A 57,671-nucleotide genomic window follows, 5' to 3' on the forward strand; every position below is an offset into this window, starting at 1 on the left:
CCTCGATGACCACGTCGGCGCCGAAGCCGCCGGTCAGCTCGCGGATCGCCTCGACCGCGTCGGCCTCCTTGGAGTTGACGGTGTGGGTCGCGCCCAGCTTCTTGGCGGTCTCCAGCTTGCGGTCGTCGATGTCCACCGCGATGACCTTCGCCGCGCCCGCCAGGCTGGACCCGGCGATCGCCGCGGCTCCGACACCGCCGCAGCCGATGACGGCGACCGTGTCACCGCGTCCGACGCTGCCGGTGTTGATGGCCGCGCCGATGCCCGCCATCACCCCGCACCCCAGCAACCCGGCGGCGGCCGGCGACGCGGCCCGGTCGACCTTGGTGCACTGCCCCGCCGCGACCAGCGTCTTCTCCGCGAACGCACCGATGCCCAGCGCCGGCGACAGCTCGGTGCCGTCGAGCAGGGTCATCTTCTGCTTGGCGTTGTGGGTGTTGAAGCAGTACCAGGGACGGCCGCGCAGACAGGCCCGGCACTGCCCGCACACCGCACGCCAGTTGAGGATGACGAAGTCTCCGGGGGCGACGTCGGTGACCCCCTCCCCCACCGACTCCACTACGCCCGCGGCCTCGTGGCCGAGCAGGAACGGGAAGTCGTCGTTGATGCCGCCCTCGCGATAGTGCAGATCGGTGTGGCAGACCCCGCAGGCCTCGATCTTCACCAGCGCCTCACCCGGACCCGGGTCGGGCACGACGATCGTCTCCAGGCTGACGGGGGCGCCCTTGCCCCGCGCGACGACAGCACGGACCTGGTGCGTCATGGCCACTCCTCGGATGGTCGGGACTCGAAATCAGATGTTGCTCATTACGGCACGCATCTCATGTGTCGCAACACAGCATCGTGGAGCGCAGACCGCCGGTCAAGCAGCTCGACGAGGGTTCCCGCAGTTGGGGAGCCGTGTGCCGGAACACCGCGAACGCCCGGCGGGGCCGTGGCCGGACGTACCGGTTCCACGACCCCGCCGGGCGCGGGTGACTCCGATCTCAGTGTGCGGGAGCCGATGCGGACTCCGTGGACTCCGTGGACTCCGCGTCGTCGGTGGGCGTGGCGGGGCCGATGCGCAGCTCGAAGTCGCCGTCGTACTTCTCCTGGCCGGCGATGACAGCCGTTTCGACGACCTCCTCACACTGCTGCCCCCGGATGATGAGCGGGTCGTGCCGCAGGTCGCGGGTGAGGGCCACACAGAGCCCGACCATCACCACGGCGAAGGGGGCCGCCGCGATAATGGTGAGATTCTGCAGTCCGGTGAGCGCGTCGCCCCCGCCGTCGCCGATGATCAGCATGATCGCGGCGACCGCTCCGGTCAGCACGCCCCAGAAGACCACGACGCCCCGGGACGGCTCCAGGGATCCGCGCTGCGAGAGCGTCCCCATCACGATCGAGGCGGCGTCGGCGCCGGAGACGAAGAAGATCCCGACGAGGATCATCACCACAATGCTCGTCACCGTGGCGATCGGGTACTGCTCAAGCACGTTGAAGAGCTGGCCCTCGGTTGTCGCGGCGTCGCTGAGCTTGCCGTCGTCCTGCAGGTGCATCGCCGAGCCGCCGAAGATCGCGAACCAGACGAGGCTGACGGTGCTGGGCACGAGAATGACACCGCCGACGAACTGCCGGATGGTCCGGCCGCGGCTGATGCGCGCGATGAACATGCCGACGAACGGCGTCCAGGAGATCCACCACGCCCAGTAGAAGACCGTCCAGCCGGACAGCCAGTCGCCGACTCCCTCACCGCTCGACGCCTCGGTACGCCCGGCCATCTGGGCCAGGTCGCCGGCGAAGGCGCCGATGGAGGTGGGCATCAGGTCGAGGACGAAGATGGTCGGCCCGACGAGGAACACGAAGACCGCCAGGCTCACCGCCAGCACCATGTTGATGTTGGACAGCCACTGGATGCCCTTGGCGATCCCGGACACCGCCGAGGCGACGAACGCCACGGTCAGCACCGCGATCACGGCGACCAGCAGGCCGGTGCCGACGGAATCCAGCCAGTCCAGCTCGGTGAAGCCGCTGCCGATCTGCAGGGCGCCGAGCCCCAAGGATGCCGCAGAGCCGAAGAGAGTGGCGATGATGGCGAGGATGTCGATGACCCGGCCGCCCCAGCCGTTCACCCGTTTCTCTCCGATCAGCGGGGTGAACACGGCACTGATCAGCTGCCGGCGTCCGCGCCGGAAGGTGCTGTAGGCGATGGCCAGGCCCACGACCGCGTACATCGCCCACGGGTGGAGCGTCCAGTGGAAGAGGGTGGTGGCCATGGCGGTCTCCATGGCCTGGTTGCTGTCGGCCGGGTCGGTGCCCGGCGGTGGCGTGGTGAAGTGTGCCAGCGGTTCGCTCACGCCCCAGAACATCAGGCCGATGCCCATGCCCGCGCTGAACATCATGGCGATCCACGAGATCGTGCGGAACTCGGGCTGCTCGCCCTCTTTGCCCAGGGTGATCCGCCCGTAACGGCTCATCGCCAGCCAGAGGGCGAAGACGACGAAACCCGAGGCCGCGAGGACGAACGCCCATCCGCCGTTGCTGATGGTTCCGTCCAGCAGGTCCGCGGACACGCTCTCCAGATTGTCGGTCGCCGTGACTCCCCACACGATGAAGGCGAGGGTGATGGCCGCGGAGATGCCGAAGACGACAAGGTCGGTCCGGGGACCGGCGGATTCCGCCGGGCCCCCCGGCAGCTTTGCCTCGCCGGGATGGCTTCGGCTCCCATCCATTTCTTGGGTTTTGCTCATCAACTCGTCCTTTCCACGGACACACCGGATCGGGTGGAAATTCGGTGTAGGAAGGGGAGGTGGGGCGGCTCAGACCCAGACCTCGTTGCGAATAATGCACGGGGATTCGTTATGGGCAACAACAATCTGCCGCCTCAGAAAACCTGTCAAGGGGCAAGTCGAGAAGCATTGCCCAACCGCAATAGACCCCGCTCGGGGCCGGACTCCCAGATCAGAACATGGCGTACCTCGGCCCCGGGAAGCAAGGCCGTACGCCGTGGTGCGCGTCGGTCACGCGAGGGGATACGCCTCGCCGGAGGCCGGTTCCAGCCGGACCACGATGGACTTCGACGTGGGGGTGTTGCTGACGTCCGCGGTGGAGTCCAGCGGTACGAGCACATTGGTCTCGGGGAAATAGGCGGCGCAGCACCCGCGAGGCGTCGGGTACGGCACGACCCGGAAGACCGGCGCCCTGCGCTCCACGCCGTCCTCGAACTCGCTGACGATGTCGACGAGGTCCCCTTCGGCCAGGCCTCGGTCGGTGAGGTCGTCGGGGTTCAGGAAGAGGACCCGGCGGCCCTGGTGGATGCCTCGGTAGCGGTCGTCCAGGCCGTAGATGGTGGTGTTGTACTGGTCGTGGGAGCGGAGCGTCTGCAGCAGCAGCCGGCCCGGCGGGACATGGGGCCGCTCCAGCGGGTTGACGGTGAAGTTGGCCAGACCGGTGGAGGTGGTGAAGCGTCGCTCGTCGCGTGGCGGGTGAGGCAGCGCGAAGCCGCCCGGCCGTCGTACCCGGGCGTTGAAGTCCTCGAAGCCGGGGATCACGCGTGCGATGCGGTCACGGATGCTGTCGTAATCCGACTCGAAGTCCTCCCAGGGCACGTGCGAGCCTGCTGTCGCCAGTGTGGCCCGGGCCATCCGGCAGACGATCTCGACCTCGCTCAGCAGGTGCTCCGACGCGGGGGCGAGCCGCCCCCGCGAGAGGTGCACCATGCCCATGGAGTCCTCCACCGTGACCAGCTGGGGCCCGGCCGGCCGCAGGTCGGCCTCGGTGCGGCCGAGACACGGGAGGATGAGTGCCTGTTCCCCCGCGATGACATGCGAGCGATTGAGCTTGGTCGAGATCTGGACGGTGAGGCGGCAGTTGCGCAACGCCTGCTCGGTCAGCTCGGTGTCGGGGGCCGCGCCGACGAAGTTGCCGCCCAGCGCCACGAAGACCCGTACGTCGCCGTCGCGCATGGCACGGATGCTCTCGACCGCGTCGTGACCGTGGCGCCGCGGGGGCGTGAACGCGAACTCGGCACCGAGCGCGTCCAGGAACGCGTCTTGCGGCTTCTCGTAGATGCCCATCGTCCGGTCGCCCTGCACGTTCGAATGGCCGCGCACCGGACAGAGGCCGGCGCCCGGGCGGCCGATGTTGCCGCGCAGCAGAAGGAAGTTGACGACGTCCCTGATGGTGGGCACGGAGTGCTTGTGCTGGGTGAGGCCCATCGCCCAGCACACGACGATCTTCTCGGCGGCCAGCACCTGGCGGAACGCGGCCCGGATCTCTTCCTCCGGCAGCCCGGTGGCCTGGAGGATCTCGTCCCACGGGGCCTTGCGGGCGTGCTCGGCGAACTCCTGGAAGCCATGTGTGTGCTGATCGATGAAGGACGTGTCCAGACAGGTGCCGGGAGCTTCGTCCTCCGCCTCCAGCAGCATGCGGTTGAAGGCCTGGAACAACGCCTGGTCTCCGCCCAGCCTGATCTGCAGGAACTGGTCCGCCAACCGCGTGCCGCCGCCGATGACGCCGGACGGCCGCTGGGGGTTCTTGAACCGGAGCAGCCCCGCCTCGGGCAGCGGATTGACCGCGATGACGCGAGCGCCCCGCCGCTTGGCCTGTTCCAGGGCGGAGAGCATGCGGGGGTGGTTGGTGCCGGGGTTCTGGCCGACCACGAAGATGAGATCGGCTTCGTAGAGGTCGTCCAGGCTTACGCTGCCCTTGCCGATGCCGATGGTCTGCGTCAGGGCCGAACCGCTCGACTCGTGGCACATGTTGGAGCAGTCCGGCAGGTTGTTGGTGCCGAGCATGCGCACGAACAGCTGATAGAGGAACGCGACCTCGTTGCTCGCCCGCCCGGAGGTGTAGAAGGCGGCCTGATCCGGGTGGTCCAGCGCGGAGAGTTCGCGGGCGATGACGGCGAACGCGTCGTCCCAGGAAATCGGCTGGTAGCGGTCGCTGCCCGCCGGACGGTACACGGGGTGGGTGAGGCGTCCCTGCTGGCCGAGCCAGTAGTCGCTGCGCGGAAGCAGATCCTCCAGCGTGTGCTCGGCGAAGAAGTCGGGGGTGACCCGGCGGACGGTGGCCTCCTCGGCCACGGCCTTGGCCCCGTTCTCGCAGAACTCCGCCCGGTGCCGGTGCTCCGGCTCGGGCCAGGCGCAGCCGGGGCAGTCGAAGCCCTCCTTCTGGTTCACCCGGAGCAGGGTGAGCAGGCTGCGGCGGACCCCCATCTGTTCGCCGGCATGGCGCAGCGAGGAGGTGACCGCGGGGAGGCCGGCGGCGTACTCCTTCGGCGGGCCGACCCGCAGACGGGCGTCCCCGGGGTCCTCAGCAGGTGGCTTGTGAGTCATCTGTAGCGCTGCTCCGCGGTGTCGGGGCATCAGAGCCATGCCGTTGCAGATCAGAGAGGGTTGCACATCGCACAACGATGGGTGAGATACGCAACAGCCTAAGAAAGCCCCACTGCCGACCCGCTGTCAAGGCCGGCGATGGCTCCGAGGAGACGCGACTACCTCGCGGGTATCGCCTGATCGTTCCGCAGCGCCGTGAACAGGGCCCGCGCCCGCCGCTCGTCCCATTTCACCGCGCTGCCCTTGGACGTGCGGAGATCGGGGTTGGAGACGGGCACGTTCAGCTGGTTGCCCTGCCCCGACGCGGCCTCCTGCATCGCCTCGAACAGCGACAGGAGGTCGGGCAGGTCCGTGCCCTTGTCCACGATCAGCGTGTCGAGGCCCGCGGCGGCCATGGGAAGCGACTTGGTCGGGTCGAGGAGGGTGGACGGCGTGACCGCCTTCTCCGCGAGCGCGGCCAGGAACTTCTGCTGGTTGCGGGTGCGCCCCAGGTCGCCTGCGGCCTCCTGCTTGCGCTGCCGTACGAAAGCCAGTGCCTCGGCGCCGTCGAGGGTCTGGCAGCCTCTGGGCAGGTCGGCGCCCGAGTCCTTGTCCTGCACGGCCCGCGCCAGGCACATGTCGACGCCACCGACCGCGTCGACGACGCTGACGAAGCCGGCGAAGCCGATCTCCGCGTAGTGGTCGATGCGCACCCCGGTGTTGCGTTCCACGGTACGGACGAGCAGCTCGGGGCCGCCGAGCGAGAACGCCGCGTTGAGCTTGTCGGGTGCCGCGGCATAGCGCCTGCCGGTGTCCGGGTCGACGTAGGGCGGGAGGGTCACCCACGAGTCCCGCGGCAGGCTCAGCATCGTGGTGCCGCCGGCCCCGGTGTGCAGCAGGATCATCGAGTCGGTGCGGCGGCCCTCGGTCGAGCCGGTGTTCAGGTCCCGCTGCTCCCGCAGGGACAGGCCCTCGCGGCTGTCGGAGCCCACCACCAGGTAGTTGGTGCCCTCGCCGCGGGGCGCGCGGCCGGTGAGCGCGCCGAGGTCGACCTCCTGGTTGAGGCGGGTGGCGGCCCAGACGTACGTGCCGGCGCCGGAGAGCAGCAGCGCGGCCGACAGGATGGCCGCCGTCCGCACGACGCGGCGGCGCCGGGGGCGGCGGCGCCCGTGGGTCTGGCCGCGGTGGTCGTAGACACCCTGGTCGTAGCGGCCGGGGGTGGCGGGCGAGGGCATACCGGGCAGGGGGGCCGTGCGGGTCGAGGGCGGGGGCACCGCCGGGGACGTCGGTGCGGCGCCCGGCACCGCCTCCCCCGTCCGGTGGTCTCTGGTCCAGTTGTCTCCAGTCCAGTGGCCTCCCGTCCGGAGTTCTGCCGCCCGATGGTCTCCTGGGTGGTCGGTCCAGTCGTTCATCCACCCGTCCCGCTGGTTCAGCTCGAAGGGTCAACGCATCCGCAGCCTCTTGTACGGAACGGGACCACCGATCTGTTCAGCGGCCGAGCCGGATCGCTTGACTCGGTGCCACTTCAGCCGGCTGCCGAGCAGCAGGGCGACCAGGGACTGGATGACGACCAGGTACATCAGCTGCCGGTAGACGATGATCTGCAGCGGCATCGTCCACAGCGTCCGCAGCCGCTCGCTGTCGAGTCGCAGGGCGTAGCCGGACGTGGCGAGCTGCACACCGAGGAAGGCGAACCACACCAGGGCCGACTCCAGCGGGTCGCGGAAGAGCACACCGTACAGCGCGTAGACGTCGATGACGGGCGCGAGGAGCGGCAGGGCGACCTGGAAGAGCGCGATGTACGGCAGTCCGCGCCGGCCGAAGCGCCCGGCCGTGCCTCTGCTGAAGAAGGCAGCGCGGTGCTTCCACATCGCCTGGATCGTGCCGTAGCACCAGCGGTAGCGCTGCTGCCACAACTGGCGTACCGACGTGGGCACTTCGGTCCAGGCGACGGCCGACTCCTCGTACAGCACCCGCCAGCCCGCCCGCCACAGGGCCATCGTGAGGTCGGTGTCCTCGGCGAGGGTGTCGTCGCTGAGCCCGCCGACACCCAGCACCGCTCCCCGGCGGAAGGCACCGATGGCACCGGGCACGGTCGTCATGCACTCCAGGACCTCGAACATGCGCCGGTCGAGGTTGAAGCCGAAGACGTACTCCAGGTGCTGCCACCTGGCCAGCAGCCCGCGCCGGTTGCCGACCTTGGTGTTGCCGCTGACGGCGCCGACGGCGGCGTGCGCGAGCGGCTGGACGAGCCGCTGGACGGCATCGGGCTCGAAGACGGTGTCGGCGTCGACCATCACCACGATGTCGTACCGCGCCTGCGCCAGCCCGGTGTTGAGCGCGGCGGCCTTGCCCTCGTTGCGCTTGCGGATCACCTCCACGCGCGGATCCGCGATGCCCCCGGCGATCTCGGCCGTACGGTCGGTCGACCCGTCGTCGATCACGATGATCTGGAGTTGCTGATGGGTGGAGTCGAGCAGTGAAAGGACGGTGGACTCGATGCCGGCCTCTTCGTTGTACGCGGGCACGAGCACCGTCACCGGCCCGGTGACCTCCCGCATCCACGGCGCCCCCGGCCTGAACCGCTCCAGCCGGCGCACATGAGCCCGGGCGAACAGGGCGAGCAGCACCAGCCGCAGCACACCGAGGCCGCCGGCCAGGCCGAGGGTCCAGATCATGGCCGTGGAGAAGGCGCGGCCGGCGGCCGTGGCCCAGATCAGCGCCTGCCCCTGCCATCGATCGACGGTGGAGGCGGAGGTGTAGGGGACGAGATCGAGGCCCGCGGACACGGTGGTGAACCGGTCGACGTCCGGGTTCCCGAGGAGCTTCTTCGCCTCCTGGTACGCGGTGGCCGTCTGGCTCAGCTGCCTGACCGTCCCCAGCGCCGGCTTCCGCGACCCCTTGTCGGCGGCGACGAGCACGTAGCCGTACTCGGTGGCACGCCGGGCCGCCTGCCACTCGCGGCCGCACAGCGTGTCCGGTGTCGTGGTCCGCGGCAGCCGCAGCAGATTGGTGTGCACGCCGGTGGCGCCCGCCAACGCGGCCTGGGTCATGTCGAGTTCGGCGTCGAAGCGGGGCGGTGAGGACTCGCCGAGCACGGCACCGGTGTACGTGTTCGAGCCGATCTCGTGCCCCTCGGCGCGGATCCGCCGGATCAGCTCGGGGTACCGGGCCGCCTGGGCGCCGTTGACGAAGAAGGTGGCGCGGGCCCCGTTCGTGCGCAGCAGGTCGAGCAGGCGCGGAGTCCAGACGGGGTCGGGACCGCCGTCGAAGGTGAGCGCCACGGTGCGGGGCGGCATCGCGGCCGTCTGGATCCCGTCGCGGTTGATCCCGATCACCGGCCCGCCCTCCGCCACGGCATCCGGCACGGGCGAGGTGCACGGCGACCGCGTCTTCGCGGCATCGACCTCGTGCTCGGTCCAGCCCTGGAAGAGCAGGGCGGCGAACAGGGCGGGGAGGGTGAGGGCCAGTAACAGCCAGTGGCCACGGGGGTCGCGGCTCTGTTTGTGACGGGCCTTCTGGCGGGTCTTCTGGCGGGTTTTCTGGCGGCTCTTCGGCTCGGCCGTCACGGGAGCCCACCTCCCCAGGGGCCGTCACCTCCGCGGGGGGTTTCACCTCTGCTCACGGCCGAGGAGATCGTCTTCCGCTGCTGGGCGAGGCTGGGGGTACGCATGGGGCGCGAGTCTAGTTACGGGGTTTCGATCACGCGGGCATAACACCGAGCTTCACAGGGAAGCCCGGGCGGACAGCGGCGGCGCTGAGCCTGTCCCGTCAGCACCTCCCCCAGGGTCTTCCAGAAACCCTGGGGGCCGTCGCCGACCGTCCGCCCACGAGGCGGTGCGCCGGGACCGTTCAGGTGGTCGGGGCGGCGGCTGTGCGACCACGGGGGTAGGTCTTCCGCCCAGCCCGATGCCCGGGCCGGTCGTCGCGTACGCCGAGCAGGGCGACGCAGCCCAGCAGGGGGCCGATCGCCAGGACGGCGAATGCCGCGTAGAAGGAGTCGGCGGGTGCAGGTAGACGGGAACGCCGAGTTCCTCGACGGTGGCCCAGAACCCGGCGTACCGCGAGTCGTCGAGATAGACGACGGTCTCCGCGTCGCCGACCTGGGAGAACCCGTTGACCAGGGCGCCGACCAGGCCGAGTTCACCGACGGCACGCCGTAGCTCGGCCACCGCCGCGTCCGGGTCCTGGAGGGGCAGGGCGGCGAAGGAGGCGAAGCGGTCCGGCCGTCGGGACACCTGCCGCGCGGCGTAGTCGTTGAGCCTGCGTGCCCAGTCGACGGCCTGCTTGGGTTCGTGCAGGGACTGGATACCGGGCGAGAGCAGCGAGAGCACGGCCTTCTCGATGCCGCATTCGTCCATGATGCGCAGCCGGTCGTCATGGATGTCGAGCAGCATGTCGCGGTGGGCCGGCCAGGCGTCGGCCGTGAAGTGGGCCGCCGACTGTTCCACGATGTCGGGGTCGGTGGCACCGAAGTGCTCTTCGAGAGCGATCTTGTTCAGCAAGTCGGCCTCCGGGTGCGGGTCGGGGTGCGGGTGGTGTGGGAGGCGGCCGGTCAGTCCGGCAGGCGGGCGCCCTGGCGGTCGAGTTCACGGCGTACGGCGTCCGGTGTGACGTCGTGCCCGTCGGCGGTGAAGGCGGCGGCGACGCCGGCGGCCTGGCCGGTGGCGAAGGCGGTGCCCATGACGCGCAGCGAGGCACCGGCGCCGCGGTCTCCGTCGATGGTGCGGCCGGCGCCGAACAGGTTGGACGTGTTCCTGCTCCACAGGACGTCCAGGGGGATCCCGTAGTAGCCCGGATCCGCGATGTACTTCCACTCCAGCGGCAGCCCCGGCCCGGGGTGGGACTCGATCGGCCAGGCGCCGACGGCCACGCAGCCGTCCACCGGGGCGGGCCGTAGGACGTCCTTCTCACTCAGCTGCGCGCGTCCGGTGAGATGGCGGGACTCCCGCGTCCCCATCTCGGGGCCGGTGCTGACGATGTAGGCGCCGCCGCAGCCGGGCAGGGACCTCACGACGCGCAGATACGCCTGCGCCTGCCGTCGTGCGCTGCGTTCGGCGCGGCTGGTGTCGGCCGCGCTGCGGGCGTCGTAGCTCTCGTCCGCGAGATAGGTGATCACGTCCCCGGACACCGGCATCCGTGCGATCAGCCCGGTGTGACCGGTGAGTTCGGACACCCCCGACGCCTTGGCCGCGCGGACCGCCTCGGACAGCGCCTCACGCGTCACCGGCACATCAGCCGGGATGCCTCCGAACCGTACGCCGAGGGTGCCGTTGAGCACCCAGCCGTCGTTGCCGTACCGCACCTCGGCCCCTGCCTGGTGGGCCAGGTCGGCCTCGCCGCTGGCATCGACGAAGGCCGCGGCCGTGAACTCGTGGAAACCGGAGTGATCGGCCACGCGCACGGTCGTGACCCGGCCGTCCTCTCGTGTGGCGGCGCAGATGTGTGAGTGCAGCAGCACCTCCACACCGGCCTGCTCGCACAGCTCGTCGGCCACGCGCTTGACGGCCTCGGGGTCGAAGACGACCGCGACGGCCTTGAAGTCGGTCGGCTCGCTCAGGGCGTCGAGGGCGCGCAGACCGGCCAGCATCTCCTCGGCGACCCCGAAGACCACCTGCCGTCGCTGCGGGGTGTAGAGGCCGCAGTACGTCACGACGCTGCGCAGGGTGGCCGCCCCGCCCAGACACGGGCCGCGCTCGATCAGGAGGGTGCGGGCACCGGCCCGTCGCGCGCCGATGGCGGCCGCGATACCGGCTGACCCGCCCCCGGCCACGATGACGTCGTAGTGACTGTTCAACGCTGTCTTCCCTTCTGGCGCACTCGTACCGTCCGCGTGGTGTGGCTGCGTCCCGCGCACGCTGCGTCGCGCGGCCCGCCTTGCCCACGAGGCAAAGCCCCTCGGATTGCCGAGTGCGCTGTGCGTGTGCTGACGCACTGAGTACACCGGCGTTGACGGGGGCGCGTCCAATGCCGTTTCCTCAGAGGGGCTATGCCTGACAGGCAGAGCACCGGAAAGGGAGGTCCCGTGGAGCTGCGTCATCTCAGGTACTTCGTCGCCGTCGCGGAGGAGGGCGCGATGGCGCGTGCCGCAGAGCGGCTCCACCTCACTCAGCCGTCGTTGAGCAGACAGATCCGCCAGCTGGAACGCGACATGGGCACGCCGCTCTTCGAGCGCACCACGCGCGGTACGACGCTGACGGCAGCGGGTACGGCCCTGCACCGGCACGCGCTGCTGCTGCTCCGGCTCGCCGACGCGACGAAGGACGTGGCACGCGCGCCGGACACGGCCCGCGACATGGTGAACCTGGGGGTCCCCCAGGGCGTGCCTCCGGACCAGCTCATGCGGGTGCTCGCGGAGGTGGAGGAACGTCTGCCGCACACCGCGATCAGCATCACCGAAGCAAGCAGCGCCGAGCAGTTGAAGCTGATCCGGGAGGGCCACCTGGACCTGGGGATCGTGCGCGAACGGCCGTCCGGGAACCTCCTCGCGGAGCGGCTCTTCGACGTGCCGACCGGCCTCGCCGTGCGGCCCGGACACCACCTCGCCGAAAAGCCGGTATGCCGGCTGAGCGACTTGGACGGCCTCCGGGTCCTCGCCCACGGGCGCCAGCAGGTTCCGGTCCTCCACGACCGGCTCGTGGTCGCCGCACACGACGCGGGGCTGGTGCCCCTCTGGCACTTCGCGCAGTTCTCGGAACACGCTCTGGTCTGCGCCCAGGCGACCAAGGCCGAAGCGGTCCTGCTGATCGAGCACTCCGCGCGCCGGCTCCTGCCGGACTGGCCATGGCTGCGGCTGGCCGAAGCGGACTTGGCCCTGACCACCTGGCTGGCCTGGCCGTCCGACACCCGGAGTGTGGTCCGCCGCGTCGCCCGCGTCGTGAGCGGCTGCCTCGTCGGTGCCTCGTCGCCGGACGAGAAGCCGTCAGTACTCCCGTCGTAGCCGGCTCTTCCTGCGTGAACTCCGCTGTCTGCTCGCGGAGTTGCTGTGGCGCTGCGTGACTGTCCGACGGCGGTTCTCCGCGACCGGGTTGTTGGTTAGGGTGACGAGGACGACGGGGGGCTCGGGTTGGATCGCCTGGCAGGAGCGGATCTGGCAGTTGGACAGGCCCGGTTCGTGCACGAGTTCGTGCACGAGAAGGCCGCTGCCGCAGGCCGCCCGGACGCGGTGGGCGTGTGACCGGTCGGCCGGCGCCCGCAGTGCTTCCCCCGTCGCTGCGCTCGGGGCTCGGGCTGATCGCCTCGCTCGCCGCGCTGGTGGTCGCCGTGATCGGGGTGCTGTACGCGGGCCACAGCGAGCCGGGCAGGGTGGACCGGTGGATCGTCGATCCGACGGCGGACAGTGTGCGGCCGCCATGGCGGCGGGTCGCTCTGGCCACGGACTTCCTGGGGGAGCCCGCCGGAGCCGCGATGCTGGTCGGAGCCACCGCGGCCGGCTGCCTGCTGCTTCGGCGTCCTCGCGCGGCGGTGCTCGTCGTTGCCGGTACCGGCATGACCGTGGGGACGACGATGCTGCTCAAGCGTCTGGTGGAGCGCACCATCCACGGTGCCGGCAACCTGTCCTACCCGAGCGGGCACACCGCCTTCCTCACCGCGCTCGCCCTGGTGGTGGCGCTGCTCGCGACCGGCCCGCTCGGGCTCGGCAGGACGGCCGGCACGTCACTCGTGCTCGCCGCGGCGCTGGTGTCCGGCGCCGCCATGGGCTGGGCGCAGGTCGCCCTGAGCGCGCACTACCCGACCGATGTCCTCGGCGGCTGGTGCACCGCGCTGGCGGTGGTGCCGGCGACCGCGTGGCTGGTCGACCGGATGGCCGACCGGCTCGTCGACCGGACGGCCCACGCCGGTCCACGGGAGCGCCGCTGACGTCACGTCACGCCAGGCGCCGGAACACGGGCTTCACCGGCCGCCCGCCCAGCCAGGGGGTGGGGTCACCCGCGTCCAGTGCCTTCCGGTACACCGCACATGCCTGGGCCACCGCCTCGACGGTGTGGTCGATGTCGGCGTCGCTGAGCGCGCTGCTCACCACGAACGACGGGGCCAGCACCCCGCCCGCGAGGAGCCGGCGCAGGAACAGGGTGCGGTACCGCTGCGACGGCTGCCGGTTCTCGTCGAGGGTGGCGAAGACCAGATTGCTGGCCCGGCCCCGTACGACGACGTGGTCGCCGACGCCCATGCCGGCCGCGGCGTCGCGGACACCGGCGGCCAGCCGCTCGCCGAGGGCGTGCAGCCGCGCGGTGACGCCCTCCTCGGCGTACGTGGTCTGCACGGCCATCGCGGCGGCCAGCGAGTGTGTTTCCGCGCCGTGCGTGGTGGACAGCAGGAACACCCGGTCGCCGCAGTGGCGCAGCCCGCCCCGCTCCATCAGCTCGCGGCGTCCGGCCAGCGCGGAGACGGCGAACCCGTTGCCCAGCGCCTTGCCGAACGTGGAGAGGTCGGGGACGACGCCGTACAGGCCCTGGGCGCCCGCCTCGGACCAGCGGAAGCCGGTGATCATCTCGTCGAAGACCAGGACGCAGCCGTGCCGGTCGGCCAGCTCGCGCAGGCCGGTGAGGTAGCCGGGCGGCGGCTCGGTGTGGGTGGCGGGTTCGAGGATCAGACAGGCGATTTCGCCCTGGTACCGGGTGAGCAGGTCCTCGGTGGCGGCCAGGTCACCGTAGGGGAACGCCACGGTGAGGTCGGTGGTCGCCGCCGGAATACCCGCGGACATCGGCGTGGTGCCGATGAACCAGTCGTCGGTGGAGAAGAAGGGGTGGTCGGCGCAGAGGGCCACCCGCGGGCGGCCGGTGGCGGCGCGGGCGAGGCGCACCGCGGCGGTGGTGGCGTCGGAGCCGTTCTTCGCGAACTTCACCATGTCGGCGGTCGGCACCGTGGCCAGGAACCGTTCCGCGGCCTCGACCTCCACGATGGACGGCCGCACGAAGTTGCTGCCGCGGTCGAGTTCCCGCCGCACCGCCTCGGTCACGCGCGGGTGGGCGTGGCCGAGGCTGACCGACCGCAGGCCTGAGCCGTACTCGACGTAGCGGTTGCCGTCGACGTCCCACACATGGGCACCGCGTCCGTGGCTGATGACCGGGGCCAGGTCCTCGGGGTACTGGTCGTCGCCCTTGGCGTAGGTGTGCGCGCCGCCGGGGATCATGGCGTGCAGCCGCTCGTTCGCCGTCCGCGACCGGGGCAGTCGGAGCTCTTCGGTGTCCACGCCGGCCTCAACTCTCTTTCTGCTTAAGGACCTCGGCGAGGCTCGGCGCCTCCCGGTCCCGCTGGGACATCGAGGTGACCGGCAGCGGCCACGGTATGGCGAGTTCCGGGTCGTCGAAGGCGATCGTCACGTCCTCGGCGGGATCGTGCGGGCGGTCGATCCGGTAGGAGGTGTCGGCGGTTTCGGTCAGCGCCTGGAAGCCGTGCGCGCAGCCCGCCGGGATGTACAGGGTCGCCTGCGTGTCGCCGGACAGCTCGAAGGAGGCCCGGCCCAGGTACGTCGGCGAGTCCGGCCGCAGGTCCACGACGACGTCGTAGATCCTCCCGTACGAGCACCGCACCAGCTTGGCCTCGCCGGCGCCGGAGCGCAGGTGCAGGCCGCGCAGCACGCCCCGGACCGAGCGGGAGACGCTGTCCTGGACGAAGGCGTTCGGGTCGAGGCCCACCGAGCGGATCACGTCGGCGTCGAAGGTGCGGCAGAAGAAGCCGCGCTCGTCGGCGTACGGCGTCGCCTCGAACAGGTACGCACCGGCGATTTCCGGGACTTCGGTCGCTTTCATGGAGTCTCCCGATGGGCGGCCGCCGGGAAGAGGGCCGCGGTCAAGGCCGTGAACTGCTGCTGGAGTTGCCGGGCTGCTGTCCGGTTCCGCTCGGCGAGGGCCTGGCGCAGCTGTGCCGATCGCTTCTCCAGCGCCCGGAACTGTTCGAGGAGCCGGTCGGTGTCGACCTCGCGGGCCGGGTGGCAGTACGTGCCAAGGCCCATCCGGTCCATGAGCGCGTCGCTCTTCGCGGCGTAGCTGAGCGCAAGCGTCGGTGTGCCGGCCTTCAGCGCGCAGACCAGGTTGTGGTACCGGGTCGCCACCACGCTGTCGGCAGCCGCCGTCTCCGTCATCAGGTCGGCCAGCGAGGCTGCCTCGGAGGCGGTGACCAGCGGCGAGTCCACCGCGTCGAGGATCGCGGCGACCACCGGAGCGTCGCACGCGTCGCCGGTGAGCAGCCGGACCGGCCTGCCGTCCTCGGCCAGCGCGCGGACGAACCGGGCCGTCCCGTCGAGGTAGCGCCGGTGGATCTCCTCGGCCCGGGCGCGGTCGTCGTTGCCGCCGTGGAAGTCCATGACGCCGACGCAGACCGCGCCCGGCGAGTCCGAAGACGCGCTCGCCGGCGGCGCCGGCAGGGCGAAGGCAAGGTCCGGGTAGACCTCGTCGCGCGCGGTGTCCACGCCCATCGCCCGCATCGCGTCGCGGGACAGGGTGTCCCGGTACGACCGGTACGCGGCCAGCCGCGCCGACCAGCGCACCAGGGCCCGGGTGGGCCGGTCGCCGATCGCGTCCGCGCCGACGCCGACCAGCGCGACCCGGGTGCGCAGCAGCCGGCCGCTCGCGCACAGCAGGAACAGCGAGTACGGGAAACCCCACGGCCGCAGCGGCAGCGTGGCCTCCAGGACGCCCATGCCCGGCACGATCACCACATCGTGCCGGCGCACCCAGGCGGCGGTGCGGACGGCGTCGACGAGTTTGCCCAGCCCCTTCGCCGCGATCGCGCCCGCACGCGACGCGGTCCGGTACTCCGCGCGGTTCCAGTGCAGCCGCGTCGCGGGGATGCCGTACCGGGCCGCGACGACCTCGGGCCCGCCGCACAGCGCGTCCACGACCGCCTCCGGATGCTCGGCGCGGAGGTACCCGAGCACGGCTTCGAGCGACCCGTCGTTGCCGAGGTTGCCGGAGCCGAGCAGGCCGAACACCCCCACGCGTGGCGCGGTCGTCATGCCCCCCGCCCCTCACGCCCCGCGACGAGGGCGTCGACGGAGACGGTGAGCTTGGCCGGGTCGACCGGGGCGCGGTCCTCCACCCGCTCGCCGGCACCCGGCCGGGCCCGGCTGGCCATCCATGCGGCCAGGTGGCGGTAGCACGCGCGCCGTTCGGCCGGGGACAGCGGCGCCCGCCGGATCGCCGAGACGAAACCCCAGACGTACTCGGCGAGCAGCCGGGGCGTCGGGTGCAGCGGGCCCGCCCGGCGCGGGTCCAGGTTGACGCACCGGGAGCGCTTGGACGGGTTCGCCCGCTCGGCGCGGGTGGGGTGGTCGCGGCGGAAGTACAGCAGCTCCGGCACCTGGTGGAAGGGCCCGTGCAGGCCGATCTCGGAGACGAACGTGCGGTCCGCGTGGTGGTAGCTGTCGTGCGGCTTCACCCGGCGCAGCACATCGGCCCGCATCACCCCGTAGAAGTCGTCGCCGCCGGGCTCGAACAGCATGCTGCGGAACCGCTCCGGCGCGTGCGGCGAGCCGGTGGCGAGCGTGTACGCGTACGGGACCTTCACCTTCCCGTCCTCGTCGATGACCGCCTGGTCGGCGTGGGCGAGGACGATGTCGGGCCGCTCGTCCAGCGCCTCCACGCAGCGCCGCAGCAGGTCCCGGGCGTACAGGTCGTCGTGCGAGGCCCACTTGAACAGCTCGCCGTGGCACTGGGTGAACACGTGGTTGTGGTTGGGCGCGGCGCCGATGTTCCGGGGCAGCCGGATGTACCGGATACGCGAGTCCTGAGCCGCGTACCTGCGGCAGATGTCCTCGGTCGCATCGGTCGAGGCGTTGTCGGAGAGGACCAGTTCGAAGTCGTCGTAGGTCTGGCCGAGCAGGGCGTCGAGCGACTCGGCCAGGTACTCCTCGCCGTTGTACACGGGCAGGCCGATGCTCAGCCGGGGGTGGCGGGTCATGGCGTCCTCACTTCGCGGATGGTGTTGGGGGTGTCTGATGGATCTCCGCGGGAAAAGAGCGGCGTCCGGTGCGTGCTCTCGGCGTGCCGGCCGGAAGCCCTCGTACTGGGTGTACTTGGGCTTTCGGCCGGTGCGGCGAGTGGGGACACCTCCCACGCCCTTAAGGCAGTGGGGAAGCGTGCCGGGCGTCGCGACGCCGCGGAGATCCATCAGACACCCCCTCGGTGGTGCTCGCGCAGGGCGGACCGCAACTGCAGCCACCACACGGCCGAGCCGCAGACGGTCGCGGCGGCGACGCCCCAGGCCGAGCCGACGGTGCCGCCGACGGCCGCCCCGCCGAGCCCGCCGCCGACGTAGCAGGCGGAGGCGAACAGCTGGGAGCGCAGGCTGTTCCGGGCCGCGCCGAGCGCGCGCAGCCCGGCCGCGGCGCCGGTGCCGAGACCGGCGCCCGCGACGCCGAGCGTGACCGGCACGATGAGCTCCGCGGCGGCGCTCCAGACACCGCCGAGCACGAACTCGCCGGCGCGGTCCGGCACCAGCAGCAGCGCCCCGCCCCACAGCAGTGCGGCGGCGGCCTGACCGCCGCCCAGCAGAAGGCAGAAGGTGCCGAGGCGGTGCGGGGCCCGCCGCAGCACCCGTGCCGCCTCCGCGACGGTGACCAGTGAAAGGCCCATCAGTACGGCCATGAACGGGCCGAGCAGCAGTTCGGCGCCCCGGACCACACCCACGGCGCCGATCCCGACGATCGCGCCGAGCCCGTACGCCCGCAGCTGGCCCGCGCCGCTGTTGCTGACGTTCTCGACCAGGTAGCGGGAGCCGAGGTCGCGGTGGGCGCGGAGCCACTCGCGCACTCCGGTCAGCCGGGGCCGGATCCCGGACTGGAAGCAGCCGTATCCCGCGGCCACCGCGGCGGACCCGCCCCAGGCCAGCAGATACGCGGCCACGCTGCCCACGCGGGCCGCCGCCACCATGGCCGGGACGAGCGCGACGCCCCACACGAGGTCGTTGACGAACGCCTTCCGCCCGGCCCCGGCGGCGAAGAAGGCGAACCGCCACGCGTCCTGCAGCAGCAGCCCCGGCAGTACGACTCCGAGGCAGGCGAACGCGGGCCCCACCCGGCCGCCGAGACCGAGCCCGGCCACCACGGACGCCACCACGGACGCCGCCCCGAGAGCCGCACCGACGGTGAGCGCGGTACCCGACGACCGGGCCACCGCCCCACGCCAGGACACCTCCGGCACCCCGCTGAAGCGCACCACGAGCGGATCGGTGGCAAGGCCCCGGGAGACGTTGAGCACCACGCCGTAGGTCACCCAGGCCAGGCTGAACACGCCGAACGCGGTCACCCCGAGCGAGCGCGCCACGTAGATCCCCACCGCGAAGTTGGTCATGCTGGAGGCCGCCTGGTCGGCCAGCCCCCAGGACAACCGGCCGACGAGGGCCCGCCGGGCGGTCGCCGCCTTCGGCCTCGTCTTCTCCTCCTCGGTGGTCATCGGCGTCATGCCTTGATCAGCCCGGCGCCGTGCAGGGCGTCGGCCGCGGCGGCGACGGCGCTGAACGGCAGCCCGGACCGCGCGGCGACGTCCAGCAGACTGTGCTCGCCGTCGGAGAGGTTGAGCACCCAGAGCATGGCCATCTGGGCCTGCTTGGTGTCGCTGCGGCCACCGAGCGCGTCGTACAGCCCACGCCGGCCCAACTGCGGTTCGCCGCACGGGCTGAGGTTCAGGTACCGCCGGTTGCGGTCGAGGACGGCGAACGCCTCCCGGCAGACCGCGAGGGTGTCCGCCATCGCCTCCGGGGAGACGAAGTCCAGGTCGTCCGCCGAGGTGTGGTACTCGGGGTAGCCCGCGTACGGGGTCCGGGTGAGCGAGCCCACGCCGAGGTTGAACCCGGGTGAGCAGAACTGCCGCTCGTCGTAGCCGTACGGAGTGAACTCGGTGACGCGGTGCGGGCGTTCGGAGGCGGCCAGGACGTGCCGCAGCACCTGGTCGATCTCCGCGTCGCCACGCCTGCTCCGCTTGTACGTCAGGTGCCCCGGGTCTCCGGCGCAGGCCAGCACCAGGCCGTGCCTGACCCGTGCCACCCGCTCCGCGTTGCGGGCCAGCCAGGTGATCGCCCCGATGGTGCCGGGCGCGAACAGGAACCGGTAGGTGTAGTACGGGGTTTGCTCGGCCAGCGCCCGGGCCAGGAACGTCGCCACCGCGATGCCGGCCAGGTTGTCGTTGGCCAGCGACGGGTGGCAGACGTGGCAGGAGACGATCACCTCGTCGGGGACCTGTCCCGGGACCACGTGCTCGGCGTAGGTGAGATGACCGTCCGCGAGGGTGGAGTCGATGCGCACCTCGTACTCGCCGTCCGGCATCGCGTCCAGGGTCGCCTGGGCCAGGCAGAACCCCCAGGTCGGCTGGTAGTAACTCGTGCGGTACGGCACCCAGTCGGGGTGGTCCGGCAGGGTGTGCAGGTGTGCGCGCAGCTCGGCCAGCGGCATGGTCGCCGACACCGGCACGCTGTAGCCGAGCACGTGCAGGCTGGACGCGGCGAAGTCGACGACCCGGTGGCCGGTGGCATCGGCGATGTAGGCGTCCCGGATGTTCCACTCCTGCGGCACCGTCCAGTCCAGCACCTGGGTCCCTGTGGGCACCTCGTGCACGTGCAGCGGGATGTACTCGCCGACGATGTCCAGGGTGGCGCGCACGCCATCGCCGGTGATGCTCCGGCAGAGCGGGTACAGCCGCTTGACCAGCGCGTACATCTCCTCGCCGAGCGAGACCACCGGCTGTTCGCCGACCGCGGTCATCGGCGCCACCGCAGGGTGCCGTCGACGGCGCCGGACTCGGACGCCGCGCGCAGCACGGCGAGCCGCGTGAAGCGCCGGTCGAACTCCTCCCGGGTCAGCCCGAACTTCCGGTAGGCGTCGGCGAGTTCGAGCGCGCCCTGCTTCACCGTCCACGCGCAGTCGAAGCCGGGTATCGCGGCGCGGAACCGGGAGAAGTCCACCCGGTACGACCGCGGATCGGCACCGGTCTCCCCGGTGATCACCACCTTCGATCCGGATACCGCCTCGGCGACCTGACCGGCGATCTCGGCGACCGTGACGTTGTTGGTCTCGCTGCCGATGTTGAACGCCCGGTCGTGCACCGCTTCCCGCGGCGCGGTCAGCGCGGCTGCGAAGGCCCGCGCGATGTCGGCGGCGTGCACCAGCGGACGCCAGGGGGTGCCGTCGGAGAGCACCAGGACCTCGCCGGACAGGAGGGCGTGGCCCACCAGGTTGTTCAGCACGATGTCGGCGCGCAGCCGGGGCGAGTAGCCGAAGGCGGTGGCGTTGCGCATGAACACCGGCGTGAAGTCGCCGTCGGCCAGCGCGTGCAGGTCGTCCTCCACCCGCACCTTGGACTCCGCGTACGGCGTCACCGGCCGCAGCGGGGCGTCCTCGCCCACCAGGTCGTCACCGCCGGCTGCGCCGTAGACCGAGCAGGTCGACGCGTACAGGAAGCGCCGCACTCCGGCGTCGCGGGCCAGCCGGGCCAGGCGTACGGACGCGTGGTGGTTGATGTCGTAGGTGAGTTCCGGCGCCAGCGACCCCAGCGGGTCGTTGGAGAGGGCGGCCAGGTGGATCACGGCGTCCGCCCCGGCCACGTGGTCGGCCGTGACGTCGCGCAGGTCCACCCGGTGTCCCTGGGGGTCCGCGGGCGGCGGGCCGAGGACGCAGTCGGCGAACAGGCCGGAGTCGAGGCCGGTGACTTCGTGTCCGGCGGCCCTGAGGACCGGGGCCATCACGGTGCCCAGGTAGCCCTGGTGTCCGGTCAGTAGTACGCGCAAGGTTCAATCCCCCAGGTCGAGCGTGAGTTTGGTGACGGCGAACGCCTCGGCGTAGCGCTCGTGGCATTCGATTCCGCGGATGCGTGCGAGGCCGAGGAAGGCCTCGCGGTCGTACCAGGGCCGGTGCCGCTGCGAGGGGTAGTGCTCCTGCAGCAGCCGCACCTTCTGTTCGGCGGTCTCCGGCGAGAGCGGCTGGTACGCGGCCGGACGGCCGAGATCGCCGTCCCACTTGACGATCTCGTAGCCGAGGACGAGGTGGTCGCGGAACGCGGTGGGTACGAGCTGCGCCAGGCCGCGGTGGTCCTGGTGCGCGTCATCGGTGCGCGGGGCGAGGATCAGGTCCGGGTCGGTCTGCGTGCGCAGCTCCTCGACGGCGGACTTGGCCTCCTCCCAGTGCGCGGGCAGGCGGCCGTCGGGCAGCTTGTGCACGGTCAGCCGCAGGTCGGCGCCCGGGCAGAAGGCGGCGAGCGCGGCCTTCTCCTCCTGCTCGCGCTCGCTGCCGCCGCCGGAGAGCACCAGCGCGTCGACCCGGATGCCCGGCCGCGCGCGGCACAGCGTCAGCAGCGTGCCGCCCGCGCCGATGGCGATGTCGTCGCAGTGCGCGCCCACCGCGACGATCCGGTCCAGGCTGCCGGCGCCGATCCGGATCACGCGCTCACCCCCGCGCCGTCCCGTTCCCACACGGCCCACGGGCGGTCGCCCCGGGTGTAGGCGGCGTCGAGCGCGGCCCGCTCCTTCACGGTGTCGGTCGGCTTCCAGAAGCCGCGGTGCTGGTGCGCCACCAACCGGCCGCGCTTGGCCAGTTGGGCGCATCCGTCGGCGACCAGGTCGCCGTTCTCCGGAATGTGGTCGAAGACCTCCTGGCGGAGCACGAAGTAGCCGCCGTTCTCCCACAGCGGCAGGTCGCTCACCGCGGTGATGCCTCCCACCAGGCCGTCCTCCCCCAACTCCACGCAGTGGAAAGAGGATTGCGGCGGGACGACCATCATCGACGCACCGGCGTCGCGCCGGGCGAACCGGTCGATCATCTCCGGCAGCGGGGCGTCGGTGAGCACGTCGGCATAGTTGGCGAGGAACATCTCGTCGCCGTCGAGGTGGTGCCGTACCCGGCGCAGCCGCTCCCCGATCGGTGACTCGATGCCGGTCTGCGCGAACGTGATCGTCCAGTCCGCTATGTCCGTGGACAGCAGCTCGGTCCGCCCGCCGCGCAGTACGAAGTCGTTGGACGTCGTCTCCTCGTAGGTGAGGAAGAAGTTCTTGATGTGGTGGGCCCCGTACCCCAGGCACAGGATGAACTCCGTGTGCCCGAAGTGCGCGTAGTAGCGCATGACGTGCCAGATCAGCGGCCTGGGGCCGACCATCGCCATCGGCTTGGGCACGTCGTCCGCGGCACCGCTCCGCATCCGCATCCCGTAACCGCCGCAGAACAGAACGACCTTCATGGCTTGACCTCGACAATGCTCAGTTCCGGGATGGGAAAGACGAGTCGGCCGCCCCAGTCGTGCACGAACGACAGCTGCTCGACCAGCTCGGCCCGCAGGTTCCACGGGAGGACGAGGACGTAGTCCGGCCGGTCGGCGGCGATCCGCTCGGGCGGCAGGATCGGGATACGGGTGCCGGGGGTGAACCTGCCGTGCTTGTAGGGGTTGCGGTCGACGGTGTACGGGAGCAGGTCGGGACGGATGCCGCAGTGGTTGAGCAGGGTGTTGCCCTTGCCCGGGGCGCCGTAGCCGACGACCGTCTCGCCCCGCTCGGCCGCCTCGATGAGGAACCGCAGCAGGTCCCGGCGCACCTTGGCCACCCGGGCGGAGAACTCGGTGTACCCGGACAGCTCCTGGAGCCCGGCGGCCTTCTCCCGGTCCAGTACGTCGGTCACCCGCTGAGTCGGCTCGCCGGCCGCCTCGGCCGGCCGGGCCCACAGCCGGACGGAGCCGCCGTGCGTGGGCAGCAACTCGACGTCCACGAGCGTGAGTCCGCCGCTCGCGAGGGCTCGGGTCGCGGACGCGACCGTGTAGTACTGGAAGTGCTCGTGGTAGACCGTGTCGTACTGGTTCTCCTCGATCAGGGTCAGCAGGTGCTGCACCTCGACGGAGACCCAGCCGTCGTCGGCGACCAGGGCGCGCAGCCCCCGGGTGAAACCGACCACGTCGGGGATGTGCGCGTACACGTTGTTGGCCACGACCAGGTCCGCCGGGCCGTGTTCGGCGCGGACGGCGGCGCCGGTGGCCGGGTCCAGGAACTCGGTGAGCGTGGGCACGCCCGCGTCCCGGGCCGCGGCGCCGACGTTCACCGAGGGCTCGATGCCGAGGCAGCGGATCCCGCGGTCCACCACGTGCCTCAGCAGGTACCCGTCGTTGCTCGCGACCTCGACCACGAACGCGTCGGGGCCGAGAGCGAGGCGCTGTACGGCGTCGGCGACGAACGTCCGCGCGTGCCGCACCCAGGAGGTCGAGTAGGAGGAGAAGTACGCGTACTGCGTGAACGTCTCCTCCGGCGTGATCAGCGGCGGGAGCTGCGCGAGCCAGCAGTCGGTGCACACCCGCAGGTGCAGCGGGTACGCCGGCTCCGGCTGGTCCAGTTGGTCCGCCGCGAGAAAGCTCTCACACGGCGGGGTCGCCCCGAGATCGACGACGCTCTCCAGCGCCGCCGAGCCGCAGAGTCGGCATCGTGTCATCTACTGCCCCCATCCCTGCTCGCGCGGGTGTCCCCACCCCGAGCCAGTGCTGACCGACCCGCGATCGCGGTGCGGTACTCATCCACCAGGCGCTTCAGCCCGACGGCCGGGCTGAAGTCCTGTTCGTAACGGCGCCGGGCCGCCAGCCCCATCTCCCGGCCCAGGGCCGGATCGGCGGTGATCCGGCGTATGCAGTCCGCGAGCGAGTCGCGCTCACCCGGCCGGTGCAGCAGCCCGGTCACCCCGTCCTCGACGAGTTCGACGAAGGCGCCGTGACCGGATGCGACGGCCGGGACCCCCGCCGCCATCGACTCCGCCACCACCAGCCCGAACGTCTCCAGGGCCAGCGAGGGGGCCACCACGGCGACCGACCGCGCGACGGCCTGCCGGCACTGCTCCGGGTCGAGCAGGCCGACGTACCGCACGTCCTCCCGGCCCGCCGCCCAGGCGGTCACCTCCCGCTCCAGTGGCCCCGCGCCGGCGAGCACGAGCGGCACGCCCACACCGCCGTCCGCGGCGATCTCGTCCCACACGGCCATGAGCAGCCGTACGCCCTTGGCCTCCGCGAGCCGGCCGAGAAAGAGCAACTGCTCGCCGGCGCCCGTCCGGCGGACGCCCGGATCGGGTACGAAGTTGTGCTTCACCGCCAGCCGCTCGGAGGGCATGCCGGACCGCACCAGGATGTCGCGCTGCGCCGCGGAGATGCAGAAGAACCGCTCCACGCCGGACCACCACCGCCGCCGGTTGACCGACAGGCTGACCGCGAGTGGCACCGTCGCCAGCCGGGAGCCGCGGTAGCAGCCGTGCCGGACGGCGGGCAGCGGCGCCGCGGAGCCGACGCACTCGGTGCACAGCCGGCCGTCCCGCCGCAGCGTTCCCGGCGGGCAGATCTGGGTGTAGTTGTGCAACGTGGCCACGGCGGGCACGTCGGCGTCGGCGCAGGCGGCCAGCACCGCGGGCGACAGGAGCGGGAAGACGTTGTGGACATGCACCACGTCCGGCCGCTCGGTGCGGAGCCGGGCGGCGAACTCCGCGCGGACCGCCGGGTTCCACGGCACAAGCAGCGGCACCGCGACCTTGCCCAGGAGGGACCGGGAGGCGATGTCGTCGCTGCGCCGCTCGAACACCTCGACCTGGTGGCCGGCCGCACGCAGCAGCCCCACCTCCTCATCGACGACCCTGTTCTCCCCGCTCGGCTGCGCCGAGGAGTAGCGGTTGTGCACCACCAGGACGTGCATGGTCAGGTCACCTCCGGTTCCCGGGCCCAGCGCGGGATACGTCGTTGGGGGACTGCGGGCGCCGTGAGCGGGGCGGCCGTGGCAGGCGCCGCCAGCAGCGAGGCGGCCAGGGCCAGATGCAGCAGGTACGCCGAGGCGTCGCCCAGCCCGGCCTCGGTGTACGAGGAGATCGCGACGTAGCTGATCAGGAAGATCGCGCAGGCCCTCGGCAGCGACGGTGGCCGCAGCAGCGCGACGCCGCCCAGCACGAGGATGAACGCCGCGACGAGGGTGACGCCGACCAGACCCTGCTCGTGGTAGACGGCCAGCCAGCTGTTGTCGATCGGCAGCCCGTCGAACGACTTGTCGCTCAGGCCCGTGCCGAACGACTTCTCCGCGGTCGTCCGGGGCGCTGCCAGCAGGGCGTCCCAGACCTTGGCCCGGCCGGTGAGGCTGGTGAAGTACTCCTGCGTCTGCCCGCGCAGGAACCACGCCCGTAGCGCGGAGGCGAACCCCACCGCGGCCACCGTGGCGACCAGCACCCCCCAGGCGAAGAACCGGCGCGCGGCGGCGCTGGTCAGGACGAGCGAGCAGATCGCCAGCACCAGCCCGACGAGCAGGCCTGCCGTGGCCGTCCGCGTATGGGTCAGCACGAGCAGGACGAGGGACGGCACGATGACCACCGCCGCGCTGATCCTGTCGGTCCGGCGGCCCAGTACGAGCAGCACGGTGAGCCCGGTGATCACCGCGGTGTACTGTCCGATCTGCGGCGGGGTGAGCGGCCACAGCGCGCCGACCAGCCGCCCGCCGTACAGCTCGGGCATGGCCGCGCCCGGTGAGATGGCCAGGCCGGCGACCACCGTCGCGAGCACCGCGAAGTACATCCGGATGTGGTACCGGACGAACGTCAGGCTGCCGTCCCACCATCGGCTGAGCAGCCACAGCGTGCCGACGAAGAGCGTCAGCCGGGCGCAGCGGAACAGCGCGCCGAACCCGGACTCCAGGTCCGCGCTGGAGATCACGCTCGGCACCAGCAGCAGGGTGAGCAGGAGCACGAAGGCGCTGGGCCGGATGCGCAGCCGGAGATTGAGCGCGAGCGCCAGCGCGAACGCGGCGACCAGTGCGCCCATGGTGACCATCTGGATGAGGGAGCGGGGCAGCTGGACGATGGTCTCGGCCCCGGCGGAGCCGAGCGTGTTGAGGCCCAGCAACGCCCAGGCGATCCCGACGGCCTTCGGTGTGCGGTCGCCGCCCGTCGGTGTGCGGTCCCCGCCCGTCGGTGTGCGGTCCCCGCCCGTCCGTGTGCGGTCCCCGCCCGTCGGTGTGCGGTCCCCGCCCGTCCGTGTGCGGTCCCCGCCCGTCCGTGTGCGGTCCCCGCCCGTCCGTGTGCGGTCCCCGCCCGTCGGTGTGCGGTCCCCGCCCGTCCGTGTGTGGTCGCCGCCCGTCCGTGTGCGGTCCCCGCCCGTCGGTCTGCGGTCCCCGCCCATCTCAACCACCGTCCCGCGGGCTGAGGGCGCTGCCCGCGTCCTGCCGGTACGGCGTGTCCTGCCACTGCCCGAAGTCGAGCGTCCGGCTCTGGTCGCCGGCGATGAAGCTCCACGGCCCGCGGTAGACGTTGTCGCGCCAGCGGTTGTGCTGCTTGTGGGTGATCGCCTCAGCCACCCGCCGGCCCTTGTACGGCGACCAGTCCGGATAGGTGCCGTAGTTGGACAGCACCGCCATGCGGCCGCACGCCGCCGTGCACTTGACGACGGACGTGTCCAGCTCGAAGCGGTTGCCGTGGATGTCCACCCGCTTGGTCTTCCACCGGCAGTCGGCGTAGAGCGGTGCGGAGGTGATCGCCGGCCGCGCGCAGCGGTCGGTGTCCTTCACCAGCAAGGTGCAGTAACCCGTCGAGGTGTTGGCGGGGCTGTTGCAGAACCGGTCGGCGTTCTCCCACAGGGTGATCCCGGACCAGTTGTCCTCCAGCACGTTCCGGTAGATCTCGATCTTGTCCGTGCGGGCCGGGATCCGGGGTTCGCCGCCGGACTCGGACACGTAGATCGTCGCGTACGGGAAGCTGTCGCCGCGGTCGGCGTTCTGGCGGCCCTCGACCCAGTTGTTCCGCCGGATCGTGTTGTTGCGGATGACCGCGTTGTAGCTGGTCTCGTACATCAGCGCGGCACCGTCGTTGGCTTCGAGCACGTTGTTCTCGATGCGGAAGTCGTTGTTGTTGTTGTCCGCCCAGAGCCCGGCTCCGCGGTTGTCGTGCACCCAGTTGCCGCGTACGTCGGCGCCGTTGACGGCCCAGAACTTGATGCCTCCGGTGCAGCCGCAGCCCGGCCGCCGGCGCTCCCAGTCGTCGGTGTTGTTGCCCACGATCTCGTTGCCCTCCACCACCAGGCCGCGGATGGAGTCGCCGGTCTTGTACGCGTTCATTCCGTACTGCCCGTTGTCGCGCAGGCAGTTGGCGCGGACCTCTTGGCGGGCACCGGCCATCAGTCCGGCGCCGGAGTTGTACTGGATCTTCGCGTGCTCGATCACCCACCCGTCGGCCATGTCATGGTTGACCACACCCTCGTCGTGCGGCGCGACGAACCCCTGCACGGTCAGGTAGCGGATGGTGACGTCGGGGGCGGTACCGCTGAAGGCGTAATTGTTGGTCTTCCGGCCGTCGAGCACCGCGCCCGGCCCGCCGAGGTAGCGGTTCCCCTTCTTGGGCATGACCTGGGCGTAGCGCTCCGGTTTGAGCCTGTGTGTGCCCGGTCGAAGCCAGAACGTGGTGTTCGGGGGGTTGCTCTCGGTCTTCTCGGCCAGGTCACCGACCACCTCGGGGTCCACCGTGACCGCGCCCGCGGGCGCCTTGGCCGGTCCGGCCGCGGGCTTGGCGCACACCCGGGCCACGGACGTCGAGGGCGCACCGGACATGGACGGCGCACCGGTCGGCTCCCTCCGGGACTCCGGCGTGCTCGTACAACCGGTCGCCGCCAGCAGGACCAGTGCCAGCGGTGCCGCCGGCCCCGCCCAGTTCCGCCACTTGCTCCCCACGCGCTCTCCTCCAAGCGGGTCCGTCGAAGTCCGGTGCGTATCGGCGCGTCTCAAAGGGGCGCGGGGCCGTGTCGATGTGCGGCTACCGCCGCGTGGGTGCGACCAGCCACGACGGACCCGCATCCGACGCACCGGACTGCCGGCGGAGCGCTCAGGGAGCCGCTGACGGATCTCCGCGGCGGCCCGACGCCCGGCACACTCCTCCACTGCGGGGGCTTTCGGCCGGCATACCGAGGGCACGGCCCGGACGCCGCTCCTTCCGCCACTGAGATCCATCAGAAGCCCCCTAGCCGCGGAACCCGAGCACGGTGGTGAAGCCCTCCGCGCCGTCGGTGAAGCCGGTGCCGAGCAGCGTGGTGGCGGGTTCCTTGCGCCCGAATCCCGCGGAGTACCAGCCCAGTGGCGGGGCGGTCTCGCCGCGGTGCGCCCGCCAGGACAGCTGCCCGGGCAGGTCGAGCACCGCGGAGCGTCCCTCGCCGTTCCGGGTCCAGGTGAGCACGGCCCGGTTACCCACCAGGTCCGCGGTGATCGCCGGGCCGAGGTGGAACGCCAGCCGCACGGCCCGGCGCGGGCCGCGCACCTCGTCGACCACCCTCAACTCCTGGCTCGCGGCCGTCAGTTCCACCCGGCGGCGGTGCACGGAGCGCTGGTAACCGTCGTGCTCGGCACACCAGCGGGCCGCCCCCTCACCGGATCCGTCCGCTGTGTCCGCGACCAGAACGCGGCTCTTGGCATGCCGGGTCCACAGGAACGGGCCGCCGGAGACGGACTGGTCACCGCCGTCCAGCTGCAGGGTGTTGTGGCCGAGGGTCGAGCGGAAGTACCGCCGCCACTCGGGCTGCCCGTGGTAGCAGTACGTCCCCGGGTCGGCGAGCACGTCGACCCCGTCGTGCCGGACCTCCACGGACAGCGCGTCCGCGTGGGCATGGGCGGCGATGGACAGGAAGCCGTGCGGACCACCGTCGCAGCGGCACCAGATCTCCCCCGGGCCGCGCAGGATGGTCATCCCCGCGTCGGCGAAGTGGGCCGGCCGGCTCGTCGGGCGGGTTTCGTTCGTCGGGTACGGCCGGATGAGCGCGGCCAGCAGCGGGGTGCGCACATCGGTGCCGGTCACCGCCGGCCACCAGGCGAGCCGGCCGAACACGGCGTCCCCGGTGGCCAGCAGCGAGGCCCAGCGGTCGGTGCCCCGGCCGTCCACGACCAGGCCGTGGCCGTCGTCCGCGTCCCCCTGGCGCGGCGGCCGCAGCCGGCTGTCCACGACGGCCGCGAGCGCGTCGGTCATCCGCAGCAGCACCAGCCGGACGGAGGCGGGGACCGGCCTGCCCGCGGCGTCCGCCTCGGCCACCGCGACCAGACCCAGCTCCAGCACCAGTCCGTGGTATTCGGTGGCCAGTTCGCGGTTGAGGCCGGAGCCGAAGGTATTGCCGCGCAGGTGCCGCTCCAGCGACCGCAGCGCGTCGGCCCGCCAGCGCGCCGACGAGGGGAACCAGCCGAACGCGCAGGCCGCTGCGAACTGCCCCGCGGCCTCGGCGATGACGTGGTTGTTCGCCGAGGACCCCCGGCTGGGGAAGGCGGCCAGCCAGCGCTGGTGGTGCCATATCTGGTTCAGCGCCACCGGGTTGCCCTCGAACAGTTCGGCGGCGCCCGGCCAGCCGTCGAGCAGCCGGCGGATCCACACCCAGGACAGCAGCCGGATCCCCAGCTCGATGCCGCTGATCCAGTGCACGCCGCGCAGCGGTGGGTTGGCCGCCCACCACGACCGCAGGTGCTCGGCCACTCGCTCGGCGTACCGCTCGTTGCCGGTGACGGCGTAGGCGGCGGCGAGCACGGTGAGGTACTGATGCCGGGACAGCTCCCAGATCTGCTTGATGTCCCCGACCGCGTCCTCGTTCCGGTACGGCACGTCGAAGGCGTAGCCCCACGGCGCCCGGCGCCCGGTCTTCGGGTCGCACCACCAGTCCGGGTCGGCCAGGTCGTCGCGGACCACCCCGAAGTACTCGACGTGCCCGAACATCAGCCGGTCCGCCTCGGCGACGAGGCGTTTCGCGGCGTCCGGCGGCACTGCGGCGATCGTCCCGGCGGGCAGTACCGCGGTGAACCGGGCGCCGGTCACGCCGGGGCAGTCGGGCCGCGCCGACCGCCACCGCCGTCTGCGCACCGCGTCGCCCACCCGGCCGCCGACCTCCCGCGGTCCCATCCGGGACAGCCGCCGCAGGTACCAGCCCGGACTCACCGAGCTCACCGTCATCGCGCACCCGCCAACGTCACCGGCGCACCGCCCGCCAGGCCTGCCTGCACGGCGAGGGTGGCCGACGTGGTGGCGACCAGCGACTGAAGCGGTACCGGCATCGGCCCGCCGGTCCGCACGGCCTTGATGAACGCGGCCAGTTCGGCGTTCTGGCCCTTGTCCCGGGCCTTGGGCAACCGCGAACTGACCCACCGCTTACGGCCGGCCCCTCCGTCTGCGAACAGCGAGGCACGGACGAAGTCGTCGAGCCGCAGCGCACGACCGTCCGCGACCAGGTCCAGCGTCTCCTTGGGGAAGCCGGCCGGGCCACTGGTGACGTAGCTGATGGTGGCGGTGGACCCGTCCGGGTAGCGCAGCACGACCTGAAGGTCCTCGTTGCCGGGCGTGGCGACCGCGTACACCGAGACCGGGTCGGCCTCGATCAGCCAGCTCGCCGTGTCGATGAAGTGCCCGCCCTCGCCAACGAACCGCGAGCCCTCGGTGCCCTGTCGGAGGTACCAGCTGCCGTGCTGCAGCCGGCCCGCGTTGACCAGATAGCGGAGGTTCGCCGGACCGCTCCGGGCGCCGAACCGCTGCCGGGCCTCTCGCAGCAGCGGCGCGAACCGGCGATTGAAGCCCACCTGCAGCCGGTCGTTGCCGGACTCCTCCACCGCCGCGAGGACCCCGGCCAGTTCATCCTCGGTGAGCGCCAGGGGCTTCTCCACGAACACGGTCTTGCCGGCCAGCAGTGCTTTCCGGGTCAGTTCGGCGTGCGAGCTGTGCCGGGTGACGACGAACACCGCGTCGATGGACTTGTCACCGAGTACGGCGTCGAGATCGGTGGTCGCCTCGGCGAAGCCGAACTTCCGCTGCGCGTTGGCCGCGGACAGGGCCGTCGTGGTGACGACGGTCGACAACCGCACGCCCTCGCGCTGTGCGAGATGCGGCAGCAGCATCGACGTCGCGTAGTTGCCCGCGCCGACGAACGCGAGCCGCACCGGCGTCCGGGCTGCCCGGGCCGGACCCCGCTGCACGCTTTCGGCAGACACGGCCACCGGGGGAACGGCCACCGCCGGAGCCTCGGCTTCCACCGTTCGCCCGGGGTACCGGAACAGCACGGCCACGGCCTTGAGGTCGCCGTCCTTCAGACGCTGGTACGTCTCCACGGCGGCGTCGAAGTCGGCTGTGTGGGAGACCAGCGGCTCCACGTCGACGCTGCCGCGGGCGAGGAGGTCGAGGAAGCAGGCCAGGTTGCGGCGCTCCGTCCAGCGCACGTAGCCGATCGGGTAGTCCCGTCCGTCCAGTTCGTACTCCGGGTCGTAGCGCCCGGGGCCGTAACTGCGGGAGAACCGGACGTCGAGTTCCTTCTCGTAGTACGCGTTCCAGGGCAGGTCCAGGCGGCACTTGCCGATGTCGACGACCCGGCCGCGGTCCCGGCTCAACTGGGCGGCCAGCTCGACGGGCTGGTTGCTGCCGCCGCCGGCGGCCAGGTACACCTGGTCCACGCCGTGACCGTCGGTGAGTCCGGCGACGGCGGATTCCACGGCCGCGGACGCGGGATCACCGCAGGCCGCGGCGCCCAGGCGCGCGGCCAGCTCGCAGCGCACCGGGTCGGGGTCGGCGCCGACGACGCGCACGCCCGAGGCCGCCAGCAGCTGCACGACCAGCTGCCCGATCAGCCCGAGGCCGATGACCAGCGCCACATCGCCGAGTTGCGGCTCGCCGCGGCGGACGCCCTGCAGCGCGATCGACCCGACCGTGCCGAAGGCCGCGTGCCGCGGCGCGAGGCCGTCCGGCACCGGCGTGTAGAGGTTCTTCGGCACCCAGTTCAGCTCGGCGTGCAGTGCGTGCTCGTTGCCGGCGCAGGCCACGAGGTCGCCGACCTTCACATCGTCGATCCCGGCGCCGACCTGCTCGACCACCCCGCACAGCGAGTAGCCCAGCGGCGTGTAGGAGTCCAGCTTGCCCATCACCTTGCGGTAGGTGGCGGGCACCCCGTTGGTGGCCACGCTCTGCATGACCTTGGCCACCTGGTCCGGCCGGGAGCGGGCCTTGCCCACCATCGACATACCGGCCTCGGACACCTTCATCAGCTCGGTCCCGGTGGATATCAGCGAGTAGGCGCTGCGGACCAGCACGCCGCCCGGCTTGCACCCCGGCACCGGCACGTCGAGCACCGCCAGCTCGCCGCTCTTGTAGTTCTGCACAACCTGTTTCACCCGAGCTCCCCTTGTTTCCACGTCGTCAAGCCGCCCGGCTCTGGCCGGCGCCAGAGGTCGCGCCGCGATACCAGTACTCGACCGTCAGCACATGCCACAGATGCTTGGAGAAGTCCCGCTGCCCGGCGGCGTCCTCGGCGACCATCCGCGCCAGCGCGTCGCGGCGCAGGATCCCGGAACCGACGAGCACGCCGTCGTTCACCACCTCGCGCACCAGCGGTGCCAGATCCCGGCTCATCCAGGCACGCAGCGGGGCGCTGAACAGGCCCTTGGGCCGGTACACGATCTCCCGGGGCAGGACCGAGCCGGCCGCCTCCTTGAGGACGGCCTTGCCCTGCCGTCCGGCGATCTTGCGGTCGCCGGGCACCGCGAACGCCGCCTTGACCACCTCGACGTCCACGTACGGCACCCGTACCTCGGTCGACGCGGCCATGCTGGAGCGGTCCGTGTAGGCGAGGTTCAGGCCCGGCAGGAACATCCGGGCGTCGGTCAGGCACATGCGGTTGACGAAGTCGTCGAGGTCGTTGTCCTGGTAGACGTCCGTGTGCTCGGTCAGCACGTCCCCGACCGCCTGGGCCAGGTCCGGATCGACCAGGGCGAGCAGCTCGTCCTGGTCGTACATGGTGTAGCTGCGCCGGAACGCGGTCTCCTCCGGCAGCTCGGCGAAGGAGAGGAACCGCTTCGCGAAGCGCACCGACCGGTACCCCCGGCGGGACGTGGCGACCGGCAGCCGGTCCACGACCCCGGACACCCCGCGCCGCAGGGGCCGCGGGACGCGCTGGTAGCGCAGCGCGATCAGGTTGGCCAGGTGCTTGCGGTACCCGGCGAACAGCTCGTCGGCGCCCATCCCCGAGAGCATCACCTTGACCCCGGCCTCCCGGGCGGCCGAGCAGATCAGGAACGTGTTGATCGCGGCGGGGTCGCCGATCGGCTCGTCCAGGTGGTACGTCATCCGCGGCAGCAGGTCGAGCACGTTCGGGGCGATCTCGATCTCGTGGAGGTCGACGCCGAACCGCTCGGCCACCTGCCGGGCGTAGCGCAGGTCGTCCGGCATCGCCTCGAACCTGGCGTCCTCGGCGCGGAATCCGATCGTGTAGGCGGAGATCCCGGGTTGGTGACGGGCCGCGAGCGCGGTCAGGTAGCTGGAGTCGAGACCGCCGGAGAGGAAGGTCGCCACGGGTACGTCGGAGAGCAGGTGGCGGCGCGTCGACTCCTCGACGAGGGCGGCGATGTCCGGTGGCTCACTGTCGCGGGCCTCGCGGGCGACGTCCCGCAGGTTCCAGTACCGGCCGCGCTCCACCCGGCCGTCGGGCCGGCACCGCAGCCAGCTGCCCGGCGGCAGCTTCTCCGCCTCGCGGAACGCGCACCGTGAGTCCGGCACCCAGTAGTAGAGCAGCGAGGCCACCAGCGCCGCATGGTCCACCTCCAGCGACCCGCCGGTCGCGGCGGCGAGGGCCTTCAGCTCGGAGGCGAACACCAGGCCCGCACCGCGCCGGAGCAGGAACAGCGGCTTGATGCCCAACTGGTCGCGGGCCAGCACCAGTTCACCGGTGCGCTCGTCGAAGATCCCGAACGCGAACATGCCGCGCAGCCGGGGCAGGCAGTCCGTACCCCAGCGCCGCCAGGCCTCAAGGAGCACCTCGGTGTCGGAGGTGCCGCGGAAGCGCACCCCGGCGGCGGCCAACTCGGCACGCAGCTCGGGCGCGTTGTACAGCTCGCCGTTGTACGTCAGAGCGAGGCCGTCCGAGACCATCGGCTGGGCGCCGGTCTCGGACAGGTCGATGATGGCCAGCCTGCGGTGCCCGAGCTGCACTTCGCCGTCAGCGGCGGGGTGGCCGTACCGGCCCGCCCCGTCCGGACCGCGGTGGGCGAGGGTGTCGGTGAGCCGGTCGGTCACCGCCTTCCCGCCCGGCCATCGGTACGTACCTGCGATGCCACACATGTCCTACCGCGCCTCCTGGTCGTTGTCCGGGACCCGTGCGGCCCACAGCGGCTGCCGCTCCGTCCGCCGCGGTCCCTCCCCCGCTGCCTGAACGGCGTGGGAGGTACCCCCACCGTTCTGCCGGGCCGGCCGCTCGCTGTGGCCCCGCAGCGCGGTGTGCAGCCCGTCCCACAGCGTGCCGTCGGTCCGGTCACGCGGATCGGGGTCGATCAGCACCACCCCGATCACCGGGATGCGCTGGTCCGCGAGCTGCCGCGCCACGGTGTGCAGCCATGCGGCGCTGCCGTGTCCGGCACGCACGACGAGCACGGTCCGGGTGCCGAGGTACCGCAGGTCGGTCCACGCCGTGCCGGGCGCCACCGAGCCGACGCCGAGCCGGCGCTCGTGATGCGACACGGCCGCGGCACGCTCGCCGCTGACCACGGTCGGATCTCCCGGCTTCGGGCGGCGGCCGTCGAGCTGCGGGCCGGGCAGCCCGTCGACGATGACCACGGGCCCGTCCGCCGCCAGTGCCCTGGCGACGTCCAGGGCGATCACGCTCGCGCCGCGGGCACAGCCCAGTTCCAGCAGCGACACCGGTTCCGCGGAGCCGCGCACGGTGCGGGTCAGGGACGCGGTGAGCCGCCGGCGTGCGGCCCGGGTCCTTCGGCGCTGCCACAGCCTGCCGGTCCGGTGCGGCAGCTCCGCGATGACCGAGGCGCCCAGGTTCGCCGCGATGTCCCGGCGCAGCACCGGACGGTCCGCCACCACCGCGCCGACCGCGGCCAGCGCGAGTCCGAGGACGAGCCCGAGGACGAGCCCGATCCCGGCGTCGGTGGCAGCGGCCCTGGGCAGCGAGTGCCGCACCGCGCGCGGGGCGTCCACGATCTGCGTGCCGGCGATGACCCTGGGCGTGCCGGTGCGCGCCTCCGCGGCGCGCTGGTCGAAGTCGGCGATCCGCGAGTTGAGTTCGGCCCGGCGGGCGAAGAGCGACTCGATGCCCGCCGCCGCTTCCGGGTCGCTCTCCGGCGACCGGTCCCCGATCTCCTTGTTGACCTCGGCGAGTTCGGCCCGCATGCGGTCACGCTGGTCGAGCAGGGCGTCCGACTCCGCCTTCGCGGCTTCCCGCATCCGCCGCACATGGTCCGCGACGAACGCGTCGGCCAGCGCCTTGGCCCGGGCCACCGCGTCCGCGTCGCTGTCACCCGTCACATCGATCTGCAGCAGGTTGTTGGTCAGGCCGGTCCCCCGGTAGTCCCGCATGAAGTCTTCAGGCTTTTCCGGGGACTTGAGGGACCGCAGGGCCAGCTCCGCGATCCGCGTGGTCCCCAGCAACTCGACGTCGGTGCGGATCAGCGTTCCGGTGTCGTTCGGCTGGTCCTCCTGATGCGCGACCAGCACCTTGGTCACCGCGCTCGGCGGCGGCGGCAGCAGGACCGCCACCGCCGCGCCGGCCAGCAGCCCCAGCAGCGCCATGGCGGACCAGAGGCGGCGGCGCCTGCGCACCGCCACCACCAGCGCCTGCAGGTCGACCAGCGGAGCGGCGGCCGACGACTGGGACGTCGTACTCGTCGTCACGCTGAACCTCCCGTCGCGTGGCCGCGAACCGCGAGCGCGGGAGTGGCGTCGTCCGGAGGATGGCCGGCGGACCGTGCCGGCGGACGGGTCCGGACCGGTCCGGCGACGACGATGCCGACGACCTCGTGTCTGCCGTCCGCACACGCCTCGGCGATGCCGGCGAGTTCCTCCGCGGTCCAGCTGCCCGCGCTGAGGACGACCAGGGCACCGGCCTCGGTGTCACGGTCCGGCACCGTCGGCCGGTCCACCGAAACCCCCACCACCCGCAACTGCGGATCGCTGCCGGCCTCGGCGATGAGCTGCCCGGCGGCCCGGCGGGCGATCTCGTCGCCGTCCGGTACGACGACCAGCAGCCGCCGGGGGGCGGGCAGCCGGTCCCGGAGGCGAGCGCACACCCGCCGGTAGCGGATCCGTCGGCCGGCCTCGTCGCCGGACCTCTGCGGGGTCGGTATGTCCCACCGGGTGTCGATGCCGAGGAGCCGGCGGGTCCAGGCCCGTGGGCCCCCGCCGTCCGGCCGGTGCGCGCTCCGCTCACCCGGCACGTCGACGGTGCCGAGGAGCGTTGAGCCCAGCGCGGCGGCGATCTCCGGTTCGGTGCGCAGTCGGCGGTTCATCCGCGCGGCGGCGAGATGGCCGATGACCGCGAGCAGGAAGAACAGCAGTGCCCCTCCGAGGATGAGCTGCGTCCGCGTCGGCGGCGCCTCTCCGGTCGGCCGGGCGGCCGGCCCCATGACGACCATGCTGGCCCTGTCGTTCGCCGGGTCGGCCTCGTCCAGCTTCTGCATGGCCTCCTCCAGCGAGGTGCGCAGCTGCTCAAGTTCGGTGCGGGCCTGCACGCTCTCCACGGTCTGCCCCGGATCGGCCGCGTCGGCCAGCTCGGTGATGCGGCGGTTGGTGTCCTCCACCTGCTGCCGCAACGCTTCGGCGGCCGTGGCCGCCGCGGAGTCTGTGCTGCCGCTTGTGATTCGCGCGGCGTATGTGACGAATTGCCGGGCCATCCGGTCGGCGAGCCGCTGCGCGCGCTCCGGGGTGTCGGCCGTACCCGAGATCTTGATGATGTTCCCGTCGGCGGCCTTGGCGCTGACTCGGTCCCGCAGCTCGGTGCCGCTGACGCCGCTCCAGTCGAGAGCGGCGGCCACGCGGTCGACCACCGTCGAACTGGTGGCGACGTCCACCTGGGTCAGCAGCTCGCGCTCCTCCCACTGCCCCGGCAGCAGTACCGATGCCGACGCCGTGTAACGCGGCGGGAACAGCACCGAGGTGCCGTAGCCGACGAGTGCGCCCACCACGGCGAGGGCGGCGAGAAGCCGCCACCGCCGACGGAGAATCCGCCCGATCGTGGCCAGACGGATCGTGTCATCGCTCAACGGCGCTGCCTCTTCCCTGTGCGGACCGGGTCGAGAGCCGACACCGGAGTGTGGTCACGGCACGCGGCGGCGTAGGCGGCGAGCAGCGACGCTTGCGAGTTCCGCCACGAAAGCTCCCCGCCGATCCGCTCCTGACCGACCTTGCCCATCCGGGCCCGCTTCTCCGGGTCGTCGAGGAGCGACGCGATGAGCACCGCGAACTCGGCCTCGTCGTCGGCGGGCGCGTAGACGGCGGCGTCACCGGCGGAGACTCGCGCTTCCTTCAGGTCGAACGAGACGATCGGCCGGCCCATCGCCATGTACTCCAGGACCTTGTTCATGGTCGACACGTCGTTGAGCGGGTTGCGCGGGTCGGGGGACAGGCACACGTCCGCGGTGGACAGGTAGCGCACCAGGTCGGCGTCCGGAATGCGCCCGGTGAACTGCACCTGCTCGTGCAGCCCGAGCCGCCGGGACAGCTCCACCATCGCGTCGAAGGCGTCGCCCGCGCCGACGAACACCGCATGCCAGTCGGTCCGTCCGAGCTCGTCGCGCAGCTTCGCGAGAGCCCGCAAGGCGTAGTCGACGCCGTCCTGCGGACCCATGACGCCGAGGTAACACAGCAGATGAGGCTTGCCGTGCTTCAGCTCCGGCTCGGGGGGCACCGGTTGGAACCGTTCGATGGCGGGCGCGCTGCGCACCACGAACACGTCCTCCGGCCGCCGGCCGCCACGGCGCAGCGCGACGTCCCGGTAGCTCTCGTTCGTGGCGAGCACGATGTCCGCGGCCCGGTAGGTCCGCCGTTCCAGCGCGCACACGGCGCGGTAGAGCAGGTCTTCGCCGCGGTCGAACCGGGAGAGGTACAGCTCGGGTACCAGGTCGTGCTGGTCGAAGACGAACCGCGCGCCGCGCCGCTTCAGCCAGAGTGCCGGCAGGAACAGCAGGTCGGGCGGGTTGCAGGCGTGGACCACGTCGACCGGGCCGACCTTGCGGGCCAGCCGGACCGTGTGCCACAACGCCGATCCGTACTCCCGCAGATAGCCGGCCGGTCCTCCGGTGGCCGCGCGCAACGGGTAGCGGTGGATCCGCACCCCGTCGATCTCCGCCTCCGGCTCCGTGTCCCGCTTCTCCCCCCGGGGACAGATGACGTGCACCTCCCAGCCCGCGTCGCGCAGCGTCGTGCACTCCTGCCACACCCGCCGGTCGAACGGCACCGACAGGTTCTCCACCAGGATCAGCGCGCGCCGGTCCGGCCGGCCGACGCCGGCTGTGTCACCGAACGATGTGTCACCAAGCAAGGCCCATGTACCCCGGTTCGGCCCGCCGCGCCTCGGCGTCGGGAAGGTGGATGAGGTCGACGATCACTGGTCCGTCACCGTGCGGCAGCGCCGCCAGCACGGCCGGATCCCTGGTTCCGACCAGGCACACCTCGGCGTGCTCCAGCACCTCGTCGACGGAGCTCGCGAGCAGTTGCGCGAGGTGCGGCAGCCGGGTCTCGATGTACTCGCGGTTCGCGCCGATCAGCCGGGAGAGGCTCACGTTGGCGTCGTGGATCCGCAGGTCGTAACCCTTGCCGAAGAGCCGCTCCGCCAGCTCGACGAGCGGGCTCTCGCGGAGGTCGTCGGTGCCGGGTTTGAAGGACAGCCCGAACATTCCCACCCGGCGCTTGCCGGTGCGTTCGACCAGCTCCACCGCGCGCTGCAGATGGGCGGAGTTGGAGGGCAGCACGTGGGCGAGGATGGGTACCGAGATGTCGGCCCGCTGCGCCGCGTGGACCAGGCTGCGCAGGTCCTTGGGCAGGCAGGAGCCGCCGAAGGCGAAGCCCGGCCGCAGGTAGGCGGGGCTGACATTCAGCTTGCGGTCGGCCAGGAACACGTCCATCACCTGGTGCGAGTCCACCCCGAGCGCCTGGCACACCGCGCCCAGCTCGTTCGCGAAGCCGATCTTGAGGCCGTGGAACGCGTTGTCCGCGTACTTGACCGCCTCCGCCGTCGGGACCGACACCCGGAACACCTCGCCGGGCAGGCCGTCGTACAACGCCAGCACCGCGTCACCGCTCGCCGGGTCGAGTTCGCCGACGACGGTCTTGGGCGGGTCGAAGAAGTCCCGCACGCTCGTGCCCTCGCGCAGGAACTCCGGATTGACCGCGACCCCGATGTCCACTCCGGCCGTGCCGCCGACGTACTTCTCCAGGATCGGTACCAGCAGGTTCAGGCAGGTGCCCGGGAGCATGGTGCTGCGGAACACGACGGTGTGCCGGCCCCCCTGCTTCGCCCCCTCGGCCAGCACGGCGCCGATCTGCTCGGTGACCCGCTCCAAGTACGTGGTGCACAGGCTGCCGTTGGGCTCCGACGGCGTGCCCACGCAGACCAGCGACACCTCGCTGCCCATGACCGCCTCGCGGACGTCGCCGGTGGCCCGCAGCGCTCCGGTCCGCACGACCTCGGCGATGAGCTCGCCGATCCGCTCCTCCACGACCGGGGCCCTGCCGTCGTTGACCAGGTCGACCTTCACCTGGTTCACGTCCACCCCGATGACCTCGTGCCCCATGCCGGCCAGGCACGCGGCCGACACACAGCCCACGTAGCCGAGCCCGAAAACGCTGACCTTCATGATCCGTCCCTCCCCCAGGCAGGCCCCTTGCGGCCTGCGGTCCGCGCACGCACCGGACGGCGCCCCCCGCGCATCAGTAGGCCCCCTGCCCATGGACCACCGCACGCAGCGTCTTCCACAAGATCACTGCGTCCAGGGCGAGCGACCAGTCCTCCACGTACCGCAGGTCGAGGCGGACCGCCTCCTCCCACGGCAGGTCGCTGCGTCCGCTGATCTGCCACAGGCCGGTGAGTCCGGGCTTGACCAGCAGCCGCCGCCGGATGTCCGGGCCGTACGCGGCGGACTCCTCCGGCAACGGGGGCCGCGGACCGACGAGCGACATCGATCCGGTGAGTACGTTGAACAGCTGCGGCAGCTCGTCGACCGAGTACCGGCGCAGCACTGCTCCCACCCGGGTCACCCGCGGATCCCGGCGGAGCTTGAACAGCAGGCCGGCGCCCTCGTTGCGGTCGGCGAGCCCGGCACGTACCCCGTGGGCCCCGGCGACCATGGTGCGGAACTTGACAATGGTGAACTCGCGGCCGTCCTTGCCGACCCTGCGCTGGCGGTAGAACGCCCCGCCCCGACTGTCCATCAGCACGAGCAGCGCGACGCACACCATCAGCGGCGCGAACAGCATCAGCAGCATCGCCGCGGCCAGCCGGTCGACGACCTCCTTGACCGCGCGGCGACCGCCGGTGAAGGCCGGCATGCTGACCCGCAGCAGCGGGATCCCGAGCACCGCGTCGACGTGCAGCCGCGGGCCGGCCACCTCCATCAGCACGGGGGCCACGACCATCTCGGCGTCGCTGCCTTCGAGGTTCCAGGCCAGCCGCTGCAGCCGGTGCGGTGACCAGTACGGGTCCGGTGTGATCGCGACGACACGGTAGCCGTCACGGCGGACGTGGCCCGCCACGTCCGCCAGCCGGCCGACAACCGGCACTCCGTCCAGTCGGTCACCGCCCGGCCCGAGAGCGTCCGTCGTGCACACCGCGTCCACCCGCCAGCCGAGGTGCGGGAACTTGCGGGTCCGGGTGATCAGGTCGCGCACGGTGGCCGGGCTCCCGGCAGCGAGCACCGGTCTCAGGCACCGGCCTTCCTTCCGCTGTCTGTGCAGCCGGAGGCGGAGCAGATACCGCGCGGTCATGGTGACGATCGCGATCGCGGGGACCGCGACGAAGATCCAGAGCTTGATGTTGCGCGAGGTGAGGGCGATCCCGCCGAGCGCCAGTACGACGGTCGCCGCGAACAGTGCGCGTCCGAGCCGGCGGAATTCCTCGGCGCCCTGGCCGAGCACGGCCGGAGCCCACGACCGGCTCACCGCGAGCGCCCCCAGCACCAGCAGCCAGGTGCCGAATGCGAGTATTCCCCACTTCTCGTGCCAGTTGGCCGCGTCCCGGACCCCGAAGAAGTTGCCGATCGCCGCCACCACGAAGGCGGTGGCCACGGTGTCGCTCATGACCACGGTACGGCGGTACCGCTGCTCCCAGTCGATCGTGGGCCGGCTGATTGCCCCACTCGCCAGACTCCCGCCAGCCGACGAAAAAGGGCCGACTAGTCCCCCCTGTCGCACAGAACCCCCCCGGTTCCCAGTGGTACGACGTGATCGCCCATCACTGTTCCTCCCCCCGGGAGGCCCCCGCCCCCCGCACGCTTCCTCCCCCGGGAGGCCCCCGCCCCCCGCGCCGCGCTGTTCCTCGCCGCGGGGACTGCTGCCCCGCGCGTGACATCCCGGCTACTTCAGCGCCGCGTGAACAACCCGCCCCTGCGGTACCGGACTCGCACGTCCTGCCGACCGCTCAAGGTGCACGGCGACCCGTCGAAACCTCGGATGCTCCCCGCACCCGAAGCCCCTCTCGGGCTCCGCGAATTGATCACCCCCACGTCTGACGCCGAAGACGCAGCCGCCGGCCGTCCATGACATCGGACCAATAGATCATCATTTGTCGGCTCGTGTCCCACCATGTGAAGCACGGTCAATCTAGACCATCGAGGCCCACCTGAAGAGAGGATGTGTGGAATTTGTGCGTACGATTTGAAGCCAAGCCCACGGACCACTGCCCCGCGAACTCCTCAGCGACGAAGACATGCAGGTGACTTCGACATCGGCGTCCGGCGCGAGCGATGGGCCGTGACTCATGCGGCTCGCCGGGAGCCGGAGGCCGACCGGGTGCGGCCCGCGGTCGTCGGGGCCGTGGCCGGTGTGGCTCGCCGCCGGTAGACCAGGTACGGCCGGGCGAGGTATCCGATCGGGGCGCTCCACACATGGACGAGGCGGGTGAAGGGCCAGGCCGCGAAGAGCAGGAAGGCGCTCAGCGCGTGCAGTTGGAACAGCAGCGGGGCGCCGGCGACGGCCTCGGGCTGGGGCTGGAGGACGAACAGGCCGCGGAACCAGACGGAGACGGTGGTGCGGTAGTCGTAGCCGGCGCCGAAGACGTTGTGGGCGAAGGTGGCGGTGATGCCCAGCAGGACGGTGGCGGACAGCAGCGGGAAGAGGAGTTTGTCGCTGCGGTCGGTGCCGAGGCGGATCCGGCGGGTCAGCAGGCGGCGGGCGCAGAGCATGCCGAGTCCGGTGACCATGGCGACGCCCGCGACGGAGCCGCCCCAGAGAGCGGTGTTGTGGTAGGTGTGCTCGCTGATGCCGGCGGCCTCGGTCCACGAGTCGGGGATGGCGAGCCCCACCACATGCCCGGCGATCACCATGAAGGCGCCGAGGTGGAACAGCGGGCTGCCCCAGCGCAGCCAGCGGTGTTCGAGGAGCTGGGTGGTGCGGGAGGTCCAGCCGAACTGGTCCTGCCGGTAGCGCCAGACGTGGCCGACGGCGAACACGGCGAGGCAGATATAGGGCACGGCGACCCACAGCAGCAGATCGGCACCGCTCGCCGGGGCGGCCGCCAAGGGGACGGGTACGGCGTTCATCGGAGGCCTTCCCTACGACTGGTCGGGGCGGACGGCAGACGGGTCGGCGGAGCCGGCGCCGGCGGTACGAAGGTGCCCGGAGGCGCGAACTCCCCGTCGCCGTAGGTGCCGTAGGGGTCGAGGCCGACCTCCTCGTTGGGCGGGCCCTCGGCGACGAGCCGGGCCACCGCGGCGCGGTCGGCCTCGGTGGCCGGTGGCAGCAGGGTGAGCAGCGCGGCCAGGACGTGCCGGTAGGGAGAGTCGGCGTCGGTCAGGGCGCGGTGGATCAGCTCAAGGCCGCGCCGGTGCTGGCGCAGCGGTGCCTCGCCGCCACCGGGTCCGGCCAGGGCGGCGAACTCCAGCACGACCGGCAGGTGGTCGGGCAGTTCGCCGCCGTCGGTGTCCCAGCCCGCGGCGCGGTAGCGCTGGGCGAGGGTGAGCAGGGCCATGCCTCGGCGGCGGGTGTCGCCGTGGAGGTAGTAGGTGAGGTAGAGGCTGCTCCTGCGGCGCAGGTCGAACATCTCGACGTAGTGCCGCTCCAGCGCCTCGGGTTCCTGGCCGGTGAACCAGGTGGTGAAGGCAGCCAGGTGCCCGGCGGCCGATGAGGACGGCAGTGCCTTGACCGTGTCCATCAGCACCGGCCGGGCAGCGGCGAGTTCGGCGTCCGGGTACTGCAGCAGCAGCGAGCACAGCCGGAGCAGCAGGGTGCGTGCCTCGGCCTCCTCGCGCGTGAGCCGGGTCGGGCGGCGTACGGTGGCGCGCACACGGGTGCGCACGAGTGCGGGGATTGTTGCGGGCAGCGGGGTCACGGACGGCCTCCGGCGGGGGTTTCGGGCGTACGGCGGCGCAGGGTGGGCATGCCGAGCATGACCTTGCGGGGCTCGGCGTCACCGGACGTCTCGACCGGGCAGCGGTTCTCCGTCGCGGTGAGCGCGGCGGCGTCCTCCTTGTGGGCGGCCGGGACGACGTATCGGTCCTGGTACTTGGCGACGGCGAGCAGGCGGTGCAGGTCCTCCGCCTCGCGTGCGGTGAGACCGACGGCCTTGAGCGAGGTGTCGTGGCCCGGCTCACCGAGGGTGCGTGCGCGCATGTACGAGCGCAGCGCGGTGAGCTTCATCAGCACTCCGGCGACGACATCGGTGTCCCCGGCCGTGAACAGCTCCGCCAGGTACTCCAGCGGGATCCGCAGCCGCGTGACGGCGGCGAAGACGTGGTCGGGGTCGTCCTGGTCGCCGCCCGCCGCGTCGACGGCGTCGAGGACGGGGGAAAGGGGCGGCACGTACCAGACCATGGGCAGGGTGCGGTACTCCGGGTGCAGCGGCAGCGCCACCTTGTACCGCATGACCAGGTCGTACACCGGGGAGCGGCGGGCCGCGTCCAGCCAGTCCTCCGGGATTCCCGACTCCCGTGCCGCCGCGATGACTTCGGGGTCGCGCGGGTCGAGGAACACGCCACGCTGGGCATCGAGGAGGTCCTGTTCGTCCGGGGTGGCGGCGGCCTCCCCGACGCGGTCGGCGTCGTAGAGGAGCAGGCCGAGGTAGCGCAGGCGTCCCACGCAGGTCTCGGAGCAGACGGTGGGCTGGCCGGCCTCGATGCGCGGGAAGCAGAAGGTGCACTTCTCGGCCTTGCCGGTGGCGTGGTTGACGTAGACCTTCTTGTACGGGCAGGCCGTCACGCACATGCGCCAGCCCCGGCAGCGGTCCTGGTCGACCAGGACGATGCCGTCCTCGACCCGCTTGTACATCGCGCCCGACGGGCAGGCGGAGACGCAGGTGGGGTTGAGGCAGTGCTCGCACAGGCGGGGCAGGTGGAAGAGGAAGGTCTGCTCGAACTCGAACTTGACCTTCTCCGCCCAGGCCCCGGTGAGGTTGGGGTCGCCGCCGGCGTGCTCGGGCGCACCGCCCAGGCCGTCCTCCCAGTTGGCTCCCCAGGTGATGGCGGTGGGCTTGCCGGTGAGGACGGAGCGGGGGCGGGCGACCGAGATGTCCCTGCCGGCCGGGGCGCTGACCAGGTTGTCGTAGTCGTACGTGACCGGCTCGTAGTAGTCCTCGATGCCGGGCAGGTCGGGGTTGGAGAACAGCGACAGCAGCCGCTTGAGCCTGCCCCCGGAGCGCAGGACGAGACGTCCGCGCTTGTCGAGCGTCCAGCCGCCCTTCCAGTGCTGCTGGTCCTCGTAGCGGCGGGGGTAGCCGACGCCGGGTTTGGTCTCGACGTTGTTGAACCAGGCGTACTCGACGCCGGTGCGGTTGGTCCATGTCTGCTTGCAGGTGACCGAGCAGGTGTGGCAGCCGATGCACTTGTCGAGGTTCATCACCATCGCGATCTGAGCCATGATCCTCACGTCAGTACTCCACGTCTTGTGAGCGGCGGCGGATGACGGTGACCTCGTCGCGCTGGTTGCCGGTCGGGCCGTAGTAGTTGAAGGCGTACGTGAACTGCGCGTAGCCGCCCGCGAGATGAGTGGGCTTGAGCAGCAGCCGGGTGAGCGAGTTGTGGATGCCGCCGCGCTTCCCGCTGACCTCGGTCTTCGGGACGTTCACGGTGCGGTCCTGGGCGTGGTACATGTACACCGTGCCCTCGGGCATCCGGTGCGTGACCACCGCGCGGGCGGCGACGACGCCGTTGCGGTTGTACGCCTCGATCCACTCGTTGTCCTTCACGCCGATCTTCTCGGCGTCGACGGTGGACATCCAGATCGTGGGTCCGCCACGGGACAGGTCGAGCATGTGCTTGTTGTCCTGGTAGTTGGAGTGGATGGACCACTTGGAGTGCGGGGTCAGATAGCGGACGGTGACCTCCGCCCGGCCGTCCTCGCGCAGCTGCTCGTCGCCGTAGTGCCGGGGCGTGTTCAGCGGCGGCCGGTAGACGGGGAGTTGCTCGCCGAGTTCGGCGATCCAGTCGTGCTGGACGAAGAAGTGCTGGCGGCCGGTGAGGGTGTGCCAGGGCTTGAGGTGCTCGGTGTTGATGACGAACGGAGAGTAGCGGCGGCCACCGGTCTCCGAGCCCGACCACTCGTAGGAGGTCATCACGGAGCGGGGCTGGGTGCGGGTGTCGGCGAAGGTGATCCGCTCGGCCTCGCGCTCGGCGGCGAGTTCCACCAGGCCCTCGCTGCCGGTCTGCCGCTCCAGCTCCCGGAAGCCCTCGGTGGCCAGGCGCCCGTTGGTGGTGCCGGACAGGGCGAGGATCGCCTCGCACATGTCGGTGGCGGTGGCGAGGGAGGGCCGCCCGGCGGCGACTCCGTCCCGTACGGTGCCGCAGCGCCGGCGCAGTTCGTCCAGCTCCTGGTCCGGGTGGACGGTGACGCCCTTGGTGGTGGTGCCCAGGGTGTCGAGCAGGGGGCCGACGGCGCGCATCTTCTGCGCGGTCGCGCCGTAGTCGCGTTCGATGACGACGAGCTTGGGCATGGTGCGTCCGGGGACCGGTTCGCAGTCCCCGGTCTTCCAGTCCTTCACCACCCCGCCGGGCTGGGCGAGTTCGTCGGGGGTGTCGTGCAGCAGCGGCACGGCGAGGACGTCGGTGCGGGTGCCCAGGTGCTCGGCGGCCAGCTCGCTGAACCGGTCCGCGATCGTCAGGAACGTGTCGTAGTCCGTGCGGGCCTGCCAGGGCGGGGCGATGGCCGGGGTGAAGGCGTGCACGAACGGGTGCATGTCCGTGCTGGACAGGTCGTCCTTCTCGTACCAGGTGGCGGCCGGGAGGACCACGTCCGCGAGCAGACCGGTCGAGGTCATCCGGAAGTCCACGGTGACCAGCAGGTCGAGCTTGCCTTCGGGTGCGTCCTCCCGCCACACCACGTCCTTCGGACGGTGCTCGGGCGGGGTCTCCTCGGAGCGGACGGCCGCGTCCGTGCCCAGCAGGTGACGCAGGAAGTACTCATTGCCTTTGCCGGACGAGCCCAGCAGGTTGGCCCGCCAGACCGTCAGTACGCGCGGGAAGTTGGCCGGGTCGTCCGGGTCCTCCGCGGCGAACTTCAGCCTTCGGGCCTTCAGTTCGCTCACGATGTGCTCGGCGACCGGACGGCCCGCGGCGGCGGCCTCGTCCGTCAGGTCGAGCGGGTTGCGGTTGAAGCCCGGGTGACCGGGCGTCCAGCCCAGCCGCACGGCCTGCGCCAGGCAGTCGGCGAACCCCTTGCCCTTCAGCCGCCCCTTTCCGAGCGGGGAGGCCAGCTCGTCCGGACCGAACGCCTCGTAGCGCCACTGGTCGGAATTCAGGTACCAGTACGACGTGCCCGCCATGTGCCGGGTGGGCCGCTGCCAGTCGAAGGCGAAGGCCAGGTGCTGCAGGCCGGTGATCGGGCGGATCTTCTCCTGGCCGACGTAGTGCGCCCAGCCGCCGCCGTTGACGCCCTGGCAGCCGGTCATGGTCACCAGCGCCAGGAACGCCCGGTAGATGGTGTCGGAGTGGAACCAGTGATTGGTACCGGCACCCAGCGCGATCATCGAACGGCCCTGCGTACGCTCGGCGTTGCGGGCGAACTCCCGGGCGATACGGGCCGCCTGCTCGGCCGGCACCGAGGTGATCGTCTCCTGCCAGGCGGGGGTGTACGGCTGCGAGGCGTCCTCGTACGACGACGGCCACTCGCCCGGCAGTCCCGGCCGCTGGACGCCGTACTGCGCCAGCATCAGGTCGAAGACGGTGGTCACCACGCGCCCGCCGATACGTCGCACGGGTACGCCGCGCACCATGACCGAGCCGCCCTCCGTGCCGCCCTCGTCGAAGCGGGGCAGGGCCACGGCCACCGTCTCCTCCGCACGGTCGATCAGGCTCAACTCGGGCACGGTGTTGCCCAGGTCGAGGTTCCAGCGGCCCGGCTCGGCTTCCCCCCAGCGGAAGCCGAGGGAGCCGTTCGGCACGACCGGCCGGCCGGTGGCCGCGTCGAGGAGAACGGTCTTGGACTCGGCGTGTTCCGTGTCCCGTCCGAGATCGGCGGCGGTCAGGAACCCGTCGGGGACAAGACCGTGTTCGTTCTCGCGCAGGGTCACCAGGAACGGTGCGTCGGTGAACGTGCGCAGGTAGTCCCGGAAGTACGGCACTTCACGATCGACGAGGAACTCGCGCAGGATCACCTGCCCCATGGCCATGGCCAGCGCCCCGTCCGTGCCCGGGTGCGGGGCGAGCCATTCGTCGGCGTGCTTGACGTTGTCGGCGTAGTCGGGGCTGACCGCGACGACCTTGGTGCCGTTGTAGCGGGTCTCGGTCAGGAAGTGCGCGTCCGGTGTGCGGGTGACCGGGATGTTGGAGCCCCACATGATCAGATAGCCGGCGTTCCACCAGTCCGCCGCCTCCGGTACGTCGGTCTGGTCGCCGAAGACCTGCGGTGAGGCGATGGGGAGGTCGGCGTACCAGTCGTAGAACGACAGCAGCGTGCCGCCGATCAGCGACATGAAGCGGGCACCGGCGGCGAAGGAGGCCATCGACATCGCCGGGATCGGCGAGAAGCCGGCGACGCGGTCGGGACCGTACGCCTTGATGGTGTGCACATGCGCGGCGGCGATCAGCTCGCTCACCTCGTCCCAGCCGGCGCGCACGAGGCCGCCCTTGCCACGGGCCCGCTTGTAGGCACGGGCCTTCGCCGGGTCGGAGGTGATCTCGGCCCAGGCCGCCACGGGGTCGCCCAGCCGCTTGCGCGCCTCCCGCCAGAGCTTCAGCAGCGCGCCCCGCACGTACGGGTATCGCACGCGACTCGGCGAGTACGTGTACCAGGAGAAGGAGGCACCACGTGGGCAGCCTCGCGGCTCGTACTCCGGGCAGTCCGCGCCGATCGACGGGTAGTCGGTGGCCTGGTGCTCCCAGGTGATGATGCCGTCCTTGACGTACACCATCCAGGAGCAGGAACCGGTGCAGTTCACTCCGTGCGTGGAGCGCACGACCTTGTCGTGGGCCCAGCGGTCCCGGTAGAAGCCCTCCCACTTCCCGTCGTTCACACCGAACACCGCGCGGCCGTCGGCCGACACCTCGCGACGGGTGAGCAGCCTGCGAGTCGCCAGCGGCCAGCCTTCCGCGGTGCGCGGCTCCCGCCGTCGTGCGTTCTGTTCGTTCTCCATGACCGGGAACGCTAAGCGGCGCACGGGGTCCCGCACCTGGGGCCGGCGGTCCCCACCGGGTGACCTTCCGGCCCACTTCCGGCTGCCGGAACAGGGCCCAATGGTCCCTGTGACGGGACCGGTCGGCCGGGCAGGCCGGTGCGCCGGCTCCCCCGGCCCTGGCCGCCGAGACCAGCGCCGAGCTGACGCGTGGCACCTCACGCTGGTGCGGTGTGACGCGGTCTGCTCGGCGTCGAGGAGGACTTGCCGGCACCGGCCGCACGGCATCCAGGCCAGCCCCACAAGCCGGGCGCCCACCGGTACGAAGCCCCGCGGACCGGCTTCCCGCCGCGCGAGACATCCGCGCCCGACCCCGAGCGGGCGGCGCCACGGTCGTCGTACGTCAGAGCGACCTGAGTCGCCGGTCACGCGGGAGAGGCGCTCGCGTCACCCTGCGCGGGGGAAGCCCCCTCGGCGGAGGGGGAAGCAGCCGACGCCGTCGACTCCGTCGAGCGACCGTTCCCCGTCACCTCGAAGTCCACGTCCACGACGCCCTCGACCGCCCTGACCAGGCGCGCGGCCACCGGAACCAAGGATGTGTCCCGGACCCGGCCGAGGAGCTTGACAACCCCCTCGTGCACCTCCACCCGCACGGCCGACACCGGCGGCGGGAAGAGATACGACACGACCTCCCGCCGGACCTCCTCAGCGATCTCGTCGTCGTGCCGCAGGAACACCTTCAGCAGGTCCGCGCGGCTGACGATGCCCTGCACCATGCCCTCCTCGTCGACGACGGGCAGCCGCTTGACCTTGGCGCGCGCCATGGTCCGCGCGGCCTGCGCCAGGGTCGCATCAGGGCTGGTGGTGAGGGCGGGAGCGGTCATCAGCTCACCGGCGGTCACCGCGCCGGCCTTGGCCAGGTCGGAGAGGCGTCGCAGCTGCGTGTACCGGTCGGGATCACTGTCGCGGAACTCCTGCTTGGGCAGGAGGTCGGCCTCGGAGACGACGCCGACGACGCGGCCCTCTCCCTCCACCACGGGCAGGGCGCTGACCTTCCACTCCTGCATCATCCGCACGATCTCCTTGAACGTGGCTCCGCGCCCGATGGCAGCGACCGTGTGGGTCATGACATCGCTCACGATGTGCGGGGTGCCGTGCATAGCGCCTCCTTGACGCGTTCGGTGTCAGCGGGGGGTGCCGCTGCCGTATGGGGCGTACAGGTCCAGCAGCCGGGTTCGGGCCGAGCGCAGGCGGTGGGCGAGGATGTCGCCCACCCATTGGGCGACCGAGGCGCCGAGAGCGCGATCGTCCTGGCACATCGCGCGGACCGCCGTGGCGTCGAACTCGTACGCGCGCACCGGGCTGGTCGCCTCGGCGCCCAGGTGCCAGGTGTGCGGGGCGAACAACCAGGACCAGCCGACGAGTTCGTTGTGTCCGAGAGTCTCGATGACGGCCGCCTTCCGGCCCGGCACGCGCATGTCGAGTTCGACCGTGCCGGTACGGATGATCCAGAACCGATCGGCGTGCCCGCCCTCTTCGAAGAGGCGGGTGCCCTGGGGGAACGACACCTCACGGGCGATCCGCATCAGCCGGTTCCGGTGCTCGGCGGGCAGCGCCCGCAGCATGCTGGTGGTGGCGGGGGCGTTCATGGCCGTGCCTCCAGAAAAGGTGTACGAGTCTACCGATTCCAGCGTGTCCGAGCCTCCTGGACCGGACCATGGGCCACTCGGCCCCACGGTCGGGCCACCCGGCGCCGGGTGAGAGTCCTTCGGCACGCTGCACCGGCTCCGAGCCTGAGGTTCGATGAGAAGGGGAGATCTTCCAGCGGAAGGGTGAGCGCCGTGCACACGTCACCGGCACGTTCGTCCTGGCGGCCGTCCGCCATCCTCCTGGTGATCAGCGGGGTGGTCACGTTCCTGCTCAGCGCCATCCGCGACGCGCTTGCGTTGCGGGCGCAGCGCCGCCGGGTCCCCCGGCAGGTGCCGGCCATTCCGACCACCGATGTGATCGAGACGTACCCCCGCCCCGATCGGACCCTCGTCCGTCACCGAGCCCTGTGACCCCGGCGGGCTCACCGTGCTCCCCCAAACGGCCGGTCGCCGGGACCGCCCGCTCCGTGGTACTCGTTCGCGGCGACGGGCCCTCCGCCGCCGGACACCCACCGACGGCGTACGACCGGCTGATCGAGTTCGCCAGGCACCATCCGACGACGCCGAGGACCGTCCGAATCCGGCAACCGGACCTGAACCGCCGGCTGCGGAAGAGCGGAGGACGTCTCGGAAGCCTCACCATCAGGGCTTCGGCACGCCGGCCCGTCGGTCCCGCCAGGACCGGCCGATGAGAGGACGGTTCGGCCCGGGAGCCCGGGCCGGTCGGCCCATGCGCCCTCGAAGCGATGCGCGCGAGGCTGAAGTGGCATCGAGGAGTCGGCTACCCGGGCCCGGGAGGGCCCCGAAGGGACGGCAACGGCGGGACGGCACCGGCCGAACCGGTCGCTCGGCCCGCGAGTTCCGGCCCCGGTGCACACCGCAGGGGCGCGGCTCCCGGTGGTGTCCGAGGAGGCCCGCGGGCGTCGTACGCACCACAGATCGGCCGCGCTCCGCTGGAACGTGCAGGAGAGGAGGAGACCGCCGTGAAGACCCGCAAAGTCGGCGAGGTGATGACCGGTGAGGTCAACGCCGCCCGCCGGGAGACGCCGCTCAAGGATGTGGCACGGCTGCTGGACCGGCATCGGATCAGTGGCCTGCCGGTGGTGGACGACGACGACAAGGTCGTGGGCGTGATCTCCGGGACCGACCTGATACGCCGACAGGCGGCTCAGGCCGTACGGACCCCGGGGCGCCGCTTCCGGCTCTCCGCACTGCGCCGCAAGGCGCGGCGCGCGACCGCCGAAGCCCGAGCCACGACTGCCGGGCACCTGATGTCGACGCCCGCGATCACCGTGCACCCGGAACAGCGCGTGGCGGACGCGGCCCGAGTGATGGAACAGCACCACGTCGAACGGCTGCCCGTGGTCGACGAGGAAGACCGCCTCATCGGCATCGTCACCCGCCGCGACCTGCTGCGGGTCTTCCTGCGCAGCGACGAGGAGATCCGCCAGGAGGTCATCGACGAGGTCCTGACCCGCGCCATGTGCCTGCCGCCCCACACCGTGATCGTGTCCGTCCGCGACGGAGTGACCACGCTGGAGGGCCGCATGGAGCACCGCAGCGACATCCCGCTCGTGGTCCAGCTGGTCTGGAAGGTGGATGGCGTCGTGGGCGTGATGAACAGCCTCACGTTCCGCATCGACGACACCCGCCCGCCCGAGAAACACCCCTCGCGCCGGATCGCCCACTACTGGCTTCCGGAGCGGTGACCCCGAGGCACCGGGGCGCGGGCCGGCAGCCGGCACGGAACCACCACGTCCGTGCTCTCGGGGAGCGCTACGCCCCGGAGGCGAAGGCCGTGTCGCTGAGGTCGCGTTCCAGGGTGACCCCCTGGAAGCCGTAGGTGCCGATCGAGGGGACTTTCAGGAGCAGGCAGAAGCGTTCGGTGGAGGAAACGGTGTCCGCTATCCGTCGGTACGAGTGGCGGAGGAAGTATGCGGCGGCGTGGTTGGTGACGGCGCTCTGCCCGCAGATGAGGAGGACGGGACGGGACCCGCCCGGAGCGGTGAACTTCGCGAGCAGCGCGTATCCCTCGTTCCGGCGGACCCAGCGGTAGCGCTCGCCGTCCGCCTCGATGGCCAGCGGATGGTCCGGATGCGTGTAGGGGTGGAACAGGACGCCGGGAAGGCTGTGGGCGAGATGGCCCGCGCTCCGCACGTTCGAGCCGAGCGGGCCCCCGATGCAGAACTCCGGCTTGTCCCCGTTGCTGCCCCGGAAGTCGTCGCTGCGGACGATCTCGACCTCGCACCGCAGGCTGTGGCTGAGGACGGCCGCCTCGATCATCGCCTGCACGTCGTGGTGATGGGTGGTGCCCGGAGCGCCGTACTTGTTGTTCATCACGATCAGGCAGGTGTCGCCGGGACGGACGCCGACGACGCGCATCCGCACCCGCAGATCCCGGTTGTGCCTGCCGCGCTGCCACAGCCACACCGCCAGGCCGCTCAGGCAGCTGGCCAGCAGCCCCAGCATGAGATCACCGATCGCCCCCGCCAGCATGTCGCTCCCCCTGAAACGCCTCTGTGACTGCCTCGCCCTTGCCCACGTGTGCCGTCGTCGCCAAAGCCACCGCGGTCACGACGGCACCGCGGCGACGACCGTATCGCGGTCACGCAGCCGGCCGAGCAGAGAGGCCGCCGCGGCGTACCAGGTGTGGCTCTTCCCGAGGTGCTCGCGCAGACGCGCCGCCCGGCGGAAGGCCGCCTCCCGATCGTCGAGGACGCGTTCCACAGCGCGGCTCCAGCGCTCCGCGTCCTGCTCGTCGTCCCGGGTCTCCACGACGTGGTGCGCGGCCTCCCGCACGCCCAGCGTCTCGCGCAGCAGCCGGCCGAGCCCGCTGGCCGAGCTGACCAGGACCGGTGTGCCCACGGCGATCGCCTCCGCGGCGGACAGGCCGAACCCCTCGCCGCGGGAGGGAAGCAGCACCAGACTGGCGGCCGTCAGATCGGAGGCCAGGACACGGCTCTCGGTGCGGTACGGCTTGATGTATATGCTCAGATCGCCGCTGCCCGCGTGCCGCTCGATGCGCTCACGCAGTTCGGCTCCGGACTGACCGGCCGCCAGGCCCCGGATGACGAGGTCCAGTTTCCGGTCGCCGTGCGTCCGCCCCACGAACCGGCCGAGCGCCTCTGCCGCCAGGTCGAGGCCCTTGAGCCGGACGTCCTCGGCACGGCCGAAGACCAGGACCGCCGGGTCGCCGGCGGGCACGCTCCGCCGCTCGGGGGCCGTGGCGCCGAAGCTCGTCTCCGCGTACATGTCGAAGCCCGGGTAGACACAGTGCAGGGTGGTGCTGGACGACTCCCGCCCGGGAAAGTACCGGGCGTACTTGTTGTGCAGGTAGGGACCCACAACGGCGGCGTGGTCGGCCGAGCCGGCCAGAGCCAGTTCCACCTCGGTCCGCTCGTCGGCCCGCTGCACGGGGTCGTCCGCCCGGTCCTCCTTCAGGTGCTCAAGGGCGTACGGCAGCATGTGGATGATGTGCACCAACTGGGCGTCCGTGTAGTGCTGGTCACGCAGGAGCTGGGCGGCCGGCCCGGTGACGCGGCCGTGCCCCAGGATCACGTCGGGCACCACGGTCAGCTTCTCCGGCCTGCGCAACAGGGACAGCTCACCCATCCACACGGGCGGCACCTGCGCCTCGACCAGGACCACGCCGTGCCGTCCCGCGTCCGCCTCCTCCTCCCGGTCGGCCTTGGGCACCAGGCAGTACACCTCCGCTCCGGCGGCGGCGAGGGCCCGGCACAGGCAGCGATTGAACGTGCTCAGGCCGCCGAGCCGCGACGCCCACTCGGTGGCGACCGCCAGGATCCGCAGCGGCCGGGACGGTTCCGGGGGCCGGGGCACGGTCTCTCCGGCGGGCGGCGGTGCGGAGCTCCGGTACCGGTGGGCGCCCTCCAGCCAGCCGGAGTGCGCCGGGATCAGCAGCAGATGGCCGGGCTCCGGCGGCAGCAGGCCCGTCAGCCGCTCCGGGGCGGTCGCCCGGTCGAACACGATCAGCCAGCGCGGCCGTTGCGTGAGACGGGCGAAGAGCGCTGCGATGACTGCGTCGGCGCCGCCGTCCACGACCAGACCGAGCCTGGTGGCCAGTGCGGCATACGACGCCCTGACCCGGTCGGCGTCGTCGGCGTCCACCCACCAGACGAGGTCGTACTGACTGCGGAAGCGGGCCTCGTATTCCCGGGCGACGTCGTCCGCGCCGACACCGTCCGGGCCGCGCCCGAGCGAGAGACACGCGAGATGTGCGGTGTTCAGCTCCAGCCTGAGCTGCTGCAGCAGCGACTCCCGGTCCGGGACGCCGGGCGGGTCGGCCGGTACGTTCGACACACCGGGTCGTGTCGTGGCGCTCGGCAGGCGGGGGGCCGGTGCCGTGGCGGCGGGCGGCCCTGAGGGCGACCTGTGGTCCGGGACCGGGCGTTCGACGGCGGTGCTCGTGCCGGAGCCCTCGGCGGCCAGCGGGGCGAAGCGGCGCTCCGCCTGCCGGACGGCGGAAACCAGCCGGTCGGAGGCTTCTTCCTCCGGCAGCCCGAAGATCTGCAGCCGCTGGACCGCGAGCAGTTCGGGCGGCAGGCCGACGGCGGGCAGCGGCTCGACCTCCACCGGCAGCAGCCGGTCCCGCGCCCCCGGCCCCGCGAGCACGGTGCTCCACTCGGCCCTCGCCCACGGCGACGCGAGGTAGTCCGGGGAGAGCAGCAGAACCAGCACGCCGCTCCGGGCAGCGTCGCCCAGCCGTTCGTCGAGGCGCTCACCCATGCGCCAGTCCCACAGGTCCGGGGTGGCCCGGAAGCCGTGCTCCTGGAGCGCCCAGGCGACCCACTCGGCCCACGCCCGGTCCGGCCCCGCGTAGCTGACGAAGACCTGCCCCGCGGCCGTGTCCGCCACCGTACCGTCCGTCATCTCCGCTGCTCCTCACCGAGTTCACGAGCCCAGCTGCCGAGCGCCGGATCGACGTCCGTGACGAGCGTGCGGCCGCCCCCGCGCAGCACCGTCACGTGCCCCTTCTGCTCAAGGTCGGCGAGAAACCGGTCGGCGACCAGGACGTGGGTCCCCGCCGCCTCCGCCAGTTCGGCTGTGTCCCGGCCACGGGAGCGGGTGCCCGGGGGACGTTCGCGACGGGCCAGGGCCAGGACCAGCCGGCGCTCGGCGTCGTCGAGGTCGGGCACAACCCGAGAAGCCGTCAACCGGTAACCGCGGTCGGTGAGTTCGCACCATGCCACCTGCTCCCCCACTCGCCCGGACCGCACCAGCCCGCTTCTCTCCAGACGGGCCAGGGTACGGCTCGCCGTCGCCGGGTCCGGCCCGGTCTCCGGCAGAGCGGCGCCGACCTCGGCCCAGGGCAGCGGTCCGAGTCTCCCCTCCCGCAGCGCCACGGCAAGGATGCTCTGGAGGAAGCCGACTTCGGCGTCCGCGAGCCCCGGGAACGCGGGCCGCCGCGCTGTGTGCGGCACGGATGCCTGCGGCGCTGCGCGCGTGGGCGGGGAGTCCGGTCCGAGACCCGGGTACGGGCGTCCCGGCCGCGGTGTGACGACGGGGCGCGGGTCGACGCCGTACAGCAGGTCGGCGATCCGGCGGGCGGCGGTGGCCGCGCCCTCGGGGCTGCGAGGGCAGGAGAGCGCCCTGAGGTGGCGCAGCGACGGCGGTGCCTGCACTCCGTCGAGCAGCACGGGGATCAGCGTGCGCCGGTCCTGGACGCGCCGGTGCGCGGTCGCGTCGAGTTGCTCCCGCAGCCAGGGTTTCTCATGCCACAGCGGGGAGAGGACCAGGGCGAAGCAGTCCGCCTCGTCCACGCCGTCGGTGAACACGGGTCCGGTCAGGCTGTCGCCGAGCCGGACCTCCCAGAACTCCACCCACGCCTTGACCCCCCGTTCGGCCAGCTCACGGGCCAGGGGTTCCACGAACGCGTCCCGGTCGTCCGCGACATGGCCGATGAAGACAAGCGGCACGGGCTCCGTCGTCGTGGTCACAGCGGCACCTCTCTCAGCACCTTCTCCAGTTCCTTCACCGCACCGTCCAGCTGGGCCAGTTCACTTTCGGCGAGGGCCGTGGTCGCCGTGTCGGGACGCTGGGCCCGGATGCCCGCACGGGCCCGCTCCAGCGCCCTCAGCCAGGGGCCCTCCAGCTTCGCGGCGATGCGCTCGGTCGCCTTCTCGGCGGCTTCGCGCCGCTCGGCGCGGCGCTGTTCGGCCTGTTCCGCCCGCTTGCGCCGGACGAGATCGCGGATCTCCGACACGGCGATCACCAGTGCCTGCTCCCCGAGCAGGATCGCCGTATCACCCACCCCGACGTCACCGGCGGCTGTGCCGTCCGCTGCCGGACCGCCGGTCGTCGCGCCTCCGTCCACCGCGTCACCCACGGCGGAACCGCCCACCGTGGACGTGTCCGCCGGGCCGGAGGCCGCCGCATCGGAGTCGGAGAACCCGCCGGTGCCGGCCTCTGGACCGTCGTGGCCGGGCAGACCGGGCGCATCGGGCACGGGGTAGGCGGCGTAGGCGTAGGCGTAGGGATCGGACACGGCGGAGGTCTGGCCGGCGGTCACCGCGTCCGCCCCCTGACCGGCCCCGGGGTCCGCCGTCCTGTTCTGCTGCTGGCCCACGGCTTCGCCGATGTGCTCCTGGCGGCGCCTGCGCAGCTCGTGTGTGACGACGTGGGCCAGGGGGCCGAGGCCCAGGACGACGGCAGTCGTGACGTCCGGGGCGGCGGACCTGGCGGGAGCGGGACGGTCGGCGGTGGCGAGGACGGCGCGGATGTCGTCGATGTAGGCGTGGAAGGCCCGCATGCCCGGAGCGGTCCGCACGGTCACCGCCTCCGCCCTGCCCTGGAGCACGAGCCGCTGCACCTCTCCGGTCCAGCGCGCCTGCCAGCCCCGTACAGCCGTGGCGAGACGCTTGCGGGCGGTCTCCTCCGCCGACTCGGCGGAGGCGGCCGAGTCGGCGGCGCGCAGCAGTTCCTCCCGCACGGCGGCACGCAGTTCCACCCGGCCCGTCTCGCGCACCGCGTCGAGGCGGCTCTCCAGCAGGGCGAAACGGGCGTCCACCCGCCGGGCGCCGTCCCGGGCGGCCTCGGCCTCCGCAAGCGCGATCCGCGCCCCGTCCAGCGCGCGAGCGGCGTGCCGGCACCAGAACCGCACCCGGGCCCCGGCCCGCAACTCCGCCCTGCGCGCGGGCAGCGCCCGCAGCCCCGCCCGCAGAGCCTCGACACCGTCGCGCTCCCCGAAGGAGAGGAAGTGCTCGCGGCGCAGGTCCGTCGGATCGATCCGGGCGCTGAGGGTGGCGTAGTCGGCCACCACGACGTGCAGG

Annotated in this window: 42 protein-coding genes (1 of these 42 running past the window's edge); 4 read left to right on the forward strand and 38 right to left on the reverse strand. The window is 71.9% G+C overall.

The features are described from left to right. The 7 genes from GFH49_RS11495 to GFH49_RS11530 all read right to left on the reverse strand — a co-directional run. A partial coding sequence (locus GFH49_RS11495; protein ID WP_155055740.1) for an alcohol dehydrogenase catalytic domain-containing protein occupies window positions 1-763 on the reverse strand: 763 nt, incomplete at its 3' end. A gap of 223 nt (window positions 764-986) precedes the next feature. Continuing rightward, window positions 987-2,729: a BCCT family transporter gene (locus tag GFH49_RS11505; RefSeq protein WP_155055742.1), complete on the reverse strand. Its 1,743-nt coding sequence runs from the start codon at window positions 2,727-2,729 to the stop codon at window positions 987-989. Window positions 2,730-2,999: 270 nt separating this feature from the next. Next, on the reverse strand, window positions 3,000-5,315 hold the full coding sequence (locus GFH49_RS11510) for an FdhF/YdeP family oxidoreductase (protein WP_155055743.1): 2,316 nt from the start codon (window positions 5,313-5,315) through the stop codon (window positions 3,000-3,002). Window positions 5,316-5,473: 158 nt separating this feature from the next. Then, window positions 5,474-6,529: an LCP family protein gene (locus GFH49_RS11515; protein WP_230396247.1), complete on the reverse strand. Its 1,056-nt coding sequence runs from the start codon at window positions 6,527-6,529 to the stop codon at window positions 5,474-5,476. 207 nt (window positions 6,530-6,736) lie between these two features. Further along, window positions 6,737-8,863: a bifunctional polysaccharide deacetylase/glycosyltransferase family 2 protein gene (locus GFH49_RS11520; protein ID WP_230396248.1), complete on the reverse strand. Its 2,127-nt coding sequence runs from the start codon at window positions 8,861-8,863 to the stop codon at window positions 6,737-6,739. 156 nt (window positions 8,864-9,019) lie between these two features. Beyond that, window positions 9,020-9,799 (reverse strand): amidohydrolase family protein, encoded by a 780-nt coding sequence (locus tag GFH49_RS40955; RefSeq protein ID WP_328288273.1) that lies wholly within the window; start codon window positions 9,797-9,799, stop codon window positions 9,020-9,022. Window positions 9,800-9,849: 50 nt separating this feature from the next. Next, window positions 9,850-11,091, reverse strand: a complete 1,242-nt coding sequence (locus GFH49_RS11530; protein ID WP_155055745.1) for an FAD-dependent oxidoreductase — start codon at window positions 11,089-11,091, stop codon at window positions 9,850-9,852. Window positions 11,092-11,319: 228 nt separating this feature from the next. On the opposite strand from GFH49_RS11530, the gene GFH49_RS11535 reads away from it, so the two are divergent. Further along, the gene (locus tag GFH49_RS11535) at window positions 11,320-12,234 is read left to right on the forward strand and encodes a LysR family transcriptional regulator (RefSeq protein WP_155055746.1); all 915 of its coding nucleotides are present in this window, start codon (window positions 11,320-11,322) and stop codon (window positions 12,232-12,234) included. Between the two features lie 233 nt (window positions 12,235-12,467). Continuing rightward, entirely contained in the window at window positions 12,468-13,154 is a 687-nt protein-coding gene (locus GFH49_RS11540; protein WP_155055747.1) for a phosphatase PAP2 family protein, read from the forward strand. A gap of 7 nt (window positions 13,155-13,161) precedes the next feature. Here GFH49_RS11540 and GFH49_RS11545 read toward each other — a convergent pair whose 3' ends face one another. The 27 genes from GFH49_RS11545 to GFH49_RS11680 all read right to left on the reverse strand — a co-directional run bounded on the left by GFH49_RS11545 (window position 13,162) and on the right by GFH49_RS11680 (window position 50,382). Next, window positions 13,162-14,487 (reverse strand): glutamate-1-semialdehyde 2,1-aminomutase, encoded by a 1,326-nt coding sequence (locus GFH49_RS11545; RefSeq protein WP_155055748.1) that lies wholly within the window; start codon window positions 14,485-14,487, stop codon window positions 13,162-13,164. Between the two features lie 7 nt (window positions 14,488-14,494). Beyond that, the gene (gene rfbC / locus GFH49_RS11550; RefSeq protein WP_155055749.1) at window positions 14,495-15,046 is read right to left on the reverse strand and encodes a dTDP-4-dehydrorhamnose 3,5-epimerase; all 552 of its coding nucleotides are present in this window, start codon (window positions 15,044-15,046) and stop codon (window positions 14,495-14,497) included. Continuing rightward, on the reverse strand, window positions 15,043-16,251 hold the full coding sequence (locus GFH49_RS11555; protein WP_155055750.1) for a polysaccharide pyruvyl transferase family protein: 1,209 nt from the start codon (window positions 16,249-16,251) through the stop codon (window positions 15,043-15,045). Before GFH49_RS11555 ends, rfbC begins: the two co-directional genes overlap by 4 nt. Then, window positions 16,248-17,195 (reverse strand): glycosyltransferase family 2 protein, encoded by a 948-nt coding sequence (locus GFH49_RS11560; protein ID WP_155055751.1) that lies wholly within the window; start codon window positions 17,193-17,195, stop codon window positions 16,248-16,250. The genes GFH49_RS11555 and GFH49_RS11560 overlap by 4 nt, the downstream gene beginning before the upstream one ends. A 209-nt stretch (window positions 17,196-17,404) precedes the next feature. Next, entirely contained in the window at window positions 17,405-18,688 is a 1,284-nt protein-coding gene (locus GFH49_RS11570) for an MATE family efflux transporter (RefSeq protein ID WP_408055903.1), read from the reverse strand. 5 nt (window positions 18,689-18,693) lie between these two features. Then, window positions 18,694-19,992, reverse strand: a complete 1,299-nt coding sequence (locus tag GFH49_RS11575; RefSeq protein ID WP_155055754.1) for a DUF4910 domain-containing protein — start codon at window positions 19,990-19,992, stop codon at window positions 18,694-18,696. Next, the gene (locus GFH49_RS11580) at window positions 19,989-21,014 is read right to left on the reverse strand and encodes an NAD-dependent epimerase/dehydratase family protein (RefSeq protein ID WP_155055755.1); all 1,026 of its coding nucleotides are present in this window, start codon (window positions 21,012-21,014) and stop codon (window positions 19,989-19,991) included. The genes GFH49_RS11575 and GFH49_RS11580 overlap by 4 nt, the downstream gene beginning before the upstream one ends. 3 nt (window positions 21,015-21,017) lie before the next feature. After that, window positions 21,018-21,665, reverse strand: a complete 648-nt coding sequence (locus GFH49_RS11585; RefSeq protein WP_155055756.1) for a PIG-L deacetylase family protein — start codon at window positions 21,663-21,665, stop codon at window positions 21,018-21,020. Continuing rightward, the gene (locus GFH49_RS11590; protein ID WP_155055757.1) at window positions 21,662-22,456 is read right to left on the reverse strand and encodes a glycosyltransferase family protein; all 795 of its coding nucleotides are present in this window, start codon (window positions 22,454-22,456) and stop codon (window positions 21,662-21,664) included. Before GFH49_RS11590 ends, GFH49_RS11585 begins: the two co-directional genes overlap by 4 nt. After that, complete coding sequence (locus tag GFH49_RS11595; protein ID WP_155055758.1) at window positions 22,453-23,688, reverse strand: class I SAM-dependent methyltransferase; 1,236 nt, start codon at window positions 23,686-23,688, stop codon at window positions 22,453-22,455. Before GFH49_RS11595 ends, GFH49_RS11590 begins: the two co-directional genes overlap by 4 nt. Beyond that, window positions 23,685-24,926 (reverse strand): glycosyltransferase, encoded by a 1,242-nt coding sequence (locus GFH49_RS11600; protein ID WP_155055759.1) that lies wholly within the window; start codon window positions 24,924-24,926, stop codon window positions 23,685-23,687. Before GFH49_RS11600 ends, GFH49_RS11595 begins: the two co-directional genes overlap by 4 nt. Window positions 24,927-24,928: 2 nt before the next feature. Continuing rightward, the gene (locus GFH49_RS11605; protein WP_230396249.1) at window positions 24,929-26,392 is read right to left on the reverse strand and encodes an O-antigen ligase domain-containing protein; all 1,464 of its coding nucleotides are present in this window, start codon (window positions 26,390-26,392) and stop codon (window positions 24,929-24,931) included. Between the two features lies 1 nt (window position 26,393). After that, a complete protein-coding gene (locus GFH49_RS11610; RefSeq protein ID WP_196217943.1) occupies window positions 26,394-27,932 on the reverse strand; it encodes a right-handed parallel beta-helix repeat-containing protein in 1,539 nt (512 codons plus the stop codon). Between the two features lie 286 nt (window positions 27,933-28,218). Beyond that, a complete protein-coding gene (locus tag GFH49_RS11615) occupies window positions 28,219-30,180 on the reverse strand; it encodes a heparinase II/III family protein (RefSeq protein ID WP_155055761.1) in 1,962 nt (653 codons plus the stop codon). Beyond that, complete coding sequence (locus GFH49_RS11620) at window positions 30,177-32,378, reverse strand: bi-domain-containing oxidoreductase (protein ID WP_155055762.1); 2,202 nt, start codon at window positions 32,376-32,378, stop codon at window positions 30,177-30,179. The genes GFH49_RS11615 and GFH49_RS11620 overlap by 4 nt, the downstream gene beginning before the upstream one ends. Window positions 32,379-32,403: 25 nt before the next feature. Then, window positions 32,404-34,320, reverse strand: coding sequence for an asparagine synthase (glutamine-hydrolyzing) (gene asnB / locus GFH49_RS11625; protein WP_155055763.1), 1,917 nt, complete (start codon window positions 34,318-34,320; stop codon window positions 32,404-32,406). Window positions 34,321-34,323: 3 nt separating this feature from the next. Next, entirely contained in the window at window positions 34,324-35,877 is a 1,554-nt protein-coding gene (locus tag GFH49_RS11630; RefSeq protein ID WP_155055764.1) for a Wzz/FepE/Etk N-terminal domain-containing protein, read from the reverse strand. Beyond that, window positions 35,874-37,244 (reverse strand): Wzz/FepE/Etk N-terminal domain-containing protein, encoded by a 1,371-nt coding sequence (locus tag GFH49_RS11635; RefSeq protein ID WP_155055765.1) that lies wholly within the window; start codon window positions 37,242-37,244, stop codon window positions 35,874-35,876. The genes GFH49_RS11630 and GFH49_RS11635 overlap by 4 nt, the downstream gene beginning before the upstream one ends. After that, a complete protein-coding gene (locus GFH49_RS11640) occupies window positions 37,241-38,521 on the reverse strand; it encodes a glycosyltransferase family 4 protein (RefSeq protein ID WP_155055766.1) in 1,281 nt (426 codons plus the stop codon). Before GFH49_RS11640 ends, GFH49_RS11635 begins: the two co-directional genes overlap by 4 nt. Beyond that, a complete protein-coding gene (locus tag GFH49_RS11645) occupies window positions 38,511-39,836 on the reverse strand; it encodes a nucleotide sugar dehydrogenase (RefSeq protein WP_155055767.1) in 1,326 nt (441 codons plus the stop codon). The genes GFH49_RS11640 and GFH49_RS11645 overlap by 11 nt, the downstream gene beginning before the upstream one ends. A 73-nt stretch (window positions 39,837-39,909) precedes the next feature. Continuing rightward, window positions 39,910-41,388, reverse strand: coding sequence for a sugar transferase (locus tag GFH49_RS11650; RefSeq protein WP_155055768.1), 1,479 nt, complete (start codon window positions 41,386-41,388; stop codon window positions 39,910-39,912). Between the two features lie 563 nt (window positions 41,389-41,951). After that, window positions 41,952-42,734, reverse strand: a complete 783-nt coding sequence (narI, locus tag GFH49_RS11655; protein WP_155055769.1) for a respiratory nitrate reductase subunit gamma — start codon at window positions 42,732-42,734, stop codon at window positions 41,952-41,954. Further along, a complete protein-coding gene (narJ, locus tag GFH49_RS11660; RefSeq protein WP_155055770.1) occupies window positions 42,731-43,522 on the reverse strand; it encodes a nitrate reductase molybdenum cofactor assembly chaperone in 792 nt (263 codons plus the stop codon). Before narJ ends, narI begins: the two co-directional genes overlap by 4 nt. After that, window positions 43,519-45,054, reverse strand: coding sequence for a nitrate reductase subunit beta (gene narH, locus GFH49_RS11665; protein WP_196217944.1), 1,536 nt, complete (start codon window positions 45,052-45,054; stop codon window positions 43,519-43,521). Before narH ends, narJ begins: the two co-directional genes overlap by 4 nt. 1 nt (window position 45,055) lies before the next feature. Next, entirely contained in the window at window positions 45,056-48,754 is a 3,699-nt protein-coding gene (locus GFH49_RS11670; RefSeq protein ID WP_155055772.1) for a nitrate reductase subunit alpha, read from the reverse strand. A 404-nt stretch (window positions 48,755-49,158) separates the two neighbouring features. Then, the gene (locus GFH49_RS11675; RefSeq protein WP_155055773.1) at window positions 49,159-49,893 is read right to left on the reverse strand and encodes a CBS domain-containing protein; all 735 of its coding nucleotides are present in this window, start codon (window positions 49,891-49,893) and stop codon (window positions 49,159-49,161) included. A 24-nt stretch (window positions 49,894-49,917) separates the two neighbouring features. Further along, window positions 49,918-50,382: a cyclic nucleotide-binding domain-containing protein gene (locus GFH49_RS11680; RefSeq protein ID WP_155055774.1), complete on the reverse strand. Its 465-nt coding sequence runs from the start codon at window positions 50,380-50,382 to the stop codon at window positions 49,918-49,920. A 192-nt stretch (window positions 50,383-50,574) separates the two neighbouring features. On the opposite strand from GFH49_RS11680, the gene GFH49_RS11685 reads away from it, so the two are divergent. After that, on the forward strand, window positions 50,575-50,793 hold the full coding sequence (locus GFH49_RS11685) for a hypothetical protein (protein ID WP_155055775.1): 219 nt from the start codon (window positions 50,575-50,577) through the stop codon (window positions 50,791-50,793). A gap of 572 nt (window positions 50,794-51,365) precedes the next feature. Next, window positions 51,366-52,091 carry a CBS domain-containing protein gene (locus GFH49_RS11690; RefSeq protein ID WP_196217945.1) on the forward strand — a complete coding sequence of 242 codons (726 nt, stop codon included), beginning with the start codon at window positions 51,366-51,368 and terminating at the stop codon, window positions 52,089-52,091. Between the two features lie 67 nt (window positions 52,092-52,158). On the opposite strand, the gene GFH49_RS11695 is transcribed toward GFH49_RS11690, so the two are convergent. The 4 genes from GFH49_RS11695 to GFH49_RS40960 form a co-directional block, all read right to left on the reverse strand. Continuing rightward, the gene (locus tag GFH49_RS11695; RefSeq protein WP_155055776.1) at window positions 52,159-52,878 is read right to left on the reverse strand and encodes a hypothetical protein; all 720 of its coding nucleotides are present in this window, start codon (window positions 52,876-52,878) and stop codon (window positions 52,159-52,161) included. Between the two features lie 75 nt (window positions 52,879-52,953). Further along, window positions 52,954-55,272 carry a TIR domain-containing protein gene (locus GFH49_RS11700; protein WP_155055777.1) on the reverse strand — a complete coding sequence of 773 codons (2,319 nt, stop codon included), beginning with the start codon at window positions 55,270-55,272 and terminating at the stop codon, window positions 52,954-52,956. Next, the gene (locus GFH49_RS11705) at window positions 55,269-56,339 is read right to left on the reverse strand and encodes a toll/interleukin-1 receptor domain-containing protein (RefSeq protein WP_155055778.1); all 1,071 of its coding nucleotides are present in this window, start codon (window positions 56,337-56,339) and stop codon (window positions 55,269-55,271) included. Before GFH49_RS11705 ends, GFH49_RS11700 begins: the two co-directional genes overlap by 4 nt. After that, window positions 56,336-57,671: the 3' portion of a GTPase gene (locus GFH49_RS40960; RefSeq protein ID WP_155055779.1), read on the reverse strand. Its footprint extends 626 nt past the window's final position; the window shows 1,336 of its 1,962 coding nt (coding positions 627-1,962); its start codon lies beyond the right edge, outside the window; its stop codon occupies window positions 56,336-56,338. The genes GFH49_RS11705 and GFH49_RS40960 overlap by 4 nt, the downstream gene beginning before the upstream one ends.

The sequence above is a fragment of the Streptomyces blattellae genome, from assembly GCF_009709555.1.
Taxonomy (GTDB): Bacteria; Actinomycetota; Actinomycetes; order Streptomycetales; family Streptomycetaceae; genus Streptomyces; species Streptomyces blattellae.

Bases quoted from the DNA above. Each gene is read 5' to 3' on its own strand.
- GFH49_RS11570 (WP_408055903.1), bottom strand. From the start codon at position 18,688: ATGACCACCGAGGAGGAGAAGACGAGGCCGAAGGCGGCGACCGCCCGG.
- narI (WP_155055769.1), bottom strand. From the start codon at position 42,734: ATGAACGCCGTACCCGTCCCCTTGGCGGCCGCCCCGGCGAGCGGTGCC.
- GFH49_RS11560 (WP_155055751.1), bottom strand. From the start codon at position 17,195: ATGACCCGCCACCCCCGGCTGAGCATCGGCCTGCCCGTGTACAACGGC.
- rfbC (WP_155055749.1), bottom strand. From the start codon at position 15,046: ATGAAAGCGACCGAAGTCCCGGAAATCGCCGGTGCGTACCTGTTCGAG.
- GFH49_RS11575 (WP_155055754.1), bottom strand. From the start codon at position 19,992: ATGACCGCGGTCGGCGAACAGCCGGTGGTCTCGCTCGGCGAGGAGATG.
- GFH49_RS11595 (WP_155055758.1), bottom strand. From the start codon at position 23,688: ATGACACGATGCCGACTCTGCGGCTCGGCGGCGCTGGAGAGCGTCGTC.
- GFH49_RS11605 (WP_230396249.1), bottom strand. From the start codon at position 26,392: ATGGGCGGGGACCGCAGACCGACGGGCGGGGACCGCACACGGACGGGC.
- GFH49_RS11555 (WP_155055750.1), bottom strand. From the start codon at position 16,251: ATGACGACCGCGCCACGCGTGGGGGTGTTCGGCCTGCTCGGCTCCGGC.
- asnB (WP_155055763.1), bottom strand. From the start codon at position 34,320: ATGTGTGGCATCGCAGGTACGTACCGATGGCCGGGCGGGAAGGCGGTG.
- GFH49_RS11510 (WP_155055743.1), bottom strand. From the start codon at position 5,315: ATGACTCACAAGCCACCTGCTGAGGACCCCGGGGACGCCCGTCTGCGG.
- GFH49_RS11695 (WP_155055776.1), bottom strand. From the start codon at position 52,878: ATGCTGGCGGGGGCGATCGGTGATCTCATGCTGGGGCTGCTGGCCAGC.
- GFH49_RS11600 (WP_155055759.1), bottom strand. From the start codon at position 24,926: ATGCACGTCCTGGTGGTGCACAACCGCTACTCCTCGGCGCAGCCGAGC.
- GFH49_RS11505 (WP_155055742.1), bottom strand. From the start codon at position 2,729: ATGAGCAAAACCCAAGAAATGGATGGGAGCCGAAGCCATCCCGGCGAG.
- GFH49_RS11680 (WP_155055774.1), bottom strand. From the start codon at position 50,382: ATGAACGCCCCCGCCACCACCAGCATGCTGCGGGCGCTGCCCGCCGAG.
- GFH49_RS11645 (WP_155055767.1), bottom strand. From the start codon at position 39,836: ATGAAGGTCAGCGTTTTCGGGCTCGGCTACGTGGGCTGTGTGTCGGCC.
- GFH49_RS11675 (WP_155055773.1), bottom strand. From the start codon at position 49,893: ATGCACGGCACCCCGCACATCGTGAGCGATGTCATGACCCACACGGTC.
- GFH49_RS11700 (WP_155055777.1), bottom strand. From the start codon at position 55,272: ATGACGGACGGTACGGTGGCGGACACGGCCGCGGGGCAGGTCTTCGTC.
- GFH49_RS11590 (WP_155055757.1), bottom strand. From the start codon at position 22,456: ATGAAGGTCGTTCTGTTCTGCGGCGGTTACGGGATGCGGATGCGGAGC.
- GFH49_RS11670 (WP_155055772.1), bottom strand. From the start codon at position 48,754: ATGGAGAACGAACAGAACGCACGACGGCGGGAGCCGCGCACCGCGGAA.
- GFH49_RS11615 (WP_155055761.1), bottom strand. From the start codon at position 30,180: ATGACGGTGAGCTCGGTGAGTCCGGGCTGGTACCTGCGGCGGCTGTCC.
- GFH49_RS11515 (WP_230396247.1), bottom strand. From the start codon at position 6,529: ATGCCCTCGCCCGCCACCCCCGGCCGCTACGACCAGGGTGTCTACGAC.